This window comes from Caldalkalibacillus thermarum, assembly GCF_014644735.1.
Classification (GTDB): Bacteria; Bacillota; Bacilli; order Caldalkalibacillales; family Caldalkalibacillaceae; genus Caldalkalibacillus; species Caldalkalibacillus thermarum.
In genome coordinates this window covers 57,672-99,998 of record NZ_BMKZ01000005.1, presented here as the reverse complement: position 1 = coordinate 99,998, position 42,327 = coordinate 57,672, and the positions used below count along the sequence as shown (strand labels likewise).

Genomic DNA, 42,327 nt, shown 5'->3' with positions numbered 1-42,327 from the left:
AGCAATACCTCCAAGTGCAAGGTTTTTGTAGGTGGTTTTTGAAAAACCCTTGCACTTAATTTCGCCAAAAATAGGTCTTTTCCTTTCAATATCAACATTTTTGTGTTTTTCAGCAAACCCTAATTATCCCAACAATCCAACGGCTAGCGTGGCAACCAAAACTTTATATGAACAAACAGTCGACTTAGCCCGGCACCATCAGATCTGTGTCGTCCATGATTTTGCCTACGGTGCTATTTACTATGACAATCACCAGCCACCCAGTTTCCTGCAGATTCCAGGGGCCAAAGATGTGGGCATTGAAATCTACACGCTCTCCAAAACTTATAACATGGCAGGATGGCGGATCGCCTTTGCGGTCGGCAGTCAAAGTGTGATTGAAGCCATTCAACTGATTCAAGACCACTACTATTGCAGTGTGTTCGGAGCCATTCAAGAAGCTGCAGCAACAGCCTTGTTAAGTCATCAGGAATGTGGCCCCGGGTATCGGTTTCGGAGCCCTGGGCGATCTCCTCATTGGTCATACCCTTTAAGATTTTAAGGAAAATCTGGTATTCCCTGTTAGTTAGTTTTTTTAACAGTGTCTAAAAACAGAGATGCTCCCCGCCCTCGAATGGAAAGGTTCCGCTTGTTTGAAGTTGGTCAGCAATTCAACTAAACCTTGCTTATATTTTTTGACCTGTTCGTCAATCTCGGCATAACGCAAGGTATGCTCTAAGGCAAAACGGATGAGGGCCCGTTCTTTCTCATTCAGGTGTATTGTTGTGACGACCTGCAAAATTCCTCTCTCCTCATACCTGCTTCGTATTTTTTCTGGGCAAGGTGAGTTTTAAGCGGCAACCTTGCTCGTTACCAATTAACATAGAGCATAGTTTTAATTTTTGTAAAATATCATCCTCTGTTTTGCCCCGAATGTTTTTTGGTCCTGTAAAATTCATGAAACAATTTCATCAAGGCCCTCTTTTCAATCCGCGACACATACGAACGGGAAATGTCTAGCTCTTTGGCTAATTCACGCTGGGTTTTCTCCTCCTCCATATCCAGGCCAATCCGGTCAATAATCACCTCTTTCTCCCGGTCATCAAGCACATGAATGTATTGATAGATTTTGTCTTTCTCCATTTGCAACCGTACTTCGTCCAAAACATCCTCTATGTCTACTTTTAAGACATCTATCAACGTAATTTCATTCCCTTCTTTGTCAGTTCCGGTGGGATCATAAAGAGACACATTTTTTTGTCTTTTTTAGAGACCTTAAATGCATCAGAATCTTCATAATACAGGTCTATGCACATATGATCCTTAGTAGCCATCAAAACTGCTTGGGGAATCCGTTAATTTTCAAACAGAAAAGCTGTCCCAAGCGATGGGGACAGCTTTCCTTTATACTCTTTGGTTCTCAATAAGCGGTGAGATACTGGTCGCGCTCCCAGGGATGCACCTGGGTTCTGAACATATCCCATTCAATTTCTTTGGCTTCGATGAAGCGAGCGAAAATATGCTCACCTAGCGCTTTTTTAAGCACCTCATTTTGTTTCAACTCTTCAATCGCTTCTTTTAACGTGGATGGCAGACTGTCAATGCGGTTTTCCTTGCGCTCCTCTTCTGTCATGGTATAGATATTTTGATTAGTCGGCGGAACCAGAGGCAGCTTTTTCTTGATACCATCCAATCCAGCAGCCAGCATGACGGCCAGGGCCAGATACGGATTGGCCGACGGGTCCGGATTGCGCAATTCAATGCGCGTGCTTAAACCACGTGATGCCGGCACTCGGACCAGCGGGCTTCTGTTTTTGGCCGACCAGGCTACGTAGCAAGGAGCTTCATAGCCAGGCACTAAACGTTTGTAAGAGTTGACAGTTGGATTTGTAATGGCGGCCATGGCTCTGGCGTGATACAGAATGCCGGCCAAATATTGTTTGGCGGTGTCACTAAGGCCCAGTTCATCCTGTTCATCGTAGAAGGCATTCTCCTCTCCCCTGAACAGGGATTGGTGACAGTGCATGCCTGATCCGTTTACTCCAAACAGCGGTTTGGGCATAAACGTGGCGTGCAATCCGTGTTGTTTAGCTACGTTTTTCACGACCACTTTAAAGGTTTGGATATAATCGGCTGCAGTGACAGCATTGGCATATTTAAAGTCAATCTCATGCTGTCCCGGGGCCACTTCATGGTGGGAGGCTTCAATTTCAAAGCCCATTTTTTCCAGGGTGAGCACAATATCCCGGCGGCAATTTTCACCTAAATCGGTGGGAGCCAAATCAAAATAACCGCCTTGATCATTGACTTCTAATGTGGTATTGCCTTTTTCATCCAGCTTAAACAGGAAGAACTCCGGTTCAGGCCCGACGTTCATGGCCGTAAAGCCTAGCGTTTCTGCCTCTTTCAGCATCCGCTTCAAGACCCCCCGCGGATCTCCGGCAAACGGTGTTCCGTCTGGATTATAGACATCACAAATCAAACGGGCCACTTTGCCTTCTTCAAGTTCCCACGGGAAGATGAGCCATGTATCCAGATCAGGATAGAGATACATATCAGACTCTTCAATGCGCACGAATCCTTCAATAGAAGAACCGTCAAACATGATTTTGTTATCAAGGGCTTTGGGCAACTGGCTGACGGGTATCTCCACATTTTTGACGGTTCCCAACAGATCGGTAAATTGCAACCGGATGTAGCGCACATCCTCTTCTTTAGCTATTTTTAAAATGTCCTCTTTCGTGTACTTTCCCATTTTAATCCCCTCCCAAATTGTTAATGACAAAGTTATTTTTATTAAGGCTTAAAGCCAGATATGCGTCTTGTAAAGTATTGATCCCTTTGGCGGTCATATCCTGCACTAAACAGGTCCATAACCTGGCCGCCAGCAGGGCATCACCTAAGGCATGATGGCGGTTTTCCGGCTTAATGTTGTACAAGGAGCAGCAGACTTCCAATGAACTTTGCTTCAATGCGGGGTTAACAATTCTAACCAGAAACGAAGTATCCACAATACGGTGTTGAAAGGAACGGCCTCCCATCTCCCGTACCGCTTGCTGCATAAAGGCTTTCTCATGCCCGGCATGGTGGGCAGCAAGGAGATCCGTGCCGATAAAATTGAAAAATTGAGTCAGTACATCAGCTAGCACTGGCGCCGAAGCAAGATCATCCTCCGTAATGCCGGTCAATTGGCTCACTTCTCTGGGAATGGATACATCTGAGCGAACCAATGTGTACAGGGAATCCTCTTCCAGAATGTGCTGGCCAACGGCACGCACCGCTCCTATGGACAGGATGCGATCCCCTTGTTCAGGAAAAAATCCTGTCGTCTCCACATCAAAGACGACCACAGGCAGTTCGTTCAGGGGCTGTTCCAAGTAGTTATCCTCCCGCAGCTCCTTTTCAAGCTGGCGTAAAAAGCTGGCTTGCGGCCACACCTCTCTCTTTTCTCTGCTGCTGAGAGCGGCATAGAGATGTGAACCCACCCTTTCCGACAATTGTTTCATCCTCTGGGCAACAGCTTGAAACTTCACCACACGGTCCCTCTCTTTAACCATGTTCCCGTACGCCGGTATAATTCAACTCCTTTGCTTATCAGGTGCTTCAACTCTTTTTTCTCCTCACGGCTGAGGTCAGTCACCCTGATATAGCCAGGGTGATTGGTGACCCCCGCTCTTTGGCGGTAGGCCATGAGCCGCTTGAAGCAAGCCTGGTATGTTTCCAGCCATCCATATAAAGCAAGTGCATACAAACGTTCCAAGCGGAGGACGGTAGAGGTTTCATGCACACTCTCTCTGATGGCCAAAAGGCGTGCGGCATTAATATATGGAAACAATCCAGTTTCTTTTAGATTGATAGCCCCCGCATGAGGACCTTTTTCCTCAGTCAGAAACTGTAGTCAGAAACTGTCCGAACAGACCCAGCCCTTTCTTCAACCATGCTGTGTTTTCCCACAGACGTAGCAAAATGGCGGGATTCTGTGCGCAGTAGCTATACACCCGTTCTCTCAAATCATAGACCAGCTGAGCGTCGCCCACAAGCGTGCGGGCATCCATAAAGATCAGGACATAACGTAATGCCTCCCACCCCCCTTCCATCAACCATTCTTGCAGTTGGAGGTCCCAGCCAGATAAGGAGCGACACCATCTTGGATTGGAACTCATCACTTGGCCTATACATAAGGGAAATCCCTTCTGTTCAAGTTGAGCGCTGATTTCCCGGCCAAGAGCGAGAAAATAGCGTTGGATCTCTTCATCATCTTGATCATATACAAGGCCATGATCCTGGTCACTTCCTGGCAGATGCTCTCCTCGGCCGGCGCTGCCCATCACAAACCAAGCAAAAGCGGACGGAGGAGTACCCTCTGTGCGTTTAACAGCTGTGACAGCCTGACTGACGGCACTGAGAATATCCTCATCACCATCACCGTTGAGACAGCCTGTTGATAGTGTCAAAGCGGGGTATTTTCCCGCTTTGAGCTGCTGATGTGCTGTGACCGCACTTTTGGTCATTGCGAATGGGCACCCTTTTTTGACTGTACATGAACACCAGATAGTGTGTTGGTAGCCAGTTGCACCATCTCTGGATACCCATAGCTGCCATGTTCGCTTAAATCTAAGCCCAGCAGCTCCTCCTCTTCCGTGACGCGCAGTGATCCCACCACAGCTTTAATGATCAGTAACAAAATCAGTGAAGCCATAAAGGCATACAGTCCTGCCGACACAACTCCCAATGTTTGCACACCCAACTGGGTTAATCCGCCACCATACAACAGTCCAGGCGAGCCACCGTTCATGGCAGCCAGTTCCGGCGTGGCAAAGAAACCTGTGGACAGGGTGCCCCACACCCCAGCCACACCGTGCACTGACAAAGCAAAGATGGGGTCATCAATTTTGACTTTATCAAAGAACTTCATGCTGTAATAGACAATCACACCGGCGATCAGTCCGATCAGCACCGCTGCCCACGGTTCAACAAAGGCACAAGAGGCAGTGACGGCCACCAGTCCGGCCAAGGCGCCATTTAACATGGTTGGTACATCCGCTTTGCCGGAAAGCATCCAGGCGGTAGATAAGGCCGCGATGGCACCGGCAGCCGCCGCAAGATTGGTGTTCAGCGCGACAAACCCAAAAAATCCTTCATCAACACCTAATGTGCTTCCTGCATTAAAACCAAACCAGCCTACCCAGAGCAGCAGAACACCTAAAGCGGTATAAACCTGATTATGACCATGCATATCGTTCGCTGTGCCATCTTTGTTGTACTTACCAATCCGCGGTTTAAGCAGTATGGTGGCAGCCAGTGCAGCCATAGCGCCTGTCAAGTGCACCACAGTGGAGCCGGCAAAGTCTTGTTTTTCTAATCCTGCCAGCCAGCCGTCTCCCCAAATCCAGTGGGCTACAACCGGGTAGACAAAAGCTGAAAAGAAAATGGCAAATAAGATGTAAACCGACAGTTTGGCCCGCTCGGCAAAACCGCCGAAAGCGATGGTTAGTGCAATCCCAGCAAAAGCGAGTTGAAACATAAAGTCAATTGAACCAGGCAAACCATCAACCACAGAAGTAAAATCGCCGTAGAAGAAATCAGAAAAGCCGATAAACAAATTACCTTGACCATAAATAAAGCCATAACCTACAGCCCAAAACACAAGAGAGGCAATACCGAATGTAAAAATAGTTTTGCCAGCGATATGGCCGGCATTTTTCATCCGCGTTGAACCTGCCTCAAGGAGAATAAATCCCCCTTGCATCAGGATGACCAAAATCGTGGCCACCATCACCCACAGTGCATTAAGGTAAAACAACTCTCCCATTTCCGATCCAACTCCTTTCTTTGTTTTACATGAGCAGCACACGTCGCACCGCCCATTTAACGTAAATATAGTTAACATTTAATGTTAGTTATATTTTCACATCTTAGTCGTTATGTCGCAACTAATCTGTAAGATAATTTGACATAGTTTTTGTAAGTTCAAGAGTGCAATTCTTTGGTCACTTCATGATTGGAATGCTGTTTGTAACTGGAACCACTTGCTGTCCAGCAGAATAAAATGTGCTAGCTAAGATGGGGCAGATGCCCAGAAAGGAGTGCTTATCTGTTATGAATCAGCATTCATTATCCTTGCCACCCAGGCCAGCTATATTGATTACGTGAAATTTGGCTGGGGAACTTCCCTTGTCTCCGACTGTCTTGAAGAAAAGATAGGCTGTTTAAGAGTCAATAACGTGGCTTACTTTTTTGGGGGAACTTTGTTTGAGAAGTTCCTGCTGCAGAAAAAAGTAACGGATTATTATCATTTCTGCCTCCAGCACGGCTGCCAGCATGTTGAGATCTCAAATGGCACGGTTCCGCTGAGCAACAGGGATAAAGCCAGTTTCATTGCTGATTTTGCTCATGAGTTCACCGTTTTCAGTGAAGTGGGATATAAGGACCAAAAGCGATCCCGGGATCTCCATCCTTCCAGGTGGATTGAGTATATGGCAAGCAGGAGCAGCGATGGTTATCACCGAGGCAAGGGAAAGCGGAACAAGCAGAATATGCAGAGAAAATGGAGAGTTAAGACATGATCTGATCGAGGAGCTGATTGAAACCATTTTTGAAGCCCCGAACAAACAGTTGCAAACTTACTTTATCAGGAAGTTTGGAACAAACGTTAAGTAAATTCGGATTTCATTTTTGAGATGTTTGTGGTAGACTTCACCCTAAGGATGCTCCTTTCTTTGGGTGATGTTGTTCTCACAAACACCATTCTACCAAAGATGGGACACCTTTTTTACATTCAAAATGATAACTTACTTTCGAAATTTGGGATAATAGGTATAGTTTTTTGTGTAAGCTTATCTTACACATTTTTTTATTTATGCTTAATCCACTTGCTTCAGCGGGGTTTTGTGACAAAGTTTTTGTTAGATTTTCTGACAAAAATAGTACGTCCTCCCTCCTTTTTTGCTATCATAAACATAAACCGAAATAGAGCTGATTCAGAGGTGAGACAACATGTCCTATAAAACAAAAAAAGTGATGCCCATTGGCATCGTCAGTGAATTAACAGGGTTATCCCCCCGCCAAATTCGTTATTATGAAGAAAGGAAACTGATCTTCCCCGAGCGGTCGAAGGGTGGGACACGCAAGTATTCGTTTCTCGACGTGGAACGTTTGGTGAATATCGCAGAAAAAATGGAAGATGGTTGGCGGACCTATGAGATTCGCCGCATGGAAAAACAGAAAAATCAAGAAGAATTGCGCCGGGAAATGTTAAGGGGGCAACTTAATGCTGCTTTCAGACAGAGGACGTGAGGGCATAGTCCTTATTTTTTAAAGCGGCTGGCCATCCGCTGCTTCAAATGTTTTGCCTTTTCCTGGATCCTTGTTCCTATTTTCTCGGTCTCTTCCTTATCTGTTTTTAAACTGATCACCTCTTGCTGAGCACTCAAAGTGGCAATCACCCATTCCCCCTCTTGCAGTTCCCCAGGCACCTGCTCCAGGGGAACGTGCGGTTCTTTCTCCTCTTCACCCATCAGTAAAACTACATACCTGTCCTCAATGCGGTCCACAACTGCTTTTACCTTATGGTCGTCCATCAAATCACCTCCTCTCATAGTCGACACTGAACTCAGCACCATCAGTGATAACCCAGATGGTGCCATGTTCCGCTGCTCCGTACAAGGAGATATTCAAGAAGAGATGAGCTGAACCACTTCCCTGTGTGGATGCCCATAAGAATTATCTTGTCCCGCCGAATAAATGGCCACCTTGGGCTTTACCGCCTGCAGAAATTCTTCCCCATTGGAAGTGCTGGAGCCGTGGTGGCCAAGCTGAAAAATATCAGCCTGAAGTTGATGTCCTCTGGCGATCATCTCCTGCTCTGATGCTTGTCCGGCATCACCGGTAAACAGAAGGGCCACCTCGCCATAGACCACCCGAATACTGATCGATCCCTCGTCCAAGTTGTCCGTCGTCAATGTTTCAGGATGAACAACTTCAAGCTATGTTTCGATCTCGAATTTCTGCTTTCACTTGCGAATACGATTGATGTCCGAGCATGATGGGTTTGATTTCGGATTGATGTTCTTGCTGCTGTGCTTGTTGTTCCTTTGCTTGTTGCATAAAATGTTGCACTGCATCGCTAGAGGCTCTACACTGTACAGTTGGTATGTCAGACAGTAGGCTAAAGCTTGTCCAATCACTCCAGAATGAGAGTTAGCTTGGTTCATGACTTCCTGTATCTTTTGCAATTGATCTCTCATAGCGAAGGTAAAGATGTTCCTGTTGGAACACTTCGGCCGGTATTTTTTGGTTGTCTGATGCACTTTGCCATTGCCTGTTCGCTCAAACCAGGCCAGACAGTCTTCACGCCATTGGGCCAGATTGTAATAGGTCCGGTGACGGGCAAAGTTCTTTTTCACATAGCCAACAACGTTTTCCACTTTTCCTTTGCTTTCCGGGTCGCCTTTTTTGCACATGTACACTTTAAACGACCTGTACGCCAGATAATTGGCAAATTCTTTGGTGTAAATAAGATCTTCGCCATTTTCACTCACTAAGATGAGATGGTCTTGATCATAAACAATTTCTTGAGGAAGACCGCCGTAAAAGGCGAAAGCTTGTTCATGAACCTGAATGACATCTGCTGTTGTCAAGGGACGGTCCAGCCAATACATAAATTTGTAACGGGAATGGGATAATACATAAGCCATAAACCACAGCTTCTGAGGTTGATGAAACGTATTTCTGACAGTGGCCTGACCAAAGTCAACTTGCATTTGTTGTCCCATAGGCGGGTCGAGGGCCGCTTCATATTGCCGGGTCACCTTTATGTTTGGAATATTATACTCCTTTCTCAGTTGACTAACATAGCACCTGACGGTACTTTCACCGACCGTAAGGTCAGGATATCTCTCCTTAATCCAATCATGGATCTGTTTTCTTTTGTCTCACTTTGATGTGTTCCAACATATCTTCAAATGCTTCAGGTGTCATATTGATATATTTGTAAACTGTATTGCGGCTAATCCCTAATCGTCTGGCAATTTGCGATTTGTTAAGTCCCAGTTTCTTTAGCTGTTGAATCTCCAGGTACATGTTCCACCTTTCCATTTTATTCATATTTTCCTCTCCCAACCGTTTTGATGTTTCCAGTGATATGATACTGGGAGAGAAATGTTATGGTAAATAGTGTTCACTATTATTCAGCGATTTTTGTTAATTCTAATTTAGCATTCTCACCCGGCTCAAAGCATCAGCTTTAACCAAGTTTAAACCCGTTTTTAAGCACGCAATACCCGGTGTTTCAGCTGGGGAAAGTGCTCCCGCACCCGTTTCACTTCAGCCAGGTCAATCTCTGCCGTTAAGACGGTTTCCTGTTCACCTGCCTGCGCCCGAACCACTCCCCAGGGATCAACCACCTGGCTGTGCCCGCCAAGCAAGACGTTATGAGTATAGCCAACACAATTGCAAGAAATTAAAAAGCACTGATTTTCCAAAGCCCGGACCGCATTGAACAATTGCCAGTGTGCCAAGCGCTGGTGGGGCCAGGCAGAGGTGACCAACAACAGTTCGGCTCCTAACTCCACTTGCTGCCGGTACAGCTCGGGAAATCTCAAATCATAGCAGGTGGACAAGCCGACACAGCCCACTCTGGTTTTGACCGCCTTTACTTCTTCTCCACGGGTTAATAACTCCCCTTCCTTTGAGCCATAGCGAAAGAGATGGATTTTCCGGTAGGTAGCCAGTAATTCCCCGTTGGCATCAAACAACAGGCTGGTATTGTAGTAGTTCTTTCCCTCTTGCTCCACAAAGCTGCCGGCAAACAACACACTGCTCAACTGTTGAGCCATCTGGGCCATACGTTGAAAAAAGGGGCCCTTAAGGGGTTCAGCCTCTTTCGTGTAACGTTCAAACGAAAAGTATCCCGTCGCCCATATTTCCGGCAAGAGAATCAGGTCATATCCCTTCAGGCCAGATAAAAGACGAGCCATCCGTTCGATTCGCTCTTCCTTTGTTTCCTCATCCCGAATTTCAAACTGAACCGCAGCCACTTTCACCGTGAAAACTCCTTTCCAACTTGTGACTCACTTGTTTGGACGTTTTGTAGGGATTCTAGTACAAAACTTTCATTATTGTCAATACAATTGGTCTCTAAAACCCCTTTACAATCCAAGCTATCCGGCGTATTATAGTTCTCAATTACAATATATTATAGTTCTCAATTACAATAGATGAAGCAAGATTGGCATAAGGAAGTGAGAGATTTCATGCATTTTGAACCTTCTCAGACCCTCAAAAACTTGCCGGAGCAGTTTTTTGCCAAATTGACCCAAAAAGCAGCCCGCTATGTACAGCAAGGCTATGATGTGATTAACCTGGGGCAAGGCAATCCTGACCTGCCTACGCCTCCCCATATTGTTGCTGCTTTAAAGAAGGCAGCTGAAAATCCTTTATATCACCGCTACTCACCTTTTAAAGGCCACCCGTTTTTAAAAGAGGCGGTCGCCCAATTTTATGAGCGGGAGTACCATGTGCATCTCGATCCAGAGACAGAGGTGGCCATATTGTTGGGAGGAAAAGCAGGGCTGGTCGAAGTGAGCCAATGCTTGCTCAACCCTGGTGATGTTGCCTTTGTCCCTGATCCGGGCTATCCCGATTATTGGTCGGGGATCGCTCTTGCCGGCGGAGAAATGGTAATGATGCCCCTGACAGCGGAACGCTGCTTTTTACCGGACTTCAGCCAGCTTTCACCTTTCCACCTGAAAAAAGCCAAACTGATGTTTCTTAACTATCCCAATAATCCGACTGCGGCTGTCGCCGTCCAATCTTTATTTGAGGAAGCCGTGGCCTTAGCCTGTCAACATCAGATCTGTGTTGTTCATGATTTCGCCTACGGGGCCATTGCCTATGACGGGCACCAGCCCCTCAGCTTCTTACAAATCCCTGGAGCCAAAGAGGTGGGCATAGAGATTTACACGCTGTCCAAAACCTATAACATGGCCGGGTGGCGCATCGCCTTTGCTGTGGGCAACCAGAGTGTTATTGAAGCGATAGAGCTCATTCAAGATCACTACCATTGCAGTTTGTTTGGTGCGATCCAGGAAGCAGCAGCTGTCGCCCTGTTAAGCAGCCAAGAATGTGTTGACCAGTTGCGGGAGACCTATCAAAGAAGGCGTGACACCTTCATCAGTGCCCTGCAAGACATCGGCTGGGACGTTCAGCCGCCACAGGGATCTTTCTTTGCCTGGCTGCCCGTTCCTGATGGATTTGATTCTGCCTCTTTTGCCGATCTCTTGCTTGAGGAAAGTCACATTGTAGTGGCTCCAGGAATCGGCTTTGGTCCCCATGGTGAAGGCTATGTCCGCGCAGGACTGGTCAGTTCTGAGGAGACGTTGCTCAAGGCAGCGGAGCGGATTGAGCGGCTGGGATTATTTACGAGAATGAGGTAATCGAGTAGGAGGGGGTGACTAACCCCCGTCCCCTCACACCACGGCTTAGGACTTCGTCTTGTTGTGCAGACTCCAAATCAGCAAATACGCGTTTAATTGTTTCATTACGCATTGTCTGGAATTATTTTTCAATTTGTCCTTTGATTTCTAGCCGAGTATATGCAATTATAATATGAGCCGTAAAAAGCATAAGGAGTTGATCTATAATGGAGAAAGTAACAAAAATAGTATTAATTGGAACAGGTTTTGTTGGATCAAGCTACGCGTTTGCTGTAGTGAACCAAGGTTTGGCTAATGAGTTAGTGTTAATTGACATCAACAAGAAAAAAGCAGAAGGGGACGCAATGGATCTGAATCATGCCTTGCCATTTGGTTCGCCGATGCGCATCTGGGCAGGGGATTATAGTGATTGTAAAGATGCGGACCTCGTGGTGATCACTGCTGGTGCCAACCAGCAACCTGGAGAAACCCGTCTCGACCTTGTTGATAAGAACGCCAAGATTTTTAAATCCATTGTCAGTGAAGTGATGAAAAGCGGTTTTGTTGGATTGTTCCTGGTTGCAACCAATCCGGTTGATATCCTATCTTATGCGACTTGGAAATATTCTGGTTTACCCGCTCATCGTGTGATTGGATCGGGTACCATCCTTGATACAGCACGTTTGCGTTATTTACTTAGTAAAGCTTATAAAGTAAATCCACAGAATGTGCATGCCTATATCATCGGGGAACATGGGGATTCGGAATTGCCCGTGTGGAGTCATGCAACTCTTGGAGTCCGTCCAATATCGGATTATTTAAAAGAAGGAAAAGGGCCTACCCAAGACGAACTGGATCAAATTTTTATCAATGTACGCGATGCAGCCTACCATATTATTGACCGCAAAGGAGCCACCTACTATGGAATTGCAATGGCGATGGCTCGATTAACTCGTGCCATTTTAAACGATGAAAATTCAGTGTTAACTGTTTCTACGCTACTGAATGGCGAGTATGGATTAAAGGATATTTATATCGGTGTTCCAGCAATTGTTAATCGTTCCGGCATACGCGAAGTAGTCGAGTTGAATCTGAACGAGCAGGAACTGGAAAAACTGCATCATTCAGCAGAAGTGTTAACTCAAATAATGAAAAAAGTATTCTAAAGGACTTTAAAAGGAATGCATACGGCTCCTCTCAGCAAAGGAACGGTTTGAACCGTTTCTTTTTTTCTTGAACGGAACATTAAGCGCATTTAACCATTAAAGCACTTTTCCTCAAGTTCATCTAAATATTTGTCAGGATCCTTCTAAAAACGAAGATGTTTCTTTTGTTCTCGAGTTCGCTTTTCCCATCGCTCTTTTTCTCCTGTATAGGTTTCGTATTTCACAGACCTTAAGCGCAACAAAAGATTGCGGTCTTGAATAGCATCTTCTGTTAAAACGACAATCTTCTTAGAACAAGCCCAGTCCCCAGATGATAGGAGAATTGGGCTATATAACGGCCACATAAAATAAAGAGGGGTACCAACTAACCCCTCTTTTGTTGCGCATTTTTTTTCGTCTTGTAAAACTCATGCAACAATTTCATCAAAGCACGCTTTTCAATTCTGGACACATAGGAGCGGGAAATGCCCAGTTCCTTGGCCAGTTCACGCTGCGTCTTTTCCTCCTCCATATCCAAGCCGAAGCGGCCAATAATCACTTCTTTTTCCCTTTCATCTAATACGTGAATATACTGATAAATTTTATCTTTTTCCATTTGTAACTGCACTTCTTCTAGGACATCCTCAGTATCGGCCTTTAGAACATCAATCAGGGTGATCTCATTTCCTTCCTTGTCTTTACCTATAGGGTCATGAAGTGACACATCTTTCCTCGTTTTCTTTAAAGATCTTAAATGCATCAATATTTCGTTTTCAATACATCGGGCAGCATAGGTGGCCAGCTTGGTTCCTTTATCGGGAGAATAACTTTCAACGCCTTTAATTAAACCAATGGTGCCTATGGATATCAAATCTTCTGTATCCTCCCCCGTATTTTCAAATTTTTTGACAATATGAGCGACTAATCTCAAATTGTGTTCAATTAACAAATTGCGGGCTTCCTGGTCTCCCTTTTGCATACGCTTTAAATATTCCTCTTCTTCCTTCTCGCTTAACGGTTGAGGAAAGGCATTATTTTTCACATAAGAAACAAAAACCATCAATTCCTTAACCAGTAAGGCGATGGTTGAGAAAATTCCCGCCAAGCCCCTCACCTCCCATGCTGTCGTCTCATAGTACTTATCTATATGAGAGGTTGGGCCTGTTCTTGTATGTCCCCAATTAATTTTCCCAAGCTGTCATGCCACGCGGACAACGCTATCCCAGCCTCCAACCCCAGGGTATTGGGTGGCAGTGGATAAATCGCATAATCTGCTAAAGCTGGTATCAAACCTGAAATGGTTTTACATTCTCCCCAATCAGCGGCTAAAAGATAGCTTGAGCAGGAACCTATTCCTCTCCCCTGGAATAAAATGTGCTAGCTAAGATAGGCAAATGTCTGAGAAAGGAGCGCTTTTATGTGAGTGATTCCAAGTTAAACCTGCCCCCCAGGACAACCAAGCCCAGAGCAAAAGGTTTGACAATTTTAATTGATAACGGAGTGCCCGCCGGTTACTTTTCTGATCTCATATCCACTTATGCTCAATTTATTGATTTTGTAAAATTTGGTTGGGGCACCTCTATTGTCTCCGGCTGTCTGGAAGAAAAGATTGACTGTTTGCGCAATCATCAGGTGCAATTCTTTTTTGGAGGCACATTATTTGAAAAGTTCCTTCTGCAGGGAAAACTTAAAGATTATTTTGATTTCTGCCGTAAACATGGATGCCAGTATATTGAAATATCCAATGGCACAGTGAAACTGAGCAACAAAGACAAAGCAAGCATAATTGCCGATTTTGCCAATGAATTCAGTGTTTTCAGCGAGGTCGGCTATAAAGACAGTGGAAAATCCCTCGAGCTTCATCCTGCCCAGTGGGTGGAGTATATTCTTGAGGATCTGGAAGCGGGAGCGTTCATGGTTATCACAGAAGCGAGGGAAAGCGGGACAAGTGGGATATGCAAACAAAACGGGGAGTTAAGGAATGAACTAATTGAAGCATTGCTTAGGGCAGGCATCGATGTGAACCGGCTCATCTTTGAAGCGCCAAACAAGTGGCTGCAATCCTACTTTATTAAAAGGTTTGGAACAAACGTCAATTTGGCCAACATCCCCTTTGGAGACGTGGTTGCCTTGGAAACCTTAAGATTAGGGCTAAGATCTGATACGTTGTATGTATTTGAAGCATCTGCCTCGGGGGAAGGAAAATGAGGGAAAAACGAGATATTCCATCGGCTGTTCCATGATTATTTACTGAACGCCAGAGGACCATCACCTGCTAGCCGCTAACCGCAAAATGGTTTGCAAGCCTGGCAGCTGATGGTCCTTTTTTTGATTGCCAAACTGAACTTGGGCATGATATGAAGTAATTTTGACAAATTGATGACATTCCGTGTCGAATCGAAAAAAATGTGACATAAATCACATGGTTAAGCATCATTCTGGCGTTATGATTTAAATGAATATCAACGGAAAGGAGTCGGTACTATGGCACGCCCTGACTTGGAAACCGGAAAAAAGCAGATACCCATCCAGCGGAAAACGGAAACAGATACATCCCTGAAAGGAACATTGCTCTCTGTATTTGGCCTGGGGTTGTTTATTGTGATCAGCTGGTTGTCTGTCTTTGCCCTGTACCTGTCACGTTCATAACAGTATAAAAGGAGGTTGTCCATGTATGCATCTTCACCGCTATGAAAAATATTGGCTCTATTTTGGAATTGGCACGCTCATTGTTTTTTTATCTGTTTTAGGTGTGGGCGCTTTTGCCATGGGGCAGCACCCGCCCAGCCACGACGCGGTTGTTGACCCGCTCCAAGTGAGCGAAACACCCCCATTTGATGAACCTGGACTTGTTCAAATCGATGATCATACTTACGTGGCCAATCTCGTGGCGATGACCTTTGGCTACCGTCCCAACACCATTGAAATTCCTGTCGGCTCCACTGTGATCTTTGAAGTCACGAGTGAAGATGTGGTTCACAGCTTTACCATTCCAGGTACCAATGTCAACATGATGGTCACGCCCGGCCATGTTAACCAGGCAACACACACATTTACCGAACCTGGTTCTTATCTGGTCATCTGCAACGAATACTGCGGTGCAGGTCACCACTATATGCAAATGACAATCGAGGTGGTTGAACAATGACAGTCAAAGTGAAAGCGGGTACAGAAGTACATCCCAAAGATGCCAAACTAAGCATGGCTTATATCTATGTTGCCTTTGCAGCTTTTTTGACCGGTGCTGTAGCTGGTGTCGTCCAAGGTTTGCAACGGGCGGGCTTAATCGATTTGCCAGCAGGCATCAGTTATTATCAAGTCTTGACCGCTCACGGTGTATTGCTGGCTCTTGTATTTACAACCTACTTTATATTTGCCTTCCTCAATGCGGGCATGAGCAAAACACTGGGCGCTTTTCCAGAGAAGTACCGGCAGGCAGGCTGGATAGGTTTTTATGTTTTAACTCTGGGTACGCTCTTGACAGCCATCATGATCTTGCTTAATGAAGGTACAGTCTTATATACATTCTATGCTCCTTTGCAAGCCCATCCCCTGTTTTATCTGGGATTGACCCTGTTTGTGGTCGGAACATGGATAGCCGGCGGGGCTTTATTGGCCCATTACTTTAACTGGAAACGGGAAAATAAGGGGCAATTGACGCCTCTGTTCGGCTTCATGACCGTGGCCACCATCTTATTGTGGTATATTGCTACCATTGGTGTAGCCGTTACCGTATTACTGCAGCTGCTTCCTTGGTCTTTGGGGATCTCCGAGCGGATTAATGTCTTGCTAAGCCGCACCCTGTTCTGGTATTTTGGACATCCACTGGTCTATTTCTGGCTGATGCCTGCTTATATGGCCTGGTATGTGGTGATTCCCAAAATTATCGGTGGAAAACTGTTTAGTGATGCACTGGCCCGTCTGGCCTTCGTCTTATTCTTGTTGTTGTCTATTCCCGTCGGTTTCCACCATCAGTTGATGGAACCCGGGATTTCACCGTTCTGGAAGTATATTCAGACGGTATTGACCTTTGCCGTCGTCGTCCCTTCTTTGTTAACCGCCTTTACCATCTTTGCCACTTTTGAATTGGCCGGCCGGGCCAAAGGGGCGAACGGATTGTTTGGCTGGTGGAAAAAGCTGCCCTGGAAGGATGTGCGTTTCTTTACTCCTTTCATTGCGATGGTGATGTTTATTCCCGCAGGCGCCGGAGGCATTATTAACGCCAGTCACCAGATGAATGCGGTGGTGCATAATACCCTCTGGGTCGTGGGACACTTTCACCTCACCGTTGGCACCACCGTATTGCTGACCTTCTTTGGCATCTCTTATTGGCTGATTCCTGTCTTAACAGGCCGCCGGCTGACCCCTGCCATCAACCGACTGGGTATCATCCAATCTGTCTTATGGGTGGTGGGCATGTTCTTCATGTCAGGTGCCATGCATGTCTTAGGACTGCTCGGGGCACCGCGCCGTACCGCCTTTACCACCTACCAAGATCATCCTACAGCACTGGCTTGGCTGGAAGGCGTGTTCTCCAGTCAGGTGACCATGTCCATCGGCGGCGTGATTCTGTTTATAGCTGCTTTACTCATGATTTATAATGTGATTAATCTATGCTTTTTGGCCCCGAAAGAACACACAGAGTTTCCGATTGGGGAAGTGGCAGAAGATGCCAGTCAAACACCTCCCCTGCTGGAAAATTGGAAACTCTGGGTGGCACTCGCTGTTGCCTTAATCCTGTTTGCGTATACGATTCCGTTAATGGATATGATTCAAAACGCACCTCCTGGCTCGCCACCGTTCAGACCGTGGTAACCGGTTTGGGATTGACAAAGCCCTAAGCCTTCAGGCTTAGGGCTTGTATTGTATAATCGCAGCTGATTCCGCTTATCCTAAACGGTAAATGTAACACCCGAAAGGAAAACCATACAGATTTGGAGGGGGCAGCCTTGTTCCGCTCATTTCGCTTTTGGCTGACTTTAGGTGCTGTTCTGGTTTGCTTGTTTAATTATTTTGGCTTTGACCGCGACAATCTGTTGTTCTTTTTTGTCAGCATTCCGGCTTGGGTCATTGAAATGTACCGGGAAGTTTATACCGTCAATCCCCTGTTTGTGTATGCCCTAACAATCGGTTTTTATTTTCTGCTGGGTTACAGCATTGACCGGTTATTGGCTAAGAGGGAGCAGGCTGCTTAAAAGTGGACAGGAAGTTAGAGAACAACCCTTAAAAGGTTATTTATTCTGCTTGTCCAGCCAATCCACAACATCGGCAAAAACGCTGAGAGCCAAATTGGGTGTGTTCTCCGGCTGGTTTAAAGCCAGTACGGCAATAGCATAGCGGGGGTTCTGCACAGGATAGTAACCGGTAAACCAGTGATGATTCAGAGGAGTAGCGTTTTCCACAGCGTTGGAGTTCAATTGTGCCGTCCCCGTTTTTCCTGCTGCTTGCCACGGTTTGTCGTTTAACAGCTGCGCTGTTCCTTCTCTTACAACCCCGGCGAGTAACCTTTGCAATTGGTAAGCCGTATAGGGAGAAATAGAAGGACCATTCATGGGCTGTTCATCAAAGTGATAAAATGCCCCACCTGTTTGATATGTTATTCTGTTTACTGCTTTTGCCTGGTACTTCATTCCACCTCTGGTAATGGTGGCGATCATATTGGCCACAGCCAGGGGTGTCAGCTGAACATCCAATTGTCCAATACCCGTTCTTAACAAATAACGGTCATCATTTTTTTCGTGTTCTGGACGATCCGGGGCAAACACCTGCCCTTGTTCTTCCCGGTCCAGCTGTTGAAAAGGAGACAAATGATACACAGCATCCGCATGCCAGCCGTTAAAGTCTAACAAGCCCATTTTGCGGGCGTATCTCTCCAAGGTGTCTGCCCCCAGTTCAACCGCCAATTGGCCAAACACAATGTTGCAAGACTGATAAAACGCTTGGGCAAAGGTCAGGGAGCCGTGCCCTTCTTTTTTCCAGCAGTGAAACGGCGTGCCTTTCAACATGCCGTTACACTCGTAACGGGACTCAAGGGTGGTTAACCCCTCTTCTAATGCTGCGGCTGCAACGGCGATTTTAAAGACAGAGCCTGGGGTATAACGCTTCAGGGCTTTATTTTGCCAGGAAGGATGTCCGGGATCATGACGCACCACATGAGGCCTGCTGGCCATGGCTAATATTTCACTTGTCTCGGTATCCAAAATGACCACCGTCCCCTGCTGTATCCCCCTGTTATCCAACACCTGTTCAACGTGGTGCTGCAAACCGGAATCTATTGTCGTTTCGACCACCAAGGGATAGAACGGATTATCCTGAGCAATATATTTAATGCCCAGACCTTGCAGAGGAAATCCCCGACCATCTACATAATAGGCCAATGTGGTTGGACCAATGCCTGCCAAGAAAGGCTGAAAGGTCCGCTCTAATCCGCTAATGCCCACTTTGCTCGTTTCAGTTAACCTTCCCTGTGCTAACTCGTCAGCAAACTCCTTGCGGATCAATTCTGTATTCTCCCCCAAATAGCCCAGCAAATGGCTGGCAGTCCGCTGGTCAGGAGGATAGCGAAGTTCATAAGGCAAGCCCAAAATCCCCGGGATATTCAGCTGATTGATGGTTTCCGCTTGTTGTTCGGTAATATACATTGTTTGCCCGTTTTTCTTGTATACTTTGGGTTCGCGCAAATCGTTAAGCTCAGCTCTCAATTCCTCAACTGGCACCTGCAACAAAGTGGCCAAGGTTTTTAGTTGATTGTCCAGTCCAGTGATTTTTTGGGACAACGGAAACAAGACAACAACATACACCGTTTCACCGGTCAATACCTTCCCTGTTCTGTCTGTTATTTCCCCCCGTCCACTGTGCAGCACCAACTGCTGCTGCCTTTGACCTACCGCCTGCTTAATTAAATTGATCTTGTGCTGGGAGAAGCTTTCAGTGCCAATCAGCTGAACATAAGCCAGTCTGAAAAAAAGGGCACCCAGACAGCCTGTAAACAAGAGCAACATCCAAATCTTTCTTCTGAAACGAACCGTTTCCATGATTTTTCCCCCTTGCGCAGGACCAAGACCACTGTCAGCTTAAGTATTTGGATCTGTATGTCAGGTAAGCATCAATCTAATTCCAGTGTGGACAGAAAAGAATAAAAAAAAACGTCAGGTCAAAAACCATGACGTTTAAGTTCACTTTATTTTTTATTTATTTAGTGGGACGTACAACTACACACGCACTTCTAAAATTTTCACCTCAATATCTCCGCCAGGTGTATGAATGGTCACGACTTCGCCTACTTTTCTTCCCAGCAAGCCCTTGGCCATGGGTGAATCGTTTGAAATCTTCCCTGCAGCTGGATCCGCCTCTGTGCGCCCTACGATGGTATACTCCTCCGTTTCACCGTCAGGCAACTCCTGTAACACCACCGTTTTGCCAACGGTCACCACATCCTCTTCTTCTTTGGAGGCGTCAATAATTTTTGCGTTGTGGATCATTTTTTGCAGCTGCTGAATGCGCGATTCCACAAAGGCCTGTTCATCACGTGCCGCATCATATTCCGAGTTTTCGCTCAGGTCTCCGTAACTGCGGGCGATCTTAATCTTTTCCACAACTTCCGGACGTTTAACCGTAATCAGGTACTCCAATTCATCCTTTAATTTTTTTAAACCTTCTTCCGTCACAAGTGTTTCCTTGTCCGCCATACTCTGCTTCCCCCTTCATCCGTTATGAAATGTGAGTAACATGATGCTCATCCAAGATGGTTTTTATTTTAGTGACCATAAGATCGATGGCCACTTGATTTTCTCCACCTTCCGGAATGATGATGTCCGCGTATTTTTTTGTGGGTTCAACAAATTGGTTGTGCATTGGCTTGACCACTTGTAAATACTGTTCCACAACTGACTCAATGGTCCGTCCCCGTTCCTTAATATCCCTCAGCAGGCGCCGTATGATTCTCACATCAACATCCGTATCCACAAACACCTTGATATCCATTCTCTCTCTTAAACGCTCATCCTCTAATACTAATATGCCTTCAAGAATGATGACATTCTTCGGTTCAACACGGACAGTCTCTTTGGCCCGGGTATGCCGGGGTCTGATCCGGATCCACCAGCCACTCCAATTACAACAGGCTTTACCATTTGTTGTCTCCTTCCTGGTTTTCAGTTCTCAGATGGCTTTGTTTTCAGCCTGCTGATGGCCAAACCATCACCCACGGGAACAAAACTGGTTTCAAAGCGGGGATGGTCAGCCAGCCACTTGTTATACGCTTGTAACTTCTGAACCAAAGGGGTTAAACGCTTGTTTTCCACTTGGTTATGGACCACATGACCCCTGAAAAGTACATTATCTGAAATAATCAGACCACCAGGTTTTAATCTGGTCCCATACCGTTCAAAAAAGAACCGGTACTGCCCTTTAGCCGCATCTATAAAAATGCAATCATAATGTTCAGAAAGAGACGGAGGATTATCTTTCGCATCTGCATGATGAACGGTAATCCGTTCGGCCAACCCTGCGCGGGCGATATATGCCCGGGCCTGTCGCACTCTCTGTTCATCCCGTTCAATTGTATCGATATGGGCGCCAGGAACCACTTCTGCCATCCAAATGGCCGAGTATCCAATAGCCGTTCCAATTTCTAGCACGCGTTCTACATTGGCTTTTGTTTGTAACAGGATGCTGATCAACTGGATAGAAGCGCGATCAATAATCGGAATCCCTTCCCTGGCCGCATGCTCTTCCATCTCGGCCAACACGGGGTGACCAAGAGGCGTGAGTTGACGCAAATATTGTGTTAGCCGCGGATCTACTAACATAACCGTGCCAGCTCCTTTAACCGCCTTCCTGTAACACCTCGATGATTTTCCTGGCAGACATGCTGGGTGATAACTGATATTGTCCGGCCTTAAAATCACTCACGCCCAAATAACGCACATAATAGTAAAACAACCTTTCGTTTTTAATCAGGCCTGCCTCATGGAGGATTTGTGCAATCTGTGCCGTAGAGGAGCCCTTTGGAATCTCAACTTCAACCACTTCATCTTGAGCTCCTGGATTAACGGGCTTTAGCTGGCTGTACAGGTACAAACTTCCCGCTGCAGCAACAATCACCGCCAGCAAAAAAATAACTCCCAGCGTCACCAGCACCACTTTAAGCGGAGAAGCTGCCTCAACTTCCAAGTACTCCACGTCATCTGGTTCTTCGTTTTCCTTAAGCTTAGTTGAACCGGCTTTTGGCTCAGCTCCATGATCCTCCCCGGCCGGCTTTTTAGTTTTTTCTTCAGCCATGGACACCCCTCCCGTGTCTGTGACTATTATACATCAAAAAAAGAAAACCATCACAGCAATCTGATGGTCTTCTTCAGCTTTCAGCTGGGGCGTTGGGGAGGAAAATACCACCTTCTCAGGCTAATGGTGCCATCTGATTTAATGAATGTCACCCTCCACTTGCTCTTCCTCTAGAAGAGTTTGAAAGGTGGACTCCACAATGTCCCATTCTTCTTCATCCTCGATCAGGTACAGGTTAATGCGTTCCCGGCCTCCGTCGATTTCTCGTGTTTCCTCATAGCGGAAAGCATACACCTCTTGCTCCTCCGCCTCAGGGTCTTTTTCCTGATCGGCGGGCACGAGCAAAATGTACTGTTTGCCGGTTTGTTCCACATCAAACTTGTACAGGACGTTAAACACTTCTTCATTTCCCTCTTCATCAGGGATAATAATGCGTTCCTCTTCTTCTCGGCCCTTAATCATGGTAACACCTCTTTTTTAATTAGTCTATTCACCCCGGCTTCAACAAGACTGGGGTGGAAGCCGGGACAAATGCTTCACCTGCTTCTAGTCTTTGCATCCAGATAACTTTGTAACATAATCACAGCCGCCATTTTGTCAATCACTTGCTTTCGTTTTTTACGGCTCATGTCCGCGGAAAGAAGAATGCGTTCAGCTGACTTGGTAGACAGGCGTTCGTCCCACATCTCGACCGGCAAACCCGTTTTCTCGCGCAACACTTGAGCAAAAGCTTGGCAGCGCGTGCCTGTTTCACCGATGGTGCCATCCATATTCTTGGGGAGTCCAACAATAATTTGACCCACTTGATATTCGGCGATCAGCTCTTCCAACCGGGCCAGGTCACGTTGCAAGTCAGTCCGCTTAATCACCTCAATTCCCTGAGCCGTCCAACCCAGCTCATCACTGACACTTACTCCGATCGTTTTTTGCCCTACATCCAAACCCATGATGCGCACAACATCTGCTCCTTACTCACGGCGAACAGCCATTAATGACTTACAAGCACACTGCATTTTCCTTCTAGCGTTTTGACTCTTCCCGGTAACGTTCCACATAGGCCCGGACGAGCTCTTCGATCAATTCATCCCGTTCCACTTTACGAATCAGACTGCGGGCATTGTTATGTCTGGGAATATAAGCGGGGTCTCCAGACAGGAGATACCCCACAATCTGATTGATGGGATGGTAACCTTTCTCTTCAAGGGAGTTGTAGACGGCTAGCAGTACTTCCTTAGGGTCAACCTCGACCTTTTCTCCTTTGACGTTAAATTTCATTGTGTGATCCATGGAGCTCATGTTGATCCCCCATTTCTTCCAGCATCATCCGCACAACGGTCTGACTTACTTCCTATTGTACTCTAAAACCTAGCTTTGTAAAACAGTTTTAACCAGTTCCGGCACAGTTTTTAAAGCCTCGTCCAATTTATGGGGATCCTTGCCCCCGGCTTGGGCCATATCCGGACGGCCACCGCCACCACCGCCACAGATCGAGGCCACTTTCTTAATCAATTGCCCAGCATGATACCCCTTCTTGACCAGATCTTTGGTCACTCCGGTGACAACCATGGCTTTACCGTTTACATTGGCTCCCAGCACAATGACGGCAGAACCCAGCTTTTGTTTCAGGTTGTCCACCCGGGTGCGCAAGTCATCCATGTCGGTCGCTGACACCTTGGCGGCCAGCACAGGCACGCCATCCACCTCTTGAACCTGATCCAACAAGCGGGAAGCTTCTATTTTGGCCAGTTTACCTTTAAGGGCTTCATTTTCCCGTTGTAATTCTTTTAATTGGCCGTGCAAGGCGTTGATCCGGTCTGGAACGCTGTCTGCTTTCGTTTTTAACATGGCTGCAGCTTTTTTCAACAGCTCTTGATAATGGTTGAGATGTTGATAGGCATACTGCCCTGTAACAGCTTCAATCCGGCGTGTGCCAGCTCCAATGCCGCTTTCGGACACAATTTTAAACAGGCCAATTTCTGCGGTGTTCTTGACATGGCAGCCGCCGCACAGTTCCAGGCTGTAATCACCCACTTTAACTACACGTACCGTTTCCCCATACTTTTCGCCGAACAGGGCCATAGCGCCCATCGCTTTGGCTTCCTCTAATGAGCGGTACATGGTTTCAACAGGAAGATGTTGCCAGATGCACTGGTTGACCAAGGTTTCAATCTTGTGCAACTCCTCATCGCTTAAAGCACTGAAATGGGAGAAGTCGAAGCGCAAGCGGTCCGGTGCCACCAAAGAACCAGCCTGATTCACATGCTCACCAAGCACATCTTTTAAGGCCTGGTGCAGCAAGTGCGTGGCTGTATGGTTTTTGACGATCGCCGCCCGCTTCTTTTCGTCAATCTCAGCTGTCACCACGCTTCCTTTAGTGAGAGTCCCTTTCACCACTTGCCCCTGATGGACATGTTGACCGCCCGGGCCTTTTTGGACATCCTTAATCCGGACTTCAAGGCCGTCTGCCGTCAACACCCCTTGGTCAGCCACCTGTCCCCCGCTTTCAGCATAAAAGGGGGTTTGATCCAGGATAATCTGGCAGCTTTGACCGCTGGGAACAATGTCGACAAACTGGTCATCCACAATCAACGCAAGCACTTTGGCTTGGGTTCTGAGTTGGTCATAACCGACAAACTCACTTTTTTCTTTAAAATCACCTAGTACACCTCCTTGCACCTGCATGCTGTCCACATCTTGCCTTGCAGCCCGTGCCCGCTCACGCTGGGTTTCCATTTCCCGTTCAAAGCCTTCCCGGTCTACTTCAATTCCTTGCTCCCCGGCAAAATCCTCGGTTAAATCAAGGGGGAAACCGTAGGTGTCATATAAGGTAAACGCTTGCTGGCCTGAAAGACGGTTTTCGCCTTTGGCTTTCAACTCCTTAATCATGCCGCTCAAAATGGACAAGCCTTCATGCAACGTTTCATGGAAACGCTCTTCCTCTGTTTTAACCACACTGGCGATAAACTCCCGTTTGTCCACAACTTCCGGATAGAAGGAGCCCATGATCTCGCCCACCACCGGAGTCAATTGATACAAGAACGGCTCGTTGATGCCCAACTCTTTTCCATAGCGGACCGCCCGTCTTAACAAGCGGCGGATGACATAGCCCCTTCCTTCGTTGGAAGGCAAAGCCCCGTCTCCGATGGCGAAGGCCACGGTACGCACGTGGTCGGCAATCACTTTAAAAGCAACGTCATCTTCTTTATTTTCTCCGTAAGGTTTTCCAGACATCTGAGCCGTCTTCTGAATAATGGGCTGGAACAGATCGGTGTCAAAGTTGGTGGGTACATCTTGCAAGACAGAGGCCATCCGTTCCAAGCCCATGCCTGTGTCAATATTTTTCTTCGGCAACGGGGTATAGGAACCGTCAGGATTGTGATTGTACTGGGAAAAGACCAGATTCCAAATTTCCAGATAACGCTCGTTTTCGCCGCCAGGATACAGCTCAGGATCGTCCGGGTCGTTGCCGTAAGCTTCCCCGCGGTCATAGAAGATTTCTGTGTTGGGGCCGCAGGGGCCTTCCCCAATATCCCAGAAGTTATCTTCCAGCCTGATAATGCGCTCTTCTGGCAACCCAATTTCTTTATGCCAGATTTCAAAGGCCTCATCATCTTCCGGGTGAATCGTCACAGACAGTCTCTCTGGATCCAAGCCGATCCAGCGGGGGTCGGTCAGGAACTCCCAGGCCCAGTGAATCGCCTCTTTTTTAAAGTAGTCGCCGATGGAAAAGTTCCCCAGCATCTCAAAAAAGGTGTGGTGGCGGGCCGTCTTACCCACATTTTCTATATCATTGGTGCGGATCGATTTTTGACAATTGACAATGCGCGGATTGTCAGGAATGACCCTGCCGTCAAAATATTTTTTTAAAGTGGCCACGCCTGAGTTGATCCACAACAGCGACGGGTCGTCGTGGGGAATCAGGGACGCACTGGGCTCAACGCGGTGCCCTTTTTCCTTAAAAAAATCAAGAAACATCTCTCTGATTTCAGCAGAAGATAAAGGTTTCACGCTGGTTCCTCCTTCTCTGTATCAGTTGTATCTCATCGAAATAAAAAAACTCTTTCATCCGATCGCTCTGATCAGGGACGAAAGAGAAACTCTTGCGCGGTACCACCCTGCTTATACAAGAAAAGCCCTTTTGCACAGCACGAGCAGCGCTCTTGGTTAAAGCTCTTCTTGTATCACTCCACGGGGTAACGGTCCGGCCGGCAGGGATTAGCTGCACTCTGGAATGGCTTTCGGTTAATTCCGCTCATAAAAGCTCTCTCAACCTGGGCACCCCAGCCTGAAGTCTAACAAGGAGCGCCACTGGAGCTTTCTCTCTGTATGGGGAACTTAACCTACTTCGTTCCGTCATCGTCTTGTCCATCATTTGTTTGTGGACATTATACCCAGTGGCCAGGGGAGTTGTCAACGGCTGAGCGTTTGATCGCTGCTCTCTTTTCCCCTTTATTTAGCCCATTTCTTCTTTGATCCGCTCTTGGGACCGGTAGCGCCGGATATGGAGCACAATATTGACCACAATGACCCTGATCATCACAAAAACAGGGACAGCAAACAGAAGCCCGATAATCCCCCCCACTTCAGCTCCGACCAATAAGGCCAGGATAATCAACATGGGGTGAATGTGCAGCCGCTTGCCCACAATATATGGATTGATCATATTACCTTCCAATATTTGTATGATGATATTAATCACAATGACCCATAAAATGAGGCCCGGATCAGTCACCAGTGCAACAAAACTGCTGGGTACCGCACCTATAATGGGACCAAAAAAGGGGATAATGTTGAACACACCCACCACTGTTCCTAAAAACAGAGCATACGGCAACCCGATGGCGTAGTAACCGATCACAGCCAATAACCCGACCAATAAACTGACAATCAGTTGGCCGCGGATGTATTCCCCTAAGGAGTTATCAATGTTCCGCCACATACGAAACACCATTTTCCTCTTTGATCTGGGGATTAATAAGAGCAACCGTTTTTGTATGCCCTCAATGTCATTCAACAGGTAAAAAGCAAAAAATGGAACCACGAGGAACATAAAAAAATTTCCCAGGGTATCCGTAAGGGAGAGCAACGTTTCTTCCACCCACTGGCGTATGTGTTGTTCAAAATTGTGTATGACGTCGTCGACCGCTCCGTGCAGACCGCCGGGAAGCTGCTCAATCCGGTTGTCAAAACGGTGGTACCACTCAATCAGCTGTTCTTGGACGGCAGGCAGCTGGGCCATCAGGCCCCGGATTTGACCGACAAACAAGGGAAACAGAAGCCAGCACGCCAGGAGCATTCCTCCGAAAAAGAGCGTATAAACCAAGAGAATGGCCAGTGAACGTTTCACTTTTAATCTCATCAACATTTCCACAAAGGGGTGTAACAAATAGGCGACAATGACAGCCAAAATGAGGGGGATCAACACCGTAGCCAGCAAATGAAAGACTGGGCTTAAGTAGGGTGTGATCAAAATCAGCAGATAGATGGAGATTAAGCTAAGCACAATCACGCTGGAACCAATCAAACCGGATAGCGACAGAAACGTTCTCATCACCTTCTCCTTTGCTCTGTGATTATGCTTAGTCTGTGCCGAGCCACCAGACCGTTATTCATTCCTGCATGATGGAAAGCCCTTTTCCCTACGGAAAAGGGCGAATTGACGGAAAAGGAAGCGTTAAATCCGCGCTCGGCGTCTCATCATTCTGATGGTTTGATTCATGTAACGGTTCATCTCTCTTATCATTTCTTGTACAAAAGTCATGATTCGTCTTAGTCCCCTTGGGCGGGATCTCATTCTCATCCATTGCCTCATAGCCAGGACGAGCCCCCCCATGGTTAACAGAGAGGTCAGCATTCCGCGTCTCATGACAATCCCCCTCTCTATCCATTCCCCCGTTAGACGGAATGGACTAAATCATCGTCTTCAAACAGATCATTAAGCGAGCTGAGTGAACCGTCTTCTTCGATTTGAAACACATCGTACTTGCCATTGACAACGGCAAATTCAATGAAGCAATCCCAGCAGTAATACTGGCTGGTGGCAATTTTGCCAATATCTTTTCCTTTGCAATTGGGACAAAAGACAGACTGCATGACACATCCTCCCACAGAGCGGCCTCTGTCAATTACTGTTGCGACATGTCATCAGGGGACATCTGTACGACAAAGGCATCTTTGCCGAACAAAAATTTAGCTGGCTGCCGGATCATATGGCGTCCCTCCAGCATGTCACTAAAGAAGCCGTCCGATAATTCGTACCCTACTATGGTGCCCAATTGTTCATCAAAGTATACATCTTCCAGAACCCCTAATTGTTTCCCGTTGGCTGTTACAACGGGAGTACCCAACATGCTGGGTTGACCTTGCTGAAACAAAAACCATTTGTCGTGAAGTGTGCTAGGTGTTTCAGGAAGGGGTTGGGCCACCGTCACCAGGTCTTCACCGATACTGCGGATGTGTGATACAGGTAAAAATGGCGGTTTGCCAAACCAGGATTGCTTTTCCAGGACCAGTCCCTGCAGGCGTCCTTCCCGGTCAAAGACCAAGTCGGCCACCCGGCCCAGATTCTCACCCGAAGTAATGTTCATCACGACAGAACCAATCACATCACATGCGCGACGCACGGAAAAGCCCCCTTTCCGTACGTTTTTAGTTTGCGGCTTTTGGCCCTTAAACATGACTAGGAGTGATTGCCAGCCAGCCACTCCTGAAGTGTTTCTTTTAAGTGGGTATAGCGGATCGCTGCCTCCTCCCGGTCAATAGCCGCATCAAATGCGTCTTTTTCGCCGCACAGAATCAAATATTCTTTTCCCCTGGTGATGGCGGTGTACAACAAATTGCGCCTTAACATCCGCTGGTACGATTTCACAACAGGAACAACCACGATGGGGTATTCACTGCCTTGGGATTTGTGAATGGAGCAGCAATAGGCCAGGGTCAACTGATGGAGTTCACTCTTCTTGTAACGCACTTCTTTATGTTCAAAAGCCACCACCAATTGGTCTTCCTGCTCTTTCGTCTCCTGTGCCAAAAGGATAGCGGTCACTTCCCCGATATCCCCGTTAAAAACGTGTTGCTCCAAGTTGTTAACCAGCTGGAGCACTTTGTCTCCCACACGGAAAATGTGATCCTTTACCTTTAATTCCCTCTTGTGCTCTGCTGGTGGGTTAAACGTTTGCTGTAACGCTTCGTTCAAAGCATCGATCCCGGCTTTCCCCCTGTACATGGGCGCCAAGACCTGAATGTCTTTGGGTGTATATCCTTTGTTTAAAGCGGATTGGCACACCCGCGAGACCACATCCACCACCTGATCGCTGGAGCAGGGAAAAAAGCGCCGGTCAGGCTTGGGCTGGGTTATATCCTCCTGCAAGCGGCCGTTTTTAATTTGATGGGCCAGGCTAATGATGGACGAATCCTGCGCCTGGCGGAAGACATCCTTCAGTTCCACTACAGGAATTTGACCGCTATCCAACAAATCGCGCAGCACCTGTCCCGGACCAACTGAGGGCAGCTGATCCTGATCCCCCACCAAAATGACGTGAATATCGTCCGGCAGAGCCCGGAACAGTTGGTTAGCGAGCCACTGATCCATCATGGACGTTTCATCAACGATAAGCAATTTTCCTTCCAGGGGTCGGTCTTCCGAATAATCAAACTCCTGTCCCCCTTTCCAGCCCAGCAAGCGGTGAATGGTAAAGGCAGGCAGTCCAGTGGATTCCTCCATCCGTTTAGCGGCCCTGCCAGTCGGGGCCACGAGCAAGAAGGGAAACGGCTCCTCCCTTTGGGCATAAACGTTAGGATCAAGGGGCAAGTCGTAAATCGCTGCAAAGAGCTCCACAATCCCTTTAATCACGGTGGTTTTTCCAGTCCCTGGCCCTCCCGTTAAAATCATGAGTGAACTGTGCAAAGCTTGTTCAATGGCTTGTTTCTGGCTCTCCGCATACTGGATACCAAGCCTATCTTCCAATTCTCCCAAGGCACGTAAAAATTGGTCATGAGAAACTGGCAGCTCTACCCGTCTTTTGACCAGCTGCTTAACTTTCTTGGCAAACCCTTTTTCGGCAAAGAACAGAGAAGGCAGATACAAACGGTCATCCTCCAAAATAAGCTTCCCCTCTTCGGCCAATTCCAAAAGTTGCTGTTCAATCCTTCCCTGGTCAATCTCTTGTTCCCCGCTCTCCATTTCCCCTTGCTTGTTCAGCCACTTTTGAACCCCGGGAATCACCAGCTCAAGGGGATAATAAACGTGGCCATTCTGCTCCGCCTGCTCCCATAAAAAATAATGGCAGGCAGCCCGGATCCGTTCTGGTGCATCATAACGGATGCCCATGGCCCGGGCGATGGCGTCGGCCCGTTTGAAACCAATGCCCTCGATATCCTCAATCAGCTGGTAGGGATTATCCTCCAACACTTGCATCGCCCGCTCAGCATAGGTTTGATAAATCTGAATGGACAGGGACAATCCTATGCCATATTCACCCAATTTGACCATAATCTGTTCCAATCCCTGATACTCCAACAACCTGCGATACATCAGCTGGCGCTGCTCTTCGCTTAAGCGGGGCACTTGCTGCAAAACATCCGGATTTTCCAAAATCAGCGTAATCGCCTTCTCCCCCAGCGTATCCACAATGCGGGTGGCTGTTTTTTCTCCTATACCGGGAAAAAGATCACTGGATAAATACTGGATCACACCTTCCCGCCCCTGGGGAAGTTCTTTGCGAAAATAATCAACCTGGTACTGCCGTCCAAAACGGGGATGTTCCTTCACCTGTCCCCAAAAGGTGTACAGTTCCCCTTCCAAGAGAGAAGGATAGTAGCCTACTACCGTCATTTCTTTGTCATCAATATCCTCAGTTGCCTCAACTATTTTGATTTTACTGACGGTGTACAGGTTGTCCGTGTTATGGAAAATCTCATACTTTAGCTTGCCCTTGATGTAAGGACGGCTTTCATCAAACAGGGAAGGTTGAATCACGTCCATAATAACGACTCCTTTTAAGACAACTCTAGACTTGGACAAGGGCCTGCTGGATACGTTTCTCATCCTGAATAGCCACATCGATAATTGCCCCACCCAAACATTCTTCACCATGGTAAAACACCACTGCCTGGCCGGGTGTAATCGCTCTCTGGGGCTCGTCAAACATGACCCGGCAGCGCCCGCCGTCCAACACTTCCACGGTGCATGGCTTATCGGGCTGCCGGTAGCGGAATTTGGCTGTGCAGGTGAAGCGCTGTCCGGGTGGGTTCCCTTTGATCCAATTCAGTTGGGAAGCTTCCAGCCCTTCAAAATACAGATAAGGATTGTCTTCCCCTGCTTCCACATACAAAATGTTCCGCCCAAGATCTTTATCCACCACAAACCACGGGCCTCCCGGACCACCGATGCCCAGTCCCTGGCGCTGGCCAATGGTGTAGTACATTAAGCCGTCATGTTTGCCTTTCAACTCACCGGTTGATTTTTGGCGGATTTCACCCGGCTGGGCCGGGAGATAATTGCTTAGAAACGCTTTAAAGTTCCGCTCACCGATAAAACAAATGCCTGTGCTGTCTTTTTTCTTGGCATTGGGCAGACCGGCCTCTTCAGCGATTTGCCGCACTTGTTGCTTATGCAAATGGCCGATGGGGAATAAGACCTTGGACAATTGGGCTTGGTTCAGCTGATTAAGGAAGTAAGTTTGGTCTTTGCCCGGGTCCTTCCCGCGCAGCAAACGGTGGTAACCATCCTTCAGATCCACCTTGGCATAATGGCCTGTCGCCACAAAGTCAGCCCCCAAGGACAGGGCATGATCCAAAAACGCTTGAAACTTAATCTCTTTGTTGCACATGACATCGGGATTAGGCGTACGTCCCGCTTTATATTCATCAAGGAAGTAGGTAAAGACACGGTCCCAGTATTCCCGCTCAAAATTAACGGAGTAAAAGGGAATGCCCAACTGATGGCAAACGGCGACCACGTCATGATAATCCTCCGTGGCGGTGCAGACCCCGTTTTCATCTGTGTCGTCCCAATTTTTCATAAAAACCCCAATCACATCAAACCCTTGTTCTTTTAACAGCAAGGCAGTAACCGATGAATCGACGCCCCCCGACATGCCCACCACCACACGGGTCTCTTCCGGCGGTTTTGTCAGGCGTGCCGGGTCAATGTCTGGCAAGTGATCTTTCAGCATGATCTTACACTCCCTTCCTTATTGAAGTAGGCTAGGCCAATGAGCAGGTAATTAAGCCTGCAACCGTTTAATGATCCTCGCTGTTTTATAAGCCACCTCTTCGATTTGTTCCAGCGTGTTGCCCAGCCCGAAGCTGAAGCGAATGGCGCTTCCCGCCCGTTCCTCATCACCGTACATGGCCAAAATGACGTGGGAAGGCTGCAACGAGCCAGCTGTGCAGGCCGAACCGCTTGAAGCAGCAATGCCTTCCAAATCCAGGTTCATTAACAACGCATCTGCTTTAACACCAGCAAAACTGAGATTAACAATATGTGGCAAACAATGGTCTAAATCGCCATTGATTTGAAACACCACTTGTTCTGCCCTTAGGATATCTAAAAAACGCTGGCGAAGCCCGGCATATTTCTCCCTTTTTGCCTCTATATCCTGCTGGGCCAACTTTAAGGCTTCAGCGAAACCAATAATGCCTGGCACATTTTCCGTTCCTGCCCGGCGGTTGCGCTCCTGGGCCCCGCCGTACAGAAGGGGGTGCAACTTGACCGTCTCGCGGACATACAAACAGCCGCTTCCTTTGGGCCCGTTGATCTTGTGTCCGGAAAAGGAAACCAGATCAACCGGGAGGGTCGACACGTCAAAGGAGAGCATGCCCAAAGCTTGTACCGCATCGGTATGAAAAAGGATTCCTTTCTCCCGTACAAGCGCCCCGATCTCTTCCACCGGCTGCACGGCCCCTGTTTCATTGTTGGCATACATCACACTGACTAAGATGGTATCTTCCCGCAGTGCCTCCCGCACATCATCAGGGCGTACACGGCCGTTTTCATCAACGGGAAGATAAGTCACTGCAAATCCTTGGGATTCTAAATATTGACAAGCATGCAGCACAGCATGATGCTCTATCTGAGAAGTAATCACATGATTCCCTTTTTCTCTAGCAGCAAAGGCAACACCGAGAATGGCCATGTTATCTGCTTCTGTTCCGCCGCTGGTAAAAGTAATCTGTTTCGCCTCAGCCCCAAGCAAGCGGGCAATGGTGCGCCGGGCCTCTTCCACAGCCGCTTTTGTTTCCCGTCCGAAAACATGAATGCTGGAGGGATTGCCAAACTGCTTGTCCATATAGGGCAGCATGGCTTCAATTACCCGGGGGTGAACAGGTGTGGTTGCTGCATGATCTACATAGATACGGCGCATGGTATGCCCCTCCTAATCTTAACTGGATAATTTGGTTTAAATATAGAACATATAGCTCTCTTCGCCCTCATCCTTATAGTTGATCAAATCCTCTAATGTTGTTGAGTCCAATACCTCTGAAATGCTGTCCCGGATGCGCCGCCACAGGTCCCGCTTGGCCGGGTCTTTTTCTTCTTCAAACTCCACTGGGTTGATGGGCCCTTCCAATACCCGGATCACGTCACCAGCCGTAATCTCCCTGGGTTTTTTTGCCAGGACATAGCCTCCGTAGGCGCCGCGGATGCTTTTCACCAGACCAGCATTGCGCAACGGGGAGATCAATTGTTCCAGGTAGTGTTCCGACAAATCATGGATTTCCGCTATTTTTCGCAGCGAGATGGGGCCTTTGCCATAATTATTGGCTAACTCCATCATGATGGTTAGCCCGTATTGGCCTTTTGTTGAGATTTTCAACAGAGACACCTCCGATCAATTTATCAACCACTGTCTGGCACTGTGGCAATGTAAAACCAACGATTGGGCCGATCAACAGCGAAAACAGCAGCGTGCCCACAAAGACAGGCCCCCCCAATAGCCAACCCGCGATGAGTACCACCATCTCCATCCCTGTGCGTACCCACTGTACTTTCCAGCCGGTCTTTTCGCTAATGGCGATCATCAGCCCGTCTCTCGGTCCAGCTCCACAGCGCGGAGCAATATACAAGCCGATCCCGTAACCCATCACAACAATGCCAACCAGCAGCATGACCAGTTGTCCTCCCCAATGGCCAGGCGTCTTCAACCAGGGAAGCAATAAAAATAAGTCGATAAACACCCCGACCAGCAGCATGTTGATCACCGTGCCGGCCTGGGGTTTAGTGCGGGTCAACAGCCAGGTGAGGGCAATAATGGCGATACCGACCAGAATGGACCATAAGCCGATCGTCAGACCAAATTGGTAATACAGCCCAATATGAAAAACATCCCAGGGGGCGTTGCCCATGTCCGCCCTGATCATCAGTACAATACCGAAGGACATGACCATCAGGCCCAACATAAAAATAAGCCAGCGTATCACCCATACGCTGCTTGCGCTCCGCCTCTGTTCTCCTCTCACGTACAACCCTTCTCTCTATACTCTGACGCTCTTTTCCGTTGTATTATAGCACGAAACCGTGCTGTGTGCATGGTCTGTATTCCCTTTTGGTTTTCAATTGTTTTTCTTTCTATTGTACCACATCCTGTATTTAAGTTAAGATGAGTGTAGAAAGGATGGGACAACAATGGACTTATTTGATTTCGGTCACGCACAACATCGTGTATCGGAGCCTTTGGCCAGCCGGATGAGGCCCCGGACCCTTGACGATATGGTGGGGCAGGAACACATTATCGGCAAAGGCAAACTGCTGCGCCGGGCCATTGAAGCTGACCGGCTCACGCCCATGATTTTTTACGGTCCTCCGGGCACCGGCAAAACCACCTTAGCCAAAGTGATCGCCAACACCACACAAGCCCATTTTGAACAGGTGAATGCGGTCACTTCCGGAGTGGCCGAAGTGCGCAAGTTGATTAATGAAGCCAAAGACCGGTTAAAAATGCACCAGATCCGCACGGTTCTGTTTATTGATGAGATTCATCATTTTAATAAATCCCAACAAGATGCCTTGCTCCCTTTTATTGAAGAAGGCACCATCATCCTGATCGGGGCTACGACTGAAAATCCCATGTTTGAAATTAACGGGGCCTTACTGTCCCGCTCCCGAATCTTCCGCCTCCATCCCTTGGAAGACCATCACATCCGGGAGATTATCCGCCGGGCGCTTGAGGACAAAGAGCGGGGGCTGGGCGAACAGGACATCATTTTGACGCCCGAAGCCCTTGATCATATTGTCAATGTGGCCAACGGAGATGCCCGCAATGCCTTAAATGCGCTGGAACTGGCCGCCCTGACCACCCCGCCCGATGAACAGGGACGCATCGTGATTGATCTAGAAGTCGCCCAGGAATCGATCCAGCAGCGCATGGTGCAATATGACAAAAACGGTGACCAGCACTATGACGTGATTTCGGCCTTTATCAAAAGCTTGCGCGGCTCTGATCCTGATGCCGCCCTGTACTGGCTGGCCCGCATGATTTATGCTGGTGAAGACCCCCGGTTCATTGCCCGCAGACTGTATGTGCATGCTGCGGAAGATGTGGGGATGGCTGATCCCAGAGCGTTACAAATCGCCCATGCTGCCGCCTACGCTGTAGATTTTTTGGGCATGCCAGAAGCACGCATCCCTTTGGCCGAAGCCACCATCTACATTGCCACTGCGCCTAAAAGCAATGCGGTGATCAAAGGAATCGATAGTGCCTTAGAGGCGGTGGAAAAAGAAAAAAACGGCCAGGTCCCCCTTCATCTCAGGGACAGCCACTATAAAGGAGCCCACAAACTGGGCCATGGCCAAGGATACAAATATCCCCACAACTTCAAAGGCGGCTACGTCAAGCAGCAATATCTGCCCGATTCACTCACAGGGCGCAGCTTTTACTCACCAACAGATCACGGATATGAACGCACAATTAAAGAGCGCCTGAAATACTGGCGCTCCCTTGAGTCACAACATCAAGGTGAAGAATAACTAAGAGGCTTGTTCACACTGATCCAGGCCCGGCCATGCTTCCAAGCCACATCGAGGCTGAGCCCAAACGCTTCTGCAAGCATGGACGGGTTTAAAACCTCTTCTTTTTTTCCAGCGGCCACAATGCGACCTTCTTTTAAAAGGAGAGCATGGCTAAAGCAAGGCATAATTTCTTCAATGTGATGAGTCACATACAGCAGTGTGGGACCATTCTCTTGTGCAGCCAGCTGATCCAGACTGGCTAACAACGCTTCCCTGGCCCGCAAGTCCAAACCGGAACACGGCTCATCCAAGATAATTAAATCCGGCGCAGTCATCCAGGCCCGGGCTAACAAAACTTTTTGTTGTTCACCACTGGAGAGTGAACCGAACGGTTGGCGGGCTTTGTGCTCCACGTGGAATAACGACAGATAATAACGGGCTTGTTCCACGTCATCTTGGTCAACCTGTTGCCATAATCCGATGGAGGCAAATTTTCCGCTCAACACGATGTCCTCTGCTGGCAAGTGTTCATAGGCACGGTAACGTTCGGCCAAAGCCGGGCTGACCCAGCCAATCGACCGGCGCAGACAGTGAATGTCTGCCTTACCTAAACGCTGGCCAAGCACATGTATCTCCCCTTGGCTTGGCCACTCATAAGCACAGATTAAATTGAGCAAGGAGGTTTTACCGGAACCATTCAAACCGACAATAGCCCAATGCTCTCCTCTTTTCACCTGCCATGAAATGTCATCCAATATGGTCCGGCCATTCCGTCTCCAATCCACCCGCTGCACATCTATCACGCTTTGTTCTGGTCTCACCTTTTTCCCCACTCCTCTTTCACATTCAATATATGCTAACATTCTGTCAATTTCTTATCTAATGGTAACATATTTGCTTATTGTTTGACAGATACCCCCGCTTTTAGCAGCGCATGTTTGCCAGACACCCCGACTGTTTAATCAACCCCGCAAGCCAATCAAAGCGAAACAAAACAGTAAGGGTTGTTCATCGTTTCCGACGAACAACCCTTACTGTTTAAAGTAGGAAGAAAAAAGAGTCCCAAATTTGCCGTGATTTACATGGTTTTGAATCCCTGTCTCGGCAGGTGGGTGTCCTGCTCCTTGCTTCACATGTCCTCTCCAGATAGAGGCTTATGCTCCACAAGAAGACTCCGGACTCCCTTTGTGTTGGTGTTGGCTCAAAACTTCCGTAAACCACGTACAACTCAGGACTCTCTGCTGTCTGTCATTATGATAACACAGCTTAACGGCGAATGCAATTGCTTTGTGGCAGGAAAGTTACACCTTTAGCTTGGTGGTAACAGCTAAAGCCAGCTCCTCTAATTGTTTCTCATCAACGGCAGAAGGTGCGCCGGTCATCAGGCAGCTGGCACTGGCCGTTTTTGGAAAGGCAATGGTTTCGCGCAAATTGCTGACACCTGCCAACAGCATCACAATCCGGTCAAAGCCAAAGGCAATTCCACCGTGGGGAGGTGTGCCATATTCAAAAGCTTCCATCAAGAAGCCAAACTTCTCTTTTGCTTCTTCAGCGGAGAAGCCCAAAAGGGCAAACATTTTTTCCTGCACTTCCCGTTGATAGATGCGCATGCTGCCGCCACCAATTTCATAGCCGTTTAGCACCATGTCATAGGCCTGGGCCCGCATCGCTTCCGGATTGGTGTCAAACAGCTCCAAATCCTCTTCCCTTGGCATGGTAAAGGGATGGTGCAAGGCCACATAACGCCCTTGTTCTTCATCGTATTCCACGAGCGGAAAGTCAGTTACCCAGCAAAACTTATATTCCTCTTTGTTAATGAGGCCCAATTCTTTACCCAGCTTAAGACGCAAAGCTCCGAGCGCTTCCGCCACCAACTGCTTTTGGTCAGCAACGAACAGGAGCAGGTCGCCTTCTTCTGCTTCCAGGACCTGTTTGATCCCTTCCAGTTCTTCTGGGGTAAAAAACTTGGCGATCGGACCTCTCATTTCTCCCTCTTTTAAAGCAAACCAGGCTAAGCCTTTGGCCCCATAGCGGCCCACATACTCGGTCAGCTCATCAATTTTCTTGCGGCTAAATGCGGCACATCCTTTGGCATTAATCCCTTTCACCTGGCCCCCGTTTTTCACCGTTTGGCTAAACACCTTGAAACTGCTGTTTTTAACCGTTTCGGAAACGTCTTTCAGTTCCAGGCCGAAGCGCAAATCCGGTTTGTCAGAGCCGAAGCGGCTGATCGCTTCCTCGTAAGTAAGCCGCTCGAAGGGCAGAGCAACTTCCACCCCGATCGTTTCTTTAAGCAGACGGGCAATCATTTCCTCCATTAAAGTTTGCAAGTCCTGGGCAGACATAAAGGAGGTCTCAATGTCCACCTGGGTAAATTCAGGCTGCCGGTCCGCCCGCAAATCCTCATCCCGGAAGCAGCGTACAATTTGATAATAACGCTCAAAACCAGCCACCATTAACAGTTGTTTGAAAATCTGCGGAGACTGGGGCAAGGCAAAAAACTCGCCAGGATGTACCCTGCTGGGCACAAGATAGTCCCGGGCCCCCTCTGGAGTGCTCTTGGTCAGCATTGGTGTTTCAATTTCCAGAAACCCGTGCTCATCTAAAAAATTGCGGATGGCTTTGGCCGCCTGATGGCGCAATTTAAACACCCGCTGCATGGCAGGACGGCGCAAATCCAAATAGCGGTACTTGAGCCGGACGGCTTCGTCCACATCCAGTTTATCTTCCAAGGTGAAGGGAGGTGTTTTGGCAGGATTAATCACTTCCACCTCTTCGGCGTACACTTCAATTTCTCCGGTGGGGAGTTTACGGTTGATGGTTGCTTCATCCCTGGCCACCACACGCCCTTTCACAGCCAAAACATATTCGCTGCGCACCTTTTCAGCTGTAGCGAACGCTTCTTGATGTTGAGGATCAAACACAATTTGGACAATACCGGACCGGTCCCTTAGATCAATAAAGATCAAACCTCCCAAGTCACGCCGCTTATTGACCCAACCTGATAAATGTACCTCTTGCCCGATGTGGGCTTTGGTGAGCGTTCCGCATCCATGGGTACGTTTGAAACGCATTATACACCAACCCCCTGTTCACACTGTTTGAGTAGAAATGCTTCTGCTTCGGCATAGGCATATTCCTGCTGTTCTCCTGTAGCCAGATTTTTCAGCACCACAACCCCTTTAGCCAATTCATCTTCTCCTACAATGGCCGCATATTTGGCTTGATAGCGGTCAGCAGACTTCAACTGACCCTTTAATCCGCGGTCAAGGAAATCCTGTTCCACTTTTAAGCCTGCTTTCCGCCACTGGTGAACAAGTTTGAAGCCTTGCCGTTTGGCCGCTTCACCCAGCGTGACGACAAAACAGTCCAGCCCGTCAGTAACAGGCAGCTCAATACCCTGTTTTTCCAAAGCCAAGAGCAAACGCTCGATACTTAAAGCAAAACCGATTCCGGGCTTATCCTGGCCCCCGATTTCAGCGACCAAGCCATTATACCGGCCGCCGCCACAGATGGTGCCAATGGCCCCGATCCCCTCCACCATTATTTCAAAAGCGGTCTGGGTATAATAGTCCAAACCACGAACCAGGCGTGGATTAATCACATAAGGAATGTTGAGCTCATCTAGGTAACGTTGTACCGCCTCAAAATGGGGCCGGCAATCCTCACATAAATAGTCCAGGATAGAAGGCGCATCCTTCGTCAATTCCTGTGTTTTTGGATCTTTGCTGTCCAAGACCCTGAGCGGATTGCGCTCCAAGCGGGAACGGTCTTCCGGTCCCAGCTCTTCCTTCACTTCTTCCAAAAAGGCGACCAGGGCCTCCCTGTGCTTGGGCCGGCAGTTCTGGCAGCCCACGCTGTTTAATTCCAGGCGCAAGCCAGTTAAGCCCAATTCAGCGTAAAACTGCATGGCCATGGCAATCACTTCGGCATCAAGCAGCGGATCTTTGGAACCGATTGCTTCGATGCCAAACTGGGTAAACTGGCGCATGCGTCCCGCCTGTGGACGCTCATAGCGGAACATGGGGCCAACATAATACAGCTTGACCGGCTGTTTGGGATCAGCATAAAGCTTATGCTCCACATAGGCGCGCACCACCGCTGCCGTTCCTTCCGGACGCAAGGTGATGCTGCGGTCCCCTTTGTCAATAAAGGTGTACATCTCTTTCTCAACAATATCGGTCGTTTCCCCTACACCACGCTGAAAAAGTTCGGTATGCTCAAAAATGGGGGTGCGGATTTCGGCATAATTAAAGCGACGGCAAAGGTCACGGATCTTGTTCTCGATATAGTGCCATTTTTCCACTTCCCCGGGCAGGATATCAGCCGTTCCGCGCGGGATTCGAATGGTCATCCTTGCTCCTCCTTTTTTAAGTTTAAACCTGTATTGGTTATAATGGCGCAAAACAAATATGTATCAGGCCTGATGGATGGATATATAGCAAAAAACCCGCCCCCGATTCAAGATCAGGGACGAGTTGTTTACACCCGTGGTACCACCCTCATTGGTAAATGGCTTTGGGCCATTTACCCACTTTACCCTTAACGCGGGTCACGCCGCTATTTACTCGAGCCTCTCTTTCAATAGCGGTCCTACAGGATGTCTTTCAACAAGCGCGGCACTAGAGAAGCACTTTCAGCCACGGTGCTTCCTCTCTGTCTAGGCGCTGCTTGTCTACTCTTCCTGTCATCGGATCCGTTTACGATTGTCATAATTGTTTTTTAATCTTACTGCATCCTTCAAAGCATTGTCAAGACCTGCTGTGACCGGTCTATTAAAGTCTTTTCGCTTGACGGATCTGGATGACACGCTGATTGAATTCCCGGGCAATTTCCATGTCTTGTATCGTCGTTTCTTTGTCCAGCTGGTCACGAAAATCAACGCCCATTCTGCGGGCCATGGCTTGCTGACTCATTGTCTCTTTCAGTTTGCGCCTCATTCCCTGTTCCTCGCCTTCAGTCGTTTGGTATCTAGTGTTGCCAAACCTCCACATTTTAAAGCTCAGACAGGGAACAGGGCGGTACAGAGCCTCAATCAGCAACAACCTCCATAGAGAAAACGGAGACTGGTGTTAACGCTCCTGGCTGTCGATGATCAAGGTCACCGGGCCGTCATTAACCAGCTCCACCTTCATCATGGCCCCGAATTCTCCCGTTTCCACGTGCACGCCTTTTTCCTGCAAGTCCTGATTAAACTTTTCGTACAGTGCTTTGGCCTGCTCAGGTTTGGCCGCTTGCATGAAGTTTGGCCGCCTGCCCTTGCGGCAATCCCCATACAGGGTGAACTGGGACACGGACAAAACTTGTCCACCCACATCCAACAAAGAACGGTTCATTTTACCTGTTTCATCTTCAAAGACACGTAAATGGGCCACCTTTTCGGCCAGGTAGGCTGCATCCTGGGATGTATCCTCATGGGTGACACCTACTAGCACCACAAAGCCATGCTCAATCTGGCCAGTGATGTGTCCATTGACCGTCACTTTGGCTTGTTTGCTGCGTTGCACAACCACTCTCACGGCTGATCACCCTTGTTCATGGTTATTGGGTCACGCGCTGTACCGAGAAAATGTCCCGGATTTGTTTAATCCGTTCCACCACTTTATGCAGATGATCTATGTTGGAAATGGCCAGCGTCATAGAGATGGAAGCCATCCGGTTGCGGTCCGTCCGGCCTGAGACAGCAATAATATTGGTTTTGCTTTCATTGACCACCTGCAATACTTCGTTCAAAAGCCCCCGCCTGTCTAAGGCGGTAATCTCAATGTCTACATTATAGCTGTAGTCAGGTTCACCTTCCCACTCTACGGGCAACAGACGTTCCTTTACTTCTTCACGCTGGACATTGGGGCAGTCTTGGCGGTGAACGGAAACACCACGTCCCTTGGTGATAAAACCGATAATCTCATCGCCCGGAACCGGATTGCAACAGCGTGACAGGCGGATCAGCAGGTTATCAACGCCCTTCACTCTCACCCCGTGGGCAAATTTTTTACGTCTTTTGTCCTGCGGGACTTCAGGCAGTTCTACTGGTTTTTCCAGTTGCTGCTCGCGGCGCAGTTTTTCAGTCAGGCGGGTAGCAATCTGACTGGCGGTAATGCCGCCGTAGCCCACAGCAGCATACATATCTTCCTGCCCCTTAAAGTTAAATTTCTTGGCCACCTGGTCCACATTTTCCTCGGTCAGCACCTGTTTGAGGTCAAAACCTTGCTTGGTAATTTCATTTTCAACCAGTTCTTTGCCTTTGGCAATACTTTCTTCCCGCTTCTCTTTTTTGAAAAATTGTTTAATTTTGCTTTTTGCGGTGGAAGATTTAGCGATTTTCAGCCAATCCCTGCTGGGCCCATAGCTGTGCTTGGAGGTTAAAATTTCTACAATATCGCCTGTTTTCAGCTCATGATCAAGAGGAACAATTTTTCCGTTCACTTTTGCCCCCACGCAGCGGTTCCCCACTTCAGTATGAATACGGTAGGCAAAGTCTAACGGCACCGATCCGGCCGGCAGCTCAATCACATCCCCTTTGGGGTAAACACAAAGACCACATCAGAAAAGAGAT

The 42,327-nt window shown here is 48.0% G+C and carries 44 protein-coding genes, 1 other RNA gene, 4 pseudogenes and 1 other annotated feature (1 of these 50 cut by a window edge); of the genes and pseudogenes, 11 read left to right on the top strand and 38 right to left on the bottom strand.

Features of this window, described 5'->3' with window-relative positions:
* Positions 1–121: 121 nt before the first annotated feature.
* A pseudogene (locus IEW48_RS03575) lies at positions 122–475 on the top strand (aminotransferase class I/II-fold pyridoxal phosphate-dependent enzyme); the annotation flags it as partial.
* A 99-nt stretch (positions 476–574) separates the two neighbouring features.
* Here the strand turns inward: IEW48_RS03575 and IEW48_RS03570 are convergent.
* The 7 genes from IEW48_RS03570 to IEW48_RS03540 form a co-directional block, all read right to left on the bottom strand.
* A complete protein-coding gene (locus IEW48_RS03570) occupies positions 575–778 on the bottom strand; it encodes a hypothetical protein (RefSeq protein WP_007505487.1) in 204 nt (67 codons plus the stop codon).
* A 113-nt stretch (positions 779–891) separates the two neighbouring features.
* On the bottom strand, positions 892–1,230 hold the full coding sequence (locus IEW48_RS03565; RefSeq protein WP_229703923.1) for a sigma factor-like helix-turn-helix DNA-binding protein: 339 nt from the start codon (positions 1,228–1,230) through the stop codon (positions 892–894).
* Between the two features lie 169 nt (positions 1,231–1,399).
* Positions 1,400–2,734 carry a type I glutamate--ammonia ligase gene (glnA, locus tag IEW48_RS03560; protein ID WP_188622597.1) on the bottom strand — a complete coding sequence of 445 codons (1,335 nt, stop codon included), beginning with the start codon at positions 2,732–2,734 and terminating at the stop codon, positions 1,400–1,402.
* A gap of 1 nt (position 2,735) precedes the next feature.
* A complete protein-coding gene (locus IEW48_RS03555) occupies positions 2,736–3,515 on the bottom strand; it encodes an exonuclease domain-containing protein (RefSeq protein WP_188622596.1) in 780 nt (259 codons plus the stop codon).
* Positions 3,509–3,814, bottom strand: coding sequence for a putative nucleotidyltransferase substrate binding domain-containing protein (locus tag IEW48_RS03550; protein ID WP_229703922.1), 306 nt, complete (start codon positions 3,812–3,814; stop codon positions 3,509–3,511). The genes IEW48_RS03555 and IEW48_RS03550 overlap by 7 nt, the downstream gene beginning before the upstream one ends.
* A gap of 46 nt (positions 3,815–3,860) precedes the next feature.
* Positions 3,861–4,490 carry a DUF294 nucleotidyltransferase-like domain-containing protein gene (locus tag IEW48_RS03545; protein ID WP_188622595.1) on the bottom strand — a complete coding sequence of 210 codons (630 nt, stop codon included), beginning with the start codon at positions 4,488–4,490 and terminating at the stop codon, positions 3,861–3,863.
* Positions 4,487–5,791 (bottom strand): ammonium transporter, encoded by a 1,305-nt coding sequence (locus IEW48_RS03540; protein WP_188622594.1) that lies wholly within the window; start codon positions 5,789–5,791, stop codon positions 4,487–4,489. Before IEW48_RS03540 ends, IEW48_RS03545 begins: the two co-directional genes overlap by 4 nt.
* Positions 5,792–6,065: 274 nt before the next feature.
* On the opposite strand from IEW48_RS03540, the pseudogene IEW48_RS03535 reads away from it, so the two are divergent.
* Both IEW48_RS03535 and IEW48_RS03530 read left to right on the top strand, forming a co-directional pair.
* Positions 6,066–6,639: pseudogene (locus tag IEW48_RS03535) on the top strand (phosphosulfolactate synthase).
* 336 nt (positions 6,640–6,975) lie between these two features.
* On the top strand, positions 6,976–7,275 hold the full coding sequence (locus tag IEW48_RS03530; protein ID WP_188622593.1) for a MerR family transcriptional regulator: 300 nt from the start codon (positions 6,976–6,978) through the stop codon (positions 7,273–7,275).
* A gap of 11 nt (positions 7,276–7,286) precedes the next feature.
* Here IEW48_RS03530 and IEW48_RS03525 read toward each other — a convergent pair whose 3' ends face one another.
* The 5 genes from IEW48_RS03525 to IEW48_RS03505 all read right to left on the bottom strand — a co-directional run bounded on the left by IEW48_RS03525 (position 7,287) and on the right by IEW48_RS03505 (position 10,022).
* Positions 7,287–7,559 carry a DUF3006 domain-containing protein gene (locus IEW48_RS03525; protein WP_188622592.1) on the bottom strand — a complete coding sequence of 91 codons (273 nt, stop codon included), beginning with the start codon at positions 7,557–7,559 and terminating at the stop codon, positions 7,287–7,289.
* A 93-nt stretch (positions 7,560–7,652) separates the two neighbouring features.
* The gene (locus IEW48_RS03520; RefSeq protein ID WP_188622591.1) at positions 7,653–7,940 is read right to left on the bottom strand and encodes a ComEC/Rec2 family competence protein; all 288 of its coding nucleotides are present in this window, start codon (positions 7,938–7,940) and stop codon (positions 7,653–7,655) included.
* Positions 7,941–7,991: 51 nt separating this feature from the next.
* A complete protein-coding gene (locus IEW48_RS03515) occupies positions 7,992–8,741 on the bottom strand; it encodes a DDE-type integrase/transposase/recombinase (protein WP_229703920.1) in 750 nt (249 codons plus the stop codon).
* A 148-nt stretch (positions 8,742–8,889) separates the two neighbouring features.
* On the bottom strand, positions 8,890–9,084 hold the full coding sequence (locus tag IEW48_RS03510; RefSeq protein ID WP_007502546.1) for a helix-turn-helix domain-containing protein: 195 nt from the start codon (positions 9,082–9,084) through the stop codon (positions 8,890–8,892).
* A 161-nt stretch (positions 9,085–9,245) separates the two neighbouring features.
* Positions 9,246–10,022, bottom strand: coding sequence for a carbon-nitrogen family hydrolase (locus IEW48_RS03505; RefSeq protein WP_007502544.1), 777 nt, complete (start codon positions 10,020–10,022; stop codon positions 9,246–9,248).
* Positions 10,023–10,232: 210 nt separating this feature from the next.
* Here IEW48_RS03505 and IEW48_RS03500 point away from each other — a divergent pair, with 210 nt between their 5' ends.
* Both IEW48_RS03500 and IEW48_RS03495 read left to right on the top strand, forming a co-directional pair.
* The gene (locus IEW48_RS03500; RefSeq protein ID WP_188622590.1) at positions 10,233–11,414 is read left to right on the top strand and encodes a pyridoxal phosphate-dependent aminotransferase; all 1,182 of its coding nucleotides are present in this window, start codon (positions 10,233–10,235) and stop codon (positions 11,412–11,414) included.
* Between the two features lie 206 nt (positions 11,415–11,620).
* Positions 11,621–12,559: an L-lactate dehydrogenase gene (locus tag IEW48_RS03495; RefSeq protein WP_188622589.1), complete on the top strand. Its 939-nt coding sequence runs from the start codon at positions 11,621–11,623 to the stop codon at positions 12,557–12,559.
* A gap of 364 nt (positions 12,560–12,923) precedes the next feature.
* Here IEW48_RS03495 and sigK read toward each other — a convergent pair whose 3' ends face one another.
* Positions 12,924–13,643 (bottom strand): RNA polymerase sporulation sigma factor SigK, encoded by a 720-nt coding sequence (sigK, locus tag IEW48_RS03490; protein ID WP_007502537.1) that lies wholly within the window; start codon positions 13,641–13,643, stop codon positions 12,924–12,926.
* Positions 13,644–13,957: 314 nt separating this feature from the next.
* On the opposite strand from sigK, the gene IEW48_RS03485 reads away from it, so the two are divergent.
* The 5 genes from IEW48_RS03485 (at position 13,958) to IEW48_RS03465 (ending at position 17,733) form a co-directional block, all read left to right on the top strand.
* Positions 13,958–14,746 (top strand): phosphosulfolactate synthase, encoded by a 789-nt coding sequence (locus IEW48_RS03485; protein ID WP_188622588.1) that lies wholly within the window; start codon positions 13,958–13,960, stop codon positions 14,744–14,746.
* 276 nt (positions 14,747–15,022) lie between these two features.
* The gene (locus tag IEW48_RS03480; RefSeq protein WP_188622587.1) at positions 15,023–15,187 is read left to right on the top strand and encodes a cytochrome c oxidase subunit 2A; all 165 of its coding nucleotides are present in this window, start codon (positions 15,023–15,025) and stop codon (positions 15,185–15,187) included.
* A 25-nt stretch (positions 15,188–15,212) separates the two neighbouring features.
* Positions 15,213–15,686, top strand: a complete 474-nt coding sequence (locus IEW48_RS03475; protein ID WP_188622586.1) for a cytochrome c oxidase subunit II — start codon at positions 15,213–15,215, stop codon at positions 15,684–15,686.
* A complete protein-coding gene (locus IEW48_RS03470) occupies positions 15,683–17,353 on the top strand; it encodes a b(o/a)3-type cytochrome-c oxidase subunit 1 (protein WP_188622585.1) in 1,671 nt (556 codons plus the stop codon). Before IEW48_RS03475 ends, IEW48_RS03470 begins: the two co-directional genes overlap by 4 nt.
* 134 nt (positions 17,354–17,487) lie before the next feature.
* Positions 17,488–17,733 (top strand): hypothetical protein, encoded by a 246-nt coding sequence (locus IEW48_RS03465; RefSeq protein WP_188622584.1) that lies wholly within the window; start codon positions 17,488–17,490, stop codon positions 17,731–17,733.
* Positions 17,734–17,769: 36 nt separating this feature from the next.
* Here IEW48_RS03465 and IEW48_RS03460 read toward each other — a convergent pair whose 3' ends face one another.
* The 18 genes and pseudogenes from IEW48_RS03460 to IEW48_RS03375 form a co-directional block, all read right to left on the bottom strand.
* Complete coding sequence (locus IEW48_RS03460) at positions 17,770–19,572, bottom strand: peptidoglycan D,D-transpeptidase FtsI family protein (RefSeq protein WP_188622583.1); 1,803 nt, start codon at positions 19,570–19,572, stop codon at positions 17,770–17,772.
* A 177-nt stretch (positions 19,573–19,749) separates the two neighbouring features.
* The gene (gene greA, locus IEW48_RS03455; RefSeq protein WP_188622582.1) at positions 19,750–20,226 is read right to left on the bottom strand and encodes a transcription elongation factor GreA; all 477 of its coding nucleotides are present in this window, start codon (positions 20,224–20,226) and stop codon (positions 19,750–19,752) included.
* Positions 20,227–20,248: 22 nt separating this feature from the next.
* Positions 20,249–20,617 (bottom strand): annotated as a pseudogene (udk, locus tag IEW48_RS03450) (uridine kinase); the annotation flags it as partial.
* 74 nt (positions 20,618–20,691) lie between these two features.
* The gene (locus IEW48_RS03445; RefSeq protein ID WP_188622581.1) at positions 20,692–21,348 is read right to left on the bottom strand and encodes an O-methyltransferase; all 657 of its coding nucleotides are present in this window, start codon (positions 21,346–21,348) and stop codon (positions 20,692–20,694) included.
* Positions 21,349–21,364: 16 nt separating this feature from the next.
* The gene (locus IEW48_RS03440; RefSeq protein ID WP_188622580.1) at positions 21,365–21,820 is read right to left on the bottom strand and encodes an endolytic transglycosylase MltG; all 456 of its coding nucleotides are present in this window, start codon (positions 21,818–21,820) and stop codon (positions 21,365–21,367) included.
* A 138-nt stretch (positions 21,821–21,958) separates the two neighbouring features.
* Positions 21,959–22,282, bottom strand: a complete 324-nt coding sequence (locus IEW48_RS03435) for a DUF1292 domain-containing protein (RefSeq protein WP_007503585.1) — start codon at positions 22,280–22,282, stop codon at positions 21,959–21,961.
* A gap of 74 nt (positions 22,283–22,356) precedes the next feature.
* On the bottom strand, positions 22,357–22,776 hold the full coding sequence (ruvX, locus tag IEW48_RS03430) for a Holliday junction resolvase RuvX (RefSeq protein ID WP_007503586.1): 420 nt from the start codon (positions 22,774–22,776) through the stop codon (positions 22,357–22,359).
* Positions 22,777–22,840: 64 nt separating this feature from the next.
* Complete coding sequence (locus tag IEW48_RS03425) at positions 22,841–23,116, bottom strand: IreB family regulatory phosphoprotein (RefSeq protein WP_188622579.1); 276 nt, start codon at positions 23,114–23,116, stop codon at positions 22,841–22,843.
* Positions 23,117–23,185: 69 nt separating this feature from the next.
* Positions 23,186–25,828: an alanine--tRNA ligase gene (gene alaS / locus IEW48_RS03420; RefSeq protein ID WP_188622578.1), complete on the bottom strand. Its 2,643-nt coding sequence runs from the start codon at positions 25,826–25,828 to the stop codon at positions 23,186–23,188.
* A 445-nt stretch (positions 25,829–26,273) separates the two neighbouring features.
* Positions 26,274–27,371 carry an AI-2E family transporter gene (locus IEW48_RS03415; protein ID WP_188622577.1) on the bottom strand — a complete coding sequence of 366 codons (1,098 nt, stop codon included), beginning with the start codon at positions 27,369–27,371 and terminating at the stop codon, positions 26,274–26,276.
* Between the two features lie 123 nt (positions 27,372–27,494).
* Positions 27,495–27,686, bottom strand: coding sequence for a hypothetical protein (locus IEW48_RS03410; RefSeq protein WP_007503593.1), 192 nt, complete (start codon positions 27,684–27,686; stop codon positions 27,495–27,497).
* Positions 27,687–27,715: 29 nt separating this feature from the next.
* The gene (locus IEW48_RS03405; RefSeq protein ID WP_188622576.1) at positions 27,716–27,913 is read right to left on the bottom strand and encodes a YrzR-like zinc ribbon domain; all 198 of its coding nucleotides are present in this window, start codon (positions 27,911–27,913) and stop codon (positions 27,716–27,718) included.
* Between the two features lie 32 nt (positions 27,914–27,945).
* The gene (locus IEW48_RS03400; RefSeq protein ID WP_007503598.1) at positions 27,946–28,443 is read right to left on the bottom strand and encodes a PRC-barrel domain-containing protein; all 498 of its coding nucleotides are present in this window, start codon (positions 28,441–28,443) and stop codon (positions 27,946–27,948) included.
* Between the two features lie 56 nt (positions 28,444–28,499).
* On the bottom strand, positions 28,500–30,803 hold the full coding sequence (gene recD2 / locus IEW48_RS03395) for an SF1B family DNA helicase RecD2 (RefSeq protein WP_007503600.1): 2,304 nt from the start codon (positions 30,801–30,803) through the stop codon (positions 28,500–28,502).
* 25 nt (positions 30,804–30,828) lie between these two features.
* The gene (gene mnmA / locus IEW48_RS03390) at positions 30,829–31,956 is read right to left on the bottom strand and encodes a tRNA 2-thiouridine(34) synthase MnmA (protein WP_042684541.1); all 1,128 of its coding nucleotides are present in this window, start codon (positions 31,954–31,956) and stop codon (positions 30,829–30,831) included.
* A gap of 90 nt (positions 31,957–32,046) precedes the next feature.
* Positions 32,047–33,186 carry a cysteine desulfurase family protein gene (locus IEW48_RS03385; protein ID WP_188622575.1) on the bottom strand — a complete coding sequence of 380 codons (1,140 nt, stop codon included), beginning with the start codon at positions 33,184–33,186 and terminating at the stop codon, positions 32,047–32,049.
* A gap of 36 nt (positions 33,187–33,222) precedes the next feature.
* Positions 33,223–33,639, bottom strand: coding sequence for a cysteine metabolism transcriptional regulator CymR (gene cymR, locus IEW48_RS03380; protein WP_188622574.1), 417 nt, complete (start codon positions 33,637–33,639; stop codon positions 33,223–33,225).
* On the bottom strand, positions 33,581–34,282 hold the full coding sequence (locus IEW48_RS03375; protein ID WP_229703919.1) for a YczE/YyaS/YitT family protein: 702 nt from the start codon (positions 34,280–34,282) through the stop codon (positions 33,581–33,583). The genes cymR and IEW48_RS03375 overlap by 59 nt, the downstream gene beginning before the upstream one ends.
* Positions 34,283–34,448: 166 nt before the next feature.
* Between IEW48_RS03375 and IEW48_RS03370 the strand changes: the two genes are divergently transcribed.
* Positions 34,449–35,789, top strand: a complete 1,341-nt coding sequence (locus tag IEW48_RS03370) for an AAA family ATPase (protein ID WP_188622573.1) — start codon at positions 34,449–34,451, stop codon at positions 35,787–35,789.
* Here IEW48_RS03370 and IEW48_RS03365 read toward each other — a convergent pair.
* From IEW48_RS03365 to IEW48_RS03335, 7 genes and pseudogenes are all read right to left on the bottom strand, one after another.
* Positions 35,774–36,592 carry an ABC transporter ATP-binding protein gene (locus IEW48_RS03365; protein ID WP_188622572.1) on the bottom strand — a complete coding sequence of 273 codons (819 nt, stop codon included), beginning with the start codon at positions 36,590–36,592 and terminating at the stop codon, positions 35,774–35,776. The two genes, IEW48_RS03370 and IEW48_RS03365, sit on opposite strands and share 16 nt — an antisense overlap.
* 234 nt (positions 36,593–36,826) lie before the next feature.
* A non-coding RNA gene (gene ssrS, locus IEW48_RS03360) (6S RNA) lies at positions 36,827–37,009 on the bottom strand.
* Positions 37,010–37,072: 63 nt separating this feature from the next.
* The gene (gene aspS / locus IEW48_RS03355; protein ID WP_188622571.1) at positions 37,073–38,845 is read right to left on the bottom strand and encodes an aspartate--tRNA ligase; all 1,773 of its coding nucleotides are present in this window, start codon (positions 38,843–38,845) and stop codon (positions 37,073–37,075) included.
* Complete coding sequence (hisS, locus tag IEW48_RS03350; RefSeq protein ID WP_188622570.1) at positions 38,845–40,125, bottom strand: histidine--tRNA ligase; 1,281 nt, start codon at positions 40,123–40,125, stop codon at positions 38,845–38,847. The genes aspS and hisS overlap by 1 nt, the downstream gene beginning before the upstream one ends.
* Before the next feature lie 112 nt (positions 40,126–40,237).
* Positions 40,238–40,471 (bottom strand) — a binding site (T-box leader).
* A 75-nt stretch (positions 40,472–40,546) separates the two neighbouring features.
* Entirely contained in the window at positions 40,547–40,711 is a 165-nt protein-coding gene (locus IEW48_RS03345) for a hypothetical protein (RefSeq protein WP_188622569.1), read from the bottom strand.
* Between the two features lie 132 nt (positions 40,712–40,843).
* Positions 40,844–41,290 carry a D-aminoacyl-tRNA deacylase gene (gene dtd / locus IEW48_RS03340; protein ID WP_188622568.1) on the bottom strand — a complete coding sequence of 149 codons (447 nt, stop codon included), beginning with the start codon at positions 41,288–41,290 and terminating at the stop codon, positions 40,844–40,846.
* 22 nt (positions 41,291–41,312) lie between these two features.
* Positions 41,313–42,327: pseudogene (locus IEW48_RS03335) on the bottom strand (RelA/SpoT family protein); it runs 1,150 nt beyond the window's last position.

What these genes read in the sequence shown, in the direction of transcription:
- glnA (WP_188622597.1), bottom strand. Translation starts at nt 2,734, where the DNA reads ATGGGAAAGTACACGAAAGAGGACATTTTAAAAATAGCTAAAGAAGAG.
- IEW48_RS03545 (WP_188622595.1), bottom strand. Translation starts at nt 4,490, where the DNA reads ATGACCAAAAGTGCGGTCACAGCACATCAGCAGCTCAAAGCGGGAAAA.
- IEW48_RS03540 (WP_188622594.1), bottom strand. Translation starts at nt 5,791, where the DNA reads ATGGGAGAGTTGTTTTACCTTAATGCACTGTGGGTGATGGTGGCCACG.
- IEW48_RS03530 (WP_188622593.1), top strand. Translation starts at nt 6,976, where the DNA reads ATGTCCTATAAAACAAAAAAAGTGATGCCCATTGGCATCGTCAGTGAA.
- IEW48_RS03525 (WP_188622592.1), bottom strand. Translation starts at nt 7,559, where the DNA reads ATGGACGACCATAAGGTAAAAGCAGTTGTGGACCGCATTGAGGACAGG.
- IEW48_RS03515 (WP_229703920.1), bottom strand. Translation starts at nt 8,741, where the DNA reads ATGCAAGTTGACTTTGGTCAGGCCACTGTCAGAAATACGTTTCATCAA.
- IEW48_RS03510 (WP_007502546.1), bottom strand. Translation starts at nt 9,084, where the DNA reads ATGAATAAAATGGAAAGGTGGAACATGTACCTGGAGATTCAACAGCTA.
- IEW48_RS03500 (WP_188622590.1), top strand. Translation starts at nt 10,233, where the DNA reads ATGCATTTTGAACCTTCTCAGACCCTCAAAAACTTGCCGGAGCAGTTT.
- IEW48_RS03495 (WP_188622589.1), top strand. Translation starts at nt 11,621, where the DNA reads ATGGAGAAAGTAACAAAAATAGTATTAATTGGAACAGGTTTTGTTGGA.
- IEW48_RS03480 (WP_188622587.1), top strand. Translation starts at nt 15,023, where the DNA reads ATGGCACGCCCTGACTTGGAAACCGGAAAAAAGCAGATACCCATCCAG.
- IEW48_RS03475 (WP_188622586.1), top strand. Translation starts at nt 15,213, where the DNA reads ATGCATCTTCACCGCTATGAAAAATATTGGCTCTATTTTGGAATTGGC.
- IEW48_RS03470 (WP_188622585.1), top strand. Translation starts at nt 15,683, where the DNA reads ATGACAGTCAAAGTGAAAGCGGGTACAGAAGTACATCCCAAAGATGCC.
- IEW48_RS03460 (WP_188622583.1), bottom strand. Translation starts at nt 19,572, where the DNA reads ATGGAAACGGTTCGTTTCAGAAGAAAGATTTGGATGTTGCTCTTGTTT.
- greA (WP_188622582.1), bottom strand. Translation starts at nt 20,226, where the DNA reads ATGGCGGACAAGGAAACACTTGTGACGGAAGAAGGTTTAAAAAAATTA.
- IEW48_RS03445 (WP_188622581.1), bottom strand. Translation starts at nt 21,348, where the DNA reads ATGTTAGTAGATCCGCGGCTAACACAATATTTGCGTCAACTCACGCCT.
- IEW48_RS03440 (WP_188622580.1), bottom strand. Translation starts at nt 21,820, where the DNA reads ATGGCTGAAGAAAAAACTAAAAAGCCGGCCGGGGAGGATCATGGAGCT.
- IEW48_RS03435 (WP_007503585.1), bottom strand. Translation starts at nt 22,282, where the DNA reads ATGATTAAGGGCCGAGAAGAAGAGGAACGCATTATTATCCCTGATGAA.
- IEW48_RS03425 (WP_188622579.1), bottom strand. Translation starts at nt 23,116, where the DNA reads ATGAGCTCCATGGATCACACAATGAAATTTAACGTCAAAGGAGAAAAG.
- IEW48_RS03415 (WP_188622577.1), bottom strand. Translation starts at nt 27,371, where the DNA reads ATGAGAACGTTTCTGTCGCTATCCGGTTTGATTGGTTCCAGCGTGATT.
- IEW48_RS03410 (WP_007503593.1), bottom strand. Translation starts at nt 27,686, where the DNA reads ATGAGACGCGGAATGCTGACCTCTCTGTTAACCATGGGGGGGCTCGTC.
- IEW48_RS03405 (WP_188622576.1), bottom strand. Translation starts at nt 27,913, where the DNA reads ATGCAGTCTGTCTTTTGTCCCAATTGCAAAGGAAAAGATATTGGCAAA.
- recD2 (WP_007503600.1), bottom strand. Translation starts at nt 30,803, where the DNA reads ATGGACGTGATTCAACCTTCCCTGTTTGATGAAAGCCGTCCTTACATC.
- IEW48_RS03385 (WP_188622575.1), bottom strand. Translation starts at nt 33,186, where the DNA reads ATGCGCCGTATCTATGTAGATCATGCAGCAACCACACCTGTTCACCCC.
- IEW48_RS03370 (WP_188622573.1), top strand. Translation starts at nt 34,449, where the DNA reads ATGGACTTATTTGATTTCGGTCACGCACAACATCGTGTATCGGAGCCT.
- aspS (WP_188622571.1), bottom strand. Translation starts at nt 38,845, where the DNA reads ATGCGTTTCAAACGTACCCATGGATGCGGAACGCTCACCAAAGCCCAC.
- hisS (WP_188622570.1), bottom strand. Translation starts at nt 40,125, where the DNA reads ATGACCATTCGAATCCCGCGCGGAACGGCTGATATCCTGCCCGGGGAA.
- IEW48_RS03345 (WP_188622569.1), bottom strand. Translation starts at nt 40,711, where the DNA reads ATGAGGCGCAAACTGAAAGAGACAATGAGTCAGCAAGCCATGGCCCGC.